Raw genomic sequence first — 57,671 nt, 5'->3', positions numbered from 1 at the left:
CGATTCTGCAAGCTTCGCACGCGCTCCCCAACAACATTCATCGCTGCTTGAAGATTTTCATCGATTGTCCCTAGCTCCGTTCTTTGAAGAACTGATGCGCCATCTTCGACAGCGTCCAAAAGCGAGTCAATCTCTGAGATCGAATCCGACAACAATTCTTCAATTTGCGGCAATCCAATATCCCCAGCCCGCTCAGCCATTTCCTGAACTCTTTTTCTCAATCTCTTCTGTTGTTGGATGAGCGCCTCGTTTGCTTCAGACCGAATCCATCTGGTGTGCAACTCACTCTGCTGCTCGGAGAGAGTTTCGAGTTCATTCGCAAACTCACGATAGGATTCCAGATCAGCCTCCATTTGAGTTTGCCGAAGCGTGTCCTGCAGCTGGATATTTTTGAAACTCTGAAGCAGTTGACGATCAATGTCGATTGCTCGCAAGATTTTGTTTCCCAGAATCGCTTCCGCTGCGCGTTGCAGCCGAACTTCCCCTTGAGTCTCTTCCAGTTCACGCTTGAATACGCTCCAGTTTTCTGAATCGCTTTGCTCAAGTTGCTGTAGCAGTCCCTGAAGTTTCACAGCGAGCGCGACATGCTGCTTCGAGAATCCTCGCAGTTGCTCAACTTGCTCAGTGCTAAGTTCTGACACAGCCCGGGAGATCGTCAACTGATCGACCGCAGAGAGATTTTCAATCACGGTTCCTAGCTCCGACTTAATGAGTTTCCACTGAATTCGAATATCAGTAGAACTCCCCCATCGGTCCAGCGCTTGCAAAATTCGTTCTAGCGTTGTTGTGACCGAACCTTGCAGTGTCATCGAACGATTCAATTCATCCAGCAGCCGACGACGAGCAGGCCCGGAGGTTTCAGTTTCCCGGGCAAGTTCTCCAAGGGTCCGCAGTGACTGAAACGATCTCATTGTTTCTGAAATCCCGTCATCGAGAAGATCGCTCACCGCGTTTGTCGTCTCGGTTGAAAGCTCTTCAACTCTTCGAGAATCCAGCTGATTGATACGAATTTCACTGGCAATTGCAGAAAGAGTTCCTTGTTGAATTCGAGAACGCAGAGTCTCCTGCACCCCTTGCTGGCGGACTTGCAGGAGATGCAATTTCTCATTCGCTTCTGACGTGAACTCTCCATCCCGACTCTCCTTCGAGAGTTGCCGGGTCTCTGTGAGAATATCCTGTTGTGTTTGATACACAGCAAGAAGCTCGTTCGATGTTTGCTCCAGAAGCGATTGAAGATCCTGTTCCTTCTCCTGGGTCGAAACGACAGTCAAGCGAATCGGAGACGTTGCCACCAAAACAGGTTCCGGAGAACGATCTGAGGCAACCGCAGAGAGTTCAACGAGATCGCCCTCCTCCACCGCAAGTCGATGCAGGTCAAGCGTTCCTGAGAGGGTCGCTTCAAGCTGCCCATCCTGAACTTCTGCAGCGAGAGACAATGGTGTCTTCGCGTCGACTTTCAATGAAAAATCTTGCAGTCCATAATCGTCTCTGGCAGTTGCTTCATAAGGAACCAACGCATCTCTGGTCACACGGAGATCTTTTTGAGGAGCCAGCACCGTGACTTCCGGAGCGAAGTCAACCAACGGTTCGATCCGGATTCGTTTCACGCGTTGCCAGCCAGGCCCCGTAGAATTCTCCGCTTCAACATCAGCCCGAACACGGACAAAGAGTTCATAGATCAGACTTCCTTCCTCAGCTTCTACGACATCTAAATCGAACCTCAAATGTGATCCATTGACGACTTGAGAAACGACTGCATTCGACTCCAAATCGCGAAGCTCCAACTCTCGAACTGGTCGATTCATGGAGAGGTCGAACTGCAATAGCGATCCGACCGGGGCTGGAACTGGCCCCGACACATTTTCCAAAATTGTCGACTCCACATTCAGGTACTCGGGAGGATTAATCTGGCAGATCATGCTCTGCACAACCGGTTTGATCTCTTTCCGAAGAGTCATCCAATCCATCGATTGATCGTCCCCACCAACAATGCGAAATTGCATCGTTTCCATTTGATTGGGAACGAGACGAAATCGAAATGTCTCTCTCCCCGATTCGCTGGAACTTTGTGGCTGCCGATTTTGTAAACGGATTCGTTTCAACGGCTGCGAAGTGCGACGTATTTCCAAAATGACATCTTCGGGCGGTTCACCGATGATGTCCTCGACATAAAAGTTGCTGCCAGTCGATCCCATCAAAGAAATAGTTGCCCCTGGAGCCACAGGATTTCGTTGCTGATCGAAAACACGCAACTTCGTCAGTCGCGGCCATTCTGCCTGACTTGCAGGCCATACGACACGCGTGGTCGCAGTCACAACCGTCGGCATCGCATAGAGGCTCAAAAAGAGAAATCCAAACATGAGCAAAGCGCCTTGAACGATCAGGTTCCGCGACCGGACTTTTGTGGACCGAGACACTTGTGATTCCAGACAATTCTGAACAAGCTCTTTCTTCCAGGATGATGAACGATCAAGATTTCCGGAGGCTTGAAAATCGACAGCGGCGGCCAGTTCTCCAGATCGTGTCCCTTCGAGTTTCTCCAGTGCCAACGCAACATCAAGTGGCTGTATTTTCTGAAACAGTGCTGGCAGCAGTTGCAGGACTACAACGCTCGCTGAACCGATCCAGAAGAGCATTGAGATCAAGAACCGGACGATCGAATGCGTCGGCCGATAATAGAAATCGAGCCAACCAAGCCCCAGGACCAAGATCGAAATCAGCAACACAGTCTGTAATAGCGCACGAACCTTGAGATACCATTTCAGCCGAAGCCGAAGGGACTCAAGTTCGTCACGAAGGGTTGCCATATTTCCTTCTCATCACTGGGGCATTTCAGAGACGCGACAAAGACATTGCTCAACGAGAAGGGGTTGACCGAACGAAAAAGACAATGTCGAACAAATCAAAACTGCTGCCAGCTTGATCGGTAATTGAATCAATCATCATAGCAGAGTACGTCCCCAACTCACGAATCGGAAAGAGTTTCCAGTCAGCAACTCAGACAAAGATCAAACAAAGAACTGACAAAATTTGCTTTCACAAGGTGTTTTCGCATAAATGTTCGCCCCCTGCCTCGTGGGGAACGGTGATTCTACTGGAGAAACGCGTTCTGCTCGGGCATCAAAACGTCGAAGATGCCTAATCCAAACCTGCTCGGCGGCGAAATATCCATTCGATGGACATCGCAATGATAAACACGATCAAGATCTCCGAGCGGTTCCAAAGTGGAATCAGCCTTGTTTCGGAATATCCGGTAAGCTTCCGCTCGGGGAGTTGGTCAAGGATAGAATCAATTTCCCACGGATGCAAAAAGGCCCCATGCGTCGATTCGGACAACGAGCGCAAGAGACTCTCGTTCATCGGAATGTATTCCTCTTCCGGGTCGGAATCGAGGACGCGAAAACGGGTGCGGATTGTGGCAACACTTTCTTCTCTGGAATCAAAAGAGACTGCATACTCACCCGGATTGAGATTTTCAATCGTGCTCGCGAACCCATCGAAAGGAAGCTGGGTTCTTCTCAGCGTTACGTTTTGAGTACTCCCTGAATCGGCTTTCAGTTCAACAATCACAGAATCAAGATTTTGATACTTCGCCTTTCGATCAAGCAGTCGGACTTGAATGGATTCGTAAGGTCGGTACTCGTCCTGGTCTGTCAAAAGTTCGAGAGGCGGAAGTTGATCGAGCAATTTTCGGCGACACAAATTGCGAATCATCTGAGACCAGACCTTTCGATAAAACTCCCCGTTCGCGACCGGTCTCCACCTCCAACTGTCATCAAAAAGGTGCTGAATAATCACTCCTTTGCCGTATCGCATCGAGAGAATCAAAGGGAGCATCTGACCTGCTTGTGCTGAATTGACTCCTTGCAATAATGGAATCGCAGCGGGCTTTGCAGCGTACATTTTGAAATCGGGATAAATCAGTGGAAGTTGACCAAGTTGATCCGGATCGGTCCCCACAGGTAACACTCCCTGCGCTTTTCCTTCAGCGGTGACGACGATTTGAGTCGGCATCCTCTCCGACTCTTCTCCCGATTGCTCAACGGCTGGATGCATCTCTGCTAACCCCGATGACAAGTCGAGTGAACCGAGAGATGTCTCCGCAGAAAGGAGCAAAAGTCCTCCACCTTGCTCCCTGACAAATCGTTGAAGCTCCGCAACAAATCCACCATCGAGCAATTTAAAATCGACATCCCCAAGAATGACGGCATCAATCGTCTCCAATGATTTCGGCAAGCGATTCAACGCCGTCCTGTCTTCAACAGCGAATGCCGGATCACTTTCAAACAAGAAGGTTTGAACTGCAAGATGCGAATCTCTTTCCAACGTCGCTTTCAGGTGTCGGTATTCCCACCGAGGACTTCGATCAACCAAGAGAACGTTCAGATCAGATTCTCGCCCCCAGACCCGAATGCGTTGCAGGTTGTCCTTAAGGTCTGTCTCGCCTGCCAAAGGGACGACTTCAATCTCAAAATCATTTCTCCCAGCAGCGAGATCAGGCAGGACCATCGGAACACTTTCGGTAACGCCTTGACGCAGGCCGTCGATGGTCACGCTGAACACTTCGGAATCCTGAAGAATGTTTCGAATCCGAATTGTCACCGGAACCTTCACGTCTTGATTCGCTTCCAGCGAGACTGTCAGCGGATGATCTTCCCCCGCAAAACCGACCGGCTCAAGGTCTGTCCTCGTGATCGCCAGGTCGCCGGTACTGCGACGACTCCCGACACCCACCGCATAAACAGGAATTCGAAGACGGCTGAAAGTTTTTTCCGTTTTCACCAATGCCGAAGCACTATGAGCTGTCGGATTCCCATCTGAGAGCAGCACGATCGCTGCAGAAGGTCGATCGCGTTGGATTCGCCCCAACTCGTCCAGTGTTTGGACGAAGTCGGTTGTTGCCCCGGTTGCTCTGAATTTCGAAAGTCGTTCCGGCACCGATTTGAAAAGTAACTCTCTTTGTGAAACCGAGAGTGATTCCGCCTCTTGCTGCAGGTGAAGACGCGAATCAAAAGTTAGCAGTTCCAACTCATACCGACTGATCGCCCGATCCAGCCAGCTGCTTGAGCCCGTCGTCAGAAAGTCTTTAAGAATTTCGATCCGTGGTCGGTTCGGTCGTGAGACGCCAATGCCTTGCAGCCTCTTCAGATCTTCCGCGGAATACCGATCCGTTAGCGACATGCTGCCAGAGGTGTCTACCAAAAGAGTCAATTTCGGCTGACCGTAGGCCACGGTTTTCAGACGAACTTGCAGGATGAGCAATGCCACCAGAAAGATAATCAAGAGTCTGTTCGAGAACAAAAATATTCGAACGAGCCGGGATTGGTGCCGGGCCATGACGTTGACCAGCCAAACTCCGATCCAAAGCAGACAGGCTGCAAGAATCAGTACATGTGCTGTTTGCCAGTTCCAGGCCGCTTCCAACCTCCAAAGACGTTGAATCCCGCCCTCTTCCCCATTCACGGGGAGGTCGAAATACCAAGTCAAGAAAGAGTCAAAAGGTCTGCTCACAACTGCAGATTACACTAGAGCTACGGTTGGAAACCACTCTCCCCGCACGGACTTTGAAATCAACAGCCAAAGTCAAGGACTCGCTGAGCTTGCCGATCCGTGAGAGCACAGAAAATACCGTACCAAAAGCAGAATTCGTTGCCACTCAGATGAATGGCAACGAATTCAAAAATTTATAGCATCTTTCGATTTGGTGTACAGGTTCTGCCTCGTGTTGGACAGTCTTTCCCTTGACGACAGATGTTATCCACGAATGACTCGACCGTTATTCACCCCTGTCCGTTTTATGGGATCAAGAAAATCAATCCGGTATAGAATCCGGCAGCAGTTGCAGCTGCTTTCTTGTTGAACGGAATACGATAACGCAGATGCGGTGGGCAATCACCAGGGCGATAGTTCCCGAGAGCATACTGCTCAGAGTTCACAGGGTTGAGAGCCATTTGATACGGGAGGCCGACCACTTGGAGTCCGAATTTTGAGACCGACACAAATGGCTGTGCGTAGGGGTATGTGTGCCCGTAGCGTTCCAGTGAAACGTCTTCAAAATATAGAGGATCGTGTGTGAGGTTAGACGCCATCCAGTGGTAATACGTCGGCGGGAAGTTCCTCTCCAACTCACCCGAATGCGGCAAGTTCAGATAAGTTGGCTCTGTCCTCTCCTGTCCACTGGAAAACCCAGCTTGCTCTCCGATCGCTTTCGCTGGTCTGTAGTCGTAAAACGGCTGAATTTCAGAAATGTCTCTGAGAACAGGCTTTCTTGGCTCAGGCTCAGGTGCTGGAGGCAAGACTGCGTCTCGTTGGGCGAACCTGGGCAGTCCGGCATCCTGTGATCCTGGAACCACGACTTCAGTTGGTGCCAGGCTCTCGGCTTCGTTCCCTTTGTCGGAAACCAATCCGTATGGATCTGGCACAAGTAGAGATCGAGCAGGTGACGTCAAATCACTCGTAGATTCTACCGGAAACGGTTTCGCATTCATGCGAACCGGATCCGGATCGCCTGGCAATTCTGTTGAGAATCGCTGCTCGGATGGATCGAGTAACGGAATCGTTGCCTCAAACACTCCCCCTTTATCGAGGAGAGTTGTGTCCAACACTGGAGATTCCTGTTCAGCTTGCTGAAACGGCAAGATTGATGACGGAGTTAATAAGGGAGCCTGCTCGCCGATCTGCTGTGCAGCTCCCTGCTCCTCACCTGGAATCCATTGTTCACGCGCTTGTTGCCAGCGCGCATTTGCGGATCTCTTGTTCAATCTCTCGAGTGGCGAATCGTCCGCAACGACCGATGAAACCAGGACTGTTCCAATAGCGATCGTCGCAGCGGCGCGTCCCATTGTCTTTAATGAGAACGAATGAATTCCCAACCCCTTCGAGCGTTCAAGAAAGCTCGCCAGAAGAGTGTTCGGTTGAATAGTTTGGTGCTTCTTGCGTGATGGCAATGTCATGCGGATGGTTCTCCCTCACCGTTGCCGCCGACACTCGTAGGAAACGAGCCTCCGTTCGAAGATCATTGATCGATCGAACCCCGAGATATCCCATCCCGGCACGTAGCCCCCCCACGAGCTGATATAACAAGCTGCTGAGAGGTCCCTTGTAAGGTACGCGTCCCTCAACACCTTCTGGTACTAATTTCGGCGTTCCGCGGCCCTCTTCTTCACTCAAGCTTTGCCGATATCGCTCACTACTGCCATTTACCATTGCTCCCAGGGATCCCATTCCGCGATATCGCTTGAATCGTCTTCCCTGATAAAGGATCAGTTCCCCCGGACTTTCATCCAGCCCTGCAAGCAGACCACCTAACATGACTGTAAACCCTCCAGCAGCAAGGGCTTTTGTGATATCTCCACTGTAGCGAATGCCCCCATCTGCGATCAGTGGAACGTCTGTTCCAGCGACCGCTTTCGCAGCTCCTGAGACAGCCGTCAGTTGTGGAACACCAACTCCAGAAATCACTCGCGTTGTACAAATTGAGCCGGGACCAATGCCGACTTTAATTCCGTCCGCTCCGGCATCGAGCAAGGCTTTAGCACCCTCATAAGTGGCGATATTCCCTGCGATGACATCAATCTCCCAGTGAGATTTGATGCTTCTGACGGTATCAATCACGTTTTTCGAGTGCCCGTGAGCACTGTCGACGACAAGTACATCGACTCCGGAATGAATCAGTTGTTCGGCTCGTTCTTCGTCAAAAACGCCAACAGCTGCTCCAACGCGAAGCCTTCCACGGGAATCTTTGTTCGCTCGGGGGAAACGCAGATTTTTATCAATGTCCTTAATGGTGATCAGGCCCTTGAGGTGGAACTGATCATCAACAAGCAGAAGCTTCTCGACTTTGTTCTCACGAAGAATTCGTTCGGCACTCTTCAGGTCTGTATCTTCACGTGCAGTTACGAGATTTTCCTTCGTCATCACTTCTGAAATCGGTGTCTCACCCGATTCAAGAAAACGCAAATCCCGGCGTGTCAAAATTCCTTTGAGCTTCCCCGATTCGTCCGTGATCGGCACTCCGCCAATGTTGCGAGAGTCCATCAACTCCACTGCTTCGGCAACTCGCATCGATGGAGGTAAAGTGACCGGATCAACGATGACCCCATGCTCGCTTCTTTTGACACGATCGACCTCCATCGCCTGTTGCTCAACCGGGAGGTTCTTATGAATGATGCCGATTCCACCCTCTTGAGCCATGGCAATCGCCATATCACTTTCGGTGACAGTATCCATCGGGCTGGACACAATCGGCATACTCACAGAGATATTCCGAGTCAGCTTCGAAGAGACGTCCACCTCTCCTGGCATCAGTTCGCTGTATGCCGGAACAAGTAAGACATCGTCAAAGGTCACGCCAGTTTCAAGGATTCGATCGTGCATAAGTTGGTCCCCCCGACCACTTTTGAGTTCATTGTTGTGAGGTGATTTTGACAGCTTGTGTCGAAAACAGCTGAGTGCGTTCAGAAAATTAAAGTCGAATGTGAACGCTCCCGCTGTTTTTATTGTTTGTCCGAAAACCATTGCCCAGCAAGGGTTTCTCAATCATTGAGAGGCTAAGTCGAGGCTTTCGGAACGGTTTTATTCGTGGCTGACTGGTGGCTGCTCTTGCTCATCAACAGCATTCACTGCCGCAATTTTGTCCTGAAATCGAGTTGCCATATCGACAATTGTGGGAGTATCGAGCTGTTCAGCCCGAACGTTGTGTTCAATATCCATCTCGGCGAGAACCTCATCGACTTGTGGCTTTGTCAGTTCTTTTCGAAACATCCCGACGAGGACGCTGCGAATGAATTTCCGTCGATAACCAAACAGGCGGCGAGCAAAGCTGTGGAAGAATGCCCGGTCTTTGATCTTCGCTCGCTTTTCCTCATTGGGAGTAATCAGCATGATGGCTGAATCGACTTTGGGTCGTGGCCAGAAGACTGTCGGTCCAAGCTGCTTGATCATCTCCACATCACTTTGTGACTGGAGCCATACAGATAACGCTCCGTAGTGAGATTGGCTCTTACGAGCTTGCATTCGCAATCCGAGTTCGTACTGAATCGTAACGACCATCCGAACCCAGGGAAGTTCAGTCGCAACCAGATTAGAAACGACAGGAGTGGCGATGCTGTAAGGCAGGTTTGCAATCAGCTTAAGGCGTCGATTTGGTGAAACGGCGAGTTGTTTCTCAATCTCATCCAGAACGAGTGGTGAAAAGTGATTCTTATTCTTGAGTGCATCTGTGAGCAAAAGTGTGACGTTGTCATACGGAGCGATGGCTTGGGTTGCCAGTGAATGCATATCTCGATCCACTTCAACCGAAATGACATGCCCTGCTTCGCGCGCCATAAAGGTTGTCATTCCCCCAGTACCAGCGCCAATTTCCAGAACGACATCATCACGGGTCAGTTCAGCTGACCGCACGACATATTCAACAATGTTGATATCGATTAGAAAATTTTGCCCAAGATGGGTTCGTGGATGAAACCCATGCTCTTTGAATTTCCGCATCAAATGAGATCGTGTTTGTCTTTCTTGAGCTTCGGACATATCAGTTTGCGGAGTCCTTTTCGGTGATTCCTGTCAACATTTTTTCCATGTACTTCCCGATGATGTCAGTCTCGATATTGACTGTTTCCCCCACGGAGCGTTTCCCAAGAGTCGTCACTTCGAGAGTGTGCGGAATGAGAGCGACACTAAATCTCTCGGCCTCCACATTCACTAACGTCAGCGAAACACCATCAACTGTGACTGATCCTTTGGGAACCATTTGACGAGTCAGGGCTGCAGGGACTTTGAACCAGATGTTCGTCCATTCCCCTTCGGTCTCGATGGCATCAACATGCCCGATTCCGTCAACATGCCCCTGAACAAAGTGCCCTCCCAGCCGATCAGTCGGTCGAAGAGATCGTTCAAGATTCACAGGCGTCCCCGGTTTGAATGTCCCGAGATTTGTTTTCGAGAGCGTTTCCGAGCCAGCCTGAAAAACCCACAAGCTCTGATCGGCTTGAGGCTGCTCAATACGAATGACTGTCAAACAACAACCGTTGATGGCGATACTATCACCAATTTTTGTCGACTCGATTTCGTCGAGATGGCCCGATGGATTAATGGCAATATCCACACCGGGGCCATTTTCTATCACCGATTCAACAGTTGCCAAACCTTCAACTAATCCAGTAAACATAATTCCTGATGCGGCTTAATTCGCCGTGCTCCCAAGGGTTGTGTCGAACCGAAAACCGAGTCAATCACAAGCTCTAAAGTCTGATCCGTTGTTCTAGAAGCAGTCTCAAAACCTATGGAATTGCAACCTTTCTCTGTACCAGAGAAGTGAATAGTAAGTATTGAGACCAGTTCTAGAACACTTTCGTGTTTCTCCTGTCTGTGAAGAGTGCATCGCATGTGACGAATCACTCAAATCCACGAGACAGACGTGTCCATCTTTTTCAAAAATGCTCTAGGCCTGTATAAGCACACAGCCCGAAGCGAATTCCGCATTGAGCGAAATTTGCTTCGGGCTGATGAATGTCAATAATGAACCGTTCCATTGAACAATTATGACAACCCTGAACAAAATTGTCCAATCAGTCAATTTTGAACCGCCCGGTTGCAACCCAGGCGGAGAGTGACAGGTAGTTTGTACTGACGACCTGAATATTGAATGCCGTTGCGTAACGATCGCATGAATTTCCAGTTATTTTTCACAACCGTGACATCGAACGCAGCCGTTTGCGAAAACCACCACCTCTTCAGAGAGTGAATAACATTTATGGTTGGGACATCGAAGCCTTCATTTTTCTCCTACCTGGGAATCTGGACGCTCCTGCTAATCTTGCAGTGCGATCTCTCCGGAGCTTCCGCATTTGGAGCCGATTCTGCGTACATGGATCAACCTCTGGCGATCATGGCTGTCGCTGGTCTCGAAAGAGTCGAGAAAGACCTCATCCATTTAGGGGAAGTCAGCGGAAACAAGAAACCAGCTCAACAGCTTCAAATCTTACAGAAAAAACTTCAGCAGTTTCCAGGAATTGATCGTCAACGCCCCATCGGCGGGATGCTGGTCCTGCACCGCGAGAAACTCGAACTTCCCACTTTCCTCGTAATGCTTCCCGTCACCGATGGTGAAAAATTCGTGACCGCATTCAAAAAGAAAGTCCCTGTCGTCCAGACAATCAAAAAGGGAAACTGGAAAATCAATATTCCCAACATGCCACTTTATGCCAACCTGCAGGACAAATACCTTCTCATTGCTCAAAGACGCAACACACATCAACACGTCACCAGCGAGATGCTCAAGTCACTGGAAACACAAACCCGCCAGAATGATGTTTCAGTCTCGTTGCTTCAGGCCGGAATATCAGATCCGTTACGAAACCGGATCATTGAAGGATTTCAAATTGAACTCAATAAAGAGCTCGAACAAAAACCGAATGAAAAAGACAAAGAGTATGCACTTCGAAAAGAGTTGATCGAGTTGATTCGCCTGACTGGTCTTCAACTCTTCACGAAGATGGAACAAATCTCAGCCACTCTCCAAATCGAGTCAGACATCCAACTGAGCGCCGAATTTAAAGTCGCCCAGGAGAGCGATCTCTCCGATGTGCTGGCAAGTCTCCCGCTGGCTGAAAAGAGGGTTCCTGGTGTCTCCACAGAATCAAGACCAGTGAGAATTCAGTTTTCATTGAACATCCCGCAACCGTTTCAAGTATTTGCTTTGAACATTCTAAAACAGGTGCGAGAAGATGTTCGTCGTGACCTCAGTCCGCATCTTGCAGAAGCAGACCGCATGCCGGTGCGAGGTGCCTTCGATGCCATTCAGCAATCGATTGACGATGGAAAACTCGACGGATTGATTGAGTTCCAGGAAATCGAAGAAACACGCATGGTCCTCATTGGTGGGCTCAGAATTCTGGGGAACAGCTTGATGGCAACCTCTCTGGAAACCATTCTCCCGTATGCCCGCGACTCTAAAGACATCACCGAAGTGGAGATGAACGTCATTAACAACGAGCACTTGAAACTGCACCGCCTGAAAGGGAAAGAGCCTCGCGACGAAGACAGACGACTCTACGGTGATGAGCTATCACTCTTCGTCGGGACAGGAGCAAATTCACTTTGGCTCTCCGTTGGTGGAGAGAAAACTCCCGAACTGATCTCTGACCTGAGCAGCCACGATGCGAAGCCCGTCGAATCAATCGTTCAGATTGACTTTTCATTCGATCCCTGGCTTCGACTCGGTGAAAAACATCAGCAAGATCTCGAGAAAGTGAAGCGCTTCCGGCAAGCCTTTCCAGATGACCAGAACGACAAAGTTCATTTCGACATCAAAAGTAGTGCGTCAGGCTTTAATGCGACTCTTCACGCAGAATCGGGTTACCTGAAACTATTGGGACTTGCCATGGAAAAGTCTGAAGCAGAAAAACAGGCTGCCCCAGAAACGACTCGATAGAGCAGTTTGCTGTACCGTGAGCGCGTGAGAAAGGGGTTTCGGTAATTGGTTACGCAATCTTCATGTCGATGAAAATTTCGCTTGCGTTATTGAGACTCCCGTAAACGCTTCACAGCACCGCTGACTAATCGGACGGTCTCAGCAATTTCGTCCAGACTGTTTTGCACCCCAACAGAAAAACGCAACGACGATTGATACACCTCTCGCGGGCAGTTCATTCCCAATAGAATGGGAGCAGGCTCTGCTGATCCGCTGGCACATGCACTACCGTGTGAACAACAGATGCCGCTTAAGTCCAATGCGACGAGTAACGCATCGGCATCACACCCGGGGAAGGCAATGTTGAGTGTGTTCGGCAAACGAGAATTCTCGTCACCGTTGATAAAAACTGGAGAGCAACTTTCGGCCAACCCACGTTGCAGATGGTCTCTGAGTGTGGCTTGATGAGCGTATCGCTCTTGCAAATCTGTACAGCACATCGACAACGCTTTCGCCATGCCCGCTGCAAGCATTACCGGTTCAGTCCCGGCCCGTTTTCCATTCTCCTGATGCCCTCCAACAAGCTGTGGGAAGACCTTCACTCCTTCACGCACAAGCAGCGCGCCGATCCCGCGTGGCCCGTAAAACTTATGTGCTCCGATCGACAGAGTCGCCGCTCCCGAATCACGAAATGAGACCGGAATCTTCCCCGCTGCCTGCACCGCATCCAGGTGCAACGGGACTCGATGATTATCGCAGAGCGCAACTAAAGAAGAAAGATCCGGAATCGTACCGGTTTCATTATGAGCAACGAGTGCTGTCGCCAAAATCACATCCGACCACTCAACGGCATCGAGTGAATCTTGCTGAAGTTGACCGACGTTCGTCAGCTTCAAGGGTTGCTTTCGGCAACCTCGTTGAATCAATCGCTTGATCGCTTCCGTAGTCGCTGGATGTTCCCCCGGAGGAAGTACCACAGCCCCGCTGCGACCAACCGTCAATCCAAAAATTGCGAGATTGGATGATTCCGTCCCGCCGCTGGTGAAGAAAACCTCACTCGGCTGGGCATCTAGCAAGGCTGCAATTGTCTCCCGAGATTCTTCCAGAACTTGTCTCGCTTTTCGCCCTGCGAGATGTCGACTTCCTGGATTTCCAAATGCGAACGTCGCCACACGTTGCATTTCTTCCATCACTTCGGCAGCGACAGGTGTTGTGGCATTATTGTCGAGATAAATCATGGTGCAGGTCGAGCGAGTTGCAGCTCAAGACGACCTTGAAGGACGGTCGTCACTTCAAAGTCTTCTCTCTGCTGCAAGTCTCATTTCCAGTGCGACTCCCAATCCTATCCGTTAAAGCGAGACAGGATCAAAGAGATATTTTGTCCACCAAAGCCAAAGCTGTTCGAGAGTGCGTGATCAACTTTCCGCTCTCTCAATTCATTTGGAATGTAATCAAGATCGCAGTTTGGATCGGGTGTCGAATAGTTGATGGTCGGGGGCACAATGTTGTCTTGCATCGCCAGCAAACAGACAATCGCCTCCGCACTGCCAGCTGCGGCAATCAGGTGCCCCATCATGCTTTTCGTACTGGAGACCGGCGTCTTGTAAGCATCCTGTCCGAGAGCCTGCTTAATCGCAAGCGTTTCGACTTTATCATTGACTGCCGTACTGGTTCCGTGTGCGTTGATGTAGTCAACGTCGTCGGTATTGATCCCGGCATCTTTCAACGCCATCTTGATCGCCCCGGTTCCACCACGTCCTTCGGGGTGAATGTCGGTGATTCGATAAGCATCAGCTGTAGAGCCGTACCCATTGATCTCACCCAAAATTCGAGCCCCTCTTGCCTGTGCATGTTCAAGCTCTTCTAGAATCAGAATTCCAGCCCCTTCGCCAAGAACAAACCCGTCACGTTCCTTATCAAACGGACGAGAGGCGCCTTGAGGATCTTCGTTCCGTGTTGAAAGTGCCGTTAACAAATTGAAGCCGGTCACTCCAAACGGATGAATCATGCTGTGTGCTCCACCAGACATCATGATGTCTGCGTCGCCTTGACGGATGATCTCGCTCGCTTCTCCAATTGCCTGACTCGAAGCAGCACAAGCAGTCAAGCAATTCAGATTCGGTCCCTGCGCGTTGAAGATACTCGCTAAGTGACCGGCAGGCATATTCGGCTCCTGCTCTCGCTCTTCATTTGGGTTGAGCCGTTCGAGACCTTCTCGGGTGAACTGCTCCATGTCAAACTCACCGTCTTTTTGCGCATTGGCAATGAGCTGCATGAACAGAAAGAAGTCCTGCTGACCTTCTCCCGCCCCGAGATAAACGCCGAATCGGGTCGGGTCGAATTTCTCCTCTTCGATCTCCAGGCCTGAAGACTTCATCGCCTGGACAGCAGCTCCGATTGCAAAACGAATGTTTCGCCCGGCATGCTGAAATCGTTCGGGATTATCGATGTAATCTCCGAGCTGAAAGCCCTTCACTTCAGAAGCGAACTTCGTCGGAAATCCAGAGGCATCAAAGTGTGTGATATAGTCAATCCCACTTTTGCCTGCTTTCAGTGAATCCCAAGTTGAATCCACATCGTTTCCAAGTGGAGTAACACAACCCATTCCGGTGACGACAACACGTCTACGCATCAAAGCTATCCTATTTGTAAAGCTGTCCAGGTCGGGAGCAGATTTTTCTCAATCCGGACTGAATTGCCTATGGAGGAATTTCATCCCATCCATCTGAAACCGACTTTCATCAATTCGGCAATTCTGAAATCGTAACCCCGCCTCATTATAGGACGCAAGCAGACTCATTGAGAAGCCCCCTTTTTGGTTCCGAAAATATCGATTGCAGCGATTTTAACGCCGCTTCGCTGGTTGGTGAATTTTCTCACCACAATGACGGAATCGATCACCCCGCTACAAAACCGAGACTGACAAGGACATATGGATAAAGTTTTCCGGATTTGACTGTTATCAACGTCACGACCGATCCTGAGTGGTATCTTTACAAAATCACGTGATTCTTGAAATTTTAGCTGATTTTTTCGACCAAGCAGGCCATTCCTAATGAGCAGCCAAGCCGTACTTCCTCCCTCAACTTCCCCGGCCAACTCTTCAAAAAGTCAGAATCTGACCACTCCGACCGACAAAAATCCGCTTCAGGATATCATCGAACTTGCTGGAATCGCTGAACTCCCAGATGTCTGGTGGGTTACAGACCTCAAAAACGAATCACCGCGAATCGATGTTCGCTGTCTGTCTGAATCGACACGGTTGGGAAAACGATTGCTCGATCTGTTCGTGTCAGCCACTCTCCTCGTCCTCCTTTTTCCGATCATGATCATCGTTGGGGTGCTTGTGAAAATCACATCTCCCGGACCGATGATTTTCAAGCAAGTTCGAGTCGGACTCAACCTGCGCCGCAAGGGATCTGATCGCCGACAACTTTCAGACGAGGCGAACTCGACAGAAGACCGACGAAATGCACCGACTGACCGGAGAGTCGAGTTCGCGTACGGTCAGCATTTTACGATCTACAAATTTCGAACAATGCGAAACGATGCGGAAAAGAATGGAGCCCAGTTCGCTGTCCAAGGGGACGCACGTATCACAGGAATCGGAAAATTTTTACGTAAAACCCGACTCGACGAGTTACCGCAATTGATTAACGTCTTACGTGGCGAAATGTCACTTGTCGGTCCGCGCCCAGAGCGTCCAGAGTTCATGGCTGAACTGTCTGAGGAAATCCCGTATTACCTCGACCGGTTGGGACTCAAACCAGGACTCACCGGTGTTGCTCAAATCATCAATGGCTACGACAACGAAATAGACAGCTTCCGCCGTAAAGCCGCTTTCGATTTATACTATCTTCAGAACTGCTCCGTTTGGAATGACTTCAAAATCCTAGTCCGCACCGTCAAGGTCGTCTTAAGCGGAAGTGGAGCCCTGTAGAGCAGCTATTGAATTGGTGTTCCAGTTCTGCCTCATAACTAGACATGGATGCCGTCAAAGCGATCTTCTCGGGCACAAAAACAGGTTGAAGATGCGCTCATTGCCCGGCGCTGATCTGACAACAGTGGTATTTCGGTCACTCCGGTTGCGAGTTTCCAGATGAATGCTTAGAAAGAGTTTTTCCGAGCCCATTCTTCATCCATACTGGCTTCATGATCACTCGCACACATACCTCTGACGATGGAACTGTCAGCCATGCGGTCTACACCGACTGTGAACGCTATCGCTATGTGCTGACAAGACGCTGGGAAGAGTCAAGCAGCAATCGCGTGGTCTTTATTGGTTTAAATCCATCGACTGCGACGGAATATCAAAACGATCCGACAGTCGCGCGATGTATCAACTACGCAAAGGCCTGGGGCCACGATTCGATGACAATGCTGAACGCATTTGCATTTCGATCGACTGATCCCAAAGGGCTCAAAACCATTGACGATCCAATCGGCCCTGCAAATGATCGCTACATCCTGAAGCAGTGTCGCGAAGCCAGCCAAATCATTCTCTGTTGGGGAACACACGCAGAACACTTGAACCGTGGTCTTAATCTTCTCGCAAAACTCAACAAGCTCGACCTGGAACTTACCTGTTTGAAAATCACCAAGCATGGTCATCCTTCACACCCGCTCTACCTGAAAAAAGACCTGTTGCCGCTCCCATATGCTCCTGAAAGAACGCTCGACTCTTCAGACTGATTTGAGTTTCCCTCACCCTGCTGAGTCGTTGCAATTCTATACGCTGTTGTCTCCTTCACAGATCCTCTATTCTTTGGCACATCTGGACTATTTCAAACTGCTCCGCCCCCTTTGCTCACAAGAGTTTTCGGCGACGCACTGAAGACCAGCTCGTAGATTGGCATTTGCAGCAACTCCAACACGTGATCGACCCGCCTTGCGGAGTAATCCCTTGAAGCACTTCCTCCTTCTCACTTTCTCTCTAGAGCAGTTTGCTCTACCGCATGCCCGTGAAGAACGTATTTCTCCAGTAAAAATGCTGTTCGCCACGAGGCAGAACCTGCAAACCAATTCGAAAGATGCTCTAGCGTAGCCTTTTAGCCCCCAGTGGCTTAGCGGCCTAAAAGAGACACTGGAAGCCCTGAAAAAACATGCTCCAGACTTTGGTAACAGATCACCATAAATTTCACCCCTGAATTAGCGAACATGAGCGATCATCAAAATCCTTCGTCTTTAGGCTTTCGAATGCCTGCTGAATGGGAACCGCAAGAGGCAATCTGGCTTTCGTGGCCTCATTCTCTGGAAACCTGGCCCGGCGCGTTTGAGCCGGTTCCACACATATTCGCTGAAATCGCACGGCACATCGCTGAGTCGCAACTCGTGCGTATTAATGTCACAAACGAATCGATGGCAGATGAAGTTCGGCAGTTGCTGAACAATGTGAAAGCGAACATCGCGAACGTCCGCTTTCATCTCAACCCGACCAACGATGCCTGGGTTCGCGACCACGGGCCGATTTATCTTGTTCGCTCTGAAAATCAACAAACCGAGCGGGCGATTACGAACTGGGGTTACAACTCCTGGGGTGAAAAATACCCACCGTTCGACCTCGACAATGCGATCCCAAAACGAATCTCTGAAGAGTTTCAGGAGTTCGCATTTTCACCCGGAATGATCCTCGAAGGAGGCTCGATTGATGTGAATGGTTCTGGCACACTGCTGACCACGACCTCTTGCTTACTCAATAAAAACCGAAATCCGGGCCTGTCACAATCGGAAATTGAGACTCGACTCAAGAACTTCCTCGGAGTCAATAAAATTCTTTGGCTCGGCGAAGGAATCGTAGGTGACGACACTGACGGACACATTGACGACATTACACGTTTTGTGTCTTCCAACGTCATCGTGACAGCAATTGAAGAGAACGCTTCCGATGAAAATTACTCTCCTCTTCAACTGAACCGAGAGTTATTACAAGGGATGACCGACCTCGAAGGGAACTCGTTCGAGATTGTTTCCCTGCCAATGCCCGATCCCGTTTACTTCGAAAAAGAACGACTTCCCGCGAGTTATGCAAATTTTCTGATTTGCAACTCGAAGGTTCTCGTGCCGACATATCGATGTAAGAACGACCAGACTGCACTCGGAATCCTTGGTGAACAGTTTCCTGATCGTGAGGTCGTCGGCATTGACTGTACCGACCTGGTTTGGGGACTGGGAGCCATCCACTGCCTGACGCAACAACAACCGTCGGCCGATTCCGTTTTCCCTCTGTAACCCGCTCCACCCCAGTGTTTTCGCTGGGGGAGACGTTCATTCACGGGAGAAGTTGAGACTTATTTGAAGGATTGAGTCGCAGCGACTGCGAGTTCATCGCAGCGTTCGTTCTCCGGATGACCACTATGCCCCTTGACTACAGTGAAGCGAACCTCATGTTGGGCAAGTAAGTTGTCGAGTCGCTGCCAGAGTTCGACGTTTTTGACCGGCTTGAGTTTTTTTCCCTCACGCCGTTGCCAGCCATTCTTTTTCCAGTTCGGCATCCACTCCTTCGAACCTTTGGCGACATAGACGCTATCAGTGATCACTTCCACTGCTGAAGATCTCGAAAGCGCTTCGAGTCCGCTGATGACAGCCATCAACTCCATTTGGTTGTTGGTTGTCTCACGATCTCCGCCACTTCCTTCTTTTTCAGAACCAGTTGCCGGATGCCTGAGAATGTATCCCCAGCCACCAGGACCGGGGTTTCCGCTGCAAGCTCCGTCAGTGAAAAGTTGCACAAACGGACGCTTCGGTACCTGATCAGCAGACATAACTCCCCTCGGCCGTGGATTGAAGCACGGGCAGAAAAAAAATTAGCGAGTGTTTTCCCTGCCGATTGAAGACTGGCAGATGAGTCGAGTCTGAATTCAGACTATTGATCTCACACTGCCTGATTTTTCAGTCTCGAAATGACAGTCGGGCATGTCGTATAGGCTAAGAGCCTATTTCGCACGATAAACAATGCGCCCACGATTCAAATCGTAGGGAGAGACTTCAACTTTTACGCTATCGCCAGGGACGATACGAATAAAGTTTTTGCGCATTTTCCCAGAAACATGGGCCAAAACAACGTGTCCGTTCTCCAGCTCCACTCGGAATTGTGTATTGGCAAGTGCCTCGAGCACTGTGCCTTCCATTTCGATGGCCCCTTCTTTGGCCATAAAGCATCAACCTTCTTGAGTGTTTTTTTGCAGTTAACGAGGACATCTCGCTAACGTGAAGGGGAAGATTGTAGCCGTACGGAACCAGAGAATCAAAGCGTATCTTGGAATTGAGAATCGAATCTGTTGAAATAACTCTCGAAGCCTGCAGCGGCGACGAGAAAGATGAGTCTTCTCACACAACAGACGGCATGCAGAGGGCATATTGTATGGACTCAGTCACTTTCGTGTTTCCCGTACCCGCAAAAGTGATCTTCATGACATCATGGATCCCCACGAGGCAGAACGCTGTGACATCCATTCGCTGTCGCGACTGGGTCACTTCCGATCGGCTCTGTCGACCGGAAAGACGAGGGTAAATTTCGTTCCCCGGTTAAGTTCGCTTTCGCAATCGATGGTTCCGCCGTGCGCCTCGACAATCTTTCGAACCGTTGGAAGCCCTAATCCGCTGCCAGTCGGCTTAGTGGAAAAAAAGACATGGAACATTTTGTCTAATGCCTCGGGAGACATCCCGCAACCGGTATCGATGATCTCCAGGACGACATGGTTGTCACGACAACTTGTCTGGAGTTCCAGAAGCCCTCCTGATGGCATCGCTTCCTGAGCATTTCGAACAAGGTTCGTCAGAACTTGTTGAATGAGCCGAACATCGAGAAAGACCGGCGGAATATCAGATTGAAAATGGGGACGGACGTCGATCCCATGTTCTGAAGCCTCAGCTTTGTAGAATTCAAGAAACTCGTTGATGACATCTTCCAGATTCATTTGCTCCAGATGCAACTCGCCGGCCCGGGTGAACTGCAAAAATGCTTCGAGGATCTGGTCGAGGTTGTCGCACTGAGTCTGGATCGTTTTCAACTTCTGCAACATTCGGTGAGCAGCCGGAGAATCAAATGTTTCGAGTTCTTCCAGCAACAACTCAAGATTCATGCTGATCGTTGAAAGTGGATTTCGTACTTCATGTGCAAGTCCGCCTGCCAGCACTGTGATTTCGTTGTATTGTTTTTCAAGTCGTTCCCGCTCAGAAGAATCAAAGGTTTCGTCCGTCATCATTGGCTCACAATTGAAACATGTCCCTGAAAGTTGTCATCAGAATTTGGGTAGTCGCTGCGATAGTGAACTCCCCGACTCTCTTTTCTGGCTCGAGCCGACTCAATGATGAGGCGAGCGACCAGAAGCATATTCTGGAGCTCCCAGCCTTCGACCGACTGAAATTCTCGCAGCGACACGTATCGTTCCCAGAAATCAACTTGCGTGGCTGCCGCGGCTAAACCAGCTTCATCCCGACGAATCCCGACGTTTCTCCACATGATTGCCCCCAGCGAATTGAGCAGATCCGTCAGGTTCAAACTGTCTTGATTTTCCAGAAACGTTGAGCCTGAAAGCACGGGGGGGGCCTCAAAGTTATCAGGGATCTGGAGTGCAGCCTCGGAAGCACCAAGTCCGGCATTGATCCCGAAAAATAATCCTTCCAGTAAGCTGTTCGACGCGAGGCGATTCGCTCCATGCAGACCACTCGAAGTCACTTCTCCGGCAGCCCACAGCCTGGGCAAAGTCGTTTTTCCATTCAAATCGACGGTCAACCCGCCGACCATATAATGCGCCCCCGGACGAACTGGAATCCGGTCTTTGGCCAGATCGAGTCCAAATTCCCGACACATTTCACTGATATTTGGAAATCGATTCGCGATCATATTCGGGTCGAGATGCGTCAAGTCGAGATAGACACAAGGATGCCGCGTCTTTTCCATCTGGTCAGTGATCGCCCGGCTGACGATATCTCTGGGGGCGAGTTCCAATCGATCGTCGTAATCTCCCATGAAGCGATAGCCTGTGACATCAACCAGATGTCCTCCTTCGCCACGCACCGCCTCTGTGATGAGATGGCGTGAGCTTCCTGCGATATACAGGACAGTGGGATGAAACTGCATCATCTCCATATCCCGAAGTTCAGCCCCAGCACGATACGCAAGAGCATGCCCGTCGGCAGTCGCGATGTCCGGGTTGGTCGTCTCGCGATACAATCGACCGGCGCCTCCAGTCGCCAGAATCGTCTGCTTCGCCCAGACAAATGTCTTCCCGTGATATGAATTCCACATCAACGCACCACGACATTCGCCCGCGTAGGTCAGCAGATCGATGGTGAAGGTTTTCTCCCAGATCTCCGTACCGCTCGCGCCACGAATGCTGTCGATCAAGGCGCGCATGACTTCTTTCCCAGTGGCGTCACCGAGGGCATGAGCGACTCGAGGGTGACTGTGACCACCCTCTGTCGTCAAGGCGATATGGCCATCGATCTTATCGAAGTTCGCTCCATAGGCTGCCAGCTCTCGAATGCACTTCGGGGCTGATTCCACAACCGCTTTGACCACTTTCTCATCACACAGTCCCGCACCTGCGGTGATGGTATCCTCAGCGTGGTTGCTGAATTCATCAGACGGGTCCAGGACCCCAGCGATCCCCCCTTGAGCCCAGGAACTGTTTGACATCGAGACCTGATCTTTGGTGACCATCACGACGCGAAGTTTCGGATCGACTTCCAGCGCTGCGCGGACGCCAGCGATGCCTGTCCCGATGATCAATACATCGACAAACATGTGTGGAATCCGTTTTGGGTCAAAACGAATCAAATAACGTTGAGGGGGCGAATGATGAAGTAAGGGCATCCAGAGTATCGTTTCTTGAGATCAACATAGGGAAAGTAATAATGAAGAGCAGCTGCGGGCATTGTTGGTGGAGGGAAAAGAAGTTTACTCGCTCAGTTCTCCTCCCGGGATTCAGTTCTCATCGGGAATTTTACGGCCATGCGGATCAACGTCAGGCGAATCCAGTTCGTGCTTGAGCTGTTCTCGCATCTCTTCATCGAGAAAGTGTTCAACATAGTGAGCAGTCTCATGCAGATGGTCATCGGGAAGGTCGAAGTGCTTCTGCATGTAGGACTCCCAAAGACGATGGCTGCCGATGAGCTCTGCCGCACGGGAACGGCCTTGATCGGTCAATGCAAGCCCTTGAGTTGATGCAAGCAACAACCCGCGCCGCTGGAGCCGAAACATGGCTAGCCAACGTTCGAACGGCGGAATCCACACGGTTTCTTTTTCTGTCTGGGAAGCACTGACATACAGTTCTCCAAGTTGTTCTTCAAACCGATAGACCGTTGAAAGAATGTCGTCGGCAGCAATTTGCATGCGCAGCTTTAATCGCGAAAAACCTTTTCCAAGTAATCCGTAACGAGGAGACAACAGAAAAGCAGCAATGAAGAAGAGACCACACGCGACTGCAATCATCCCGGACGTTCCGGCATCTTGAACTTGATCGAACCCCAGCGGTTGAAACACCATCACGGGCACTGTCTTCGCAAGAATTTGTCCCACGATCGCGCTCAAACCTGCCACGACTAAACTGATCGCAATCGTCAGATGCAACCGGTCTGTCAGCAAGACGGCCGTCGCCGCCGGGACAATCAGGAGGCCAATGACAAGGATACTTCCGACTGACCGAAACGCCATCACAACAGTCACTGCGGTGGCCGCCATGAGAACATCATTCACGAGACGAGAGTTGATTCCCTGAACCGTTGCTAAGTCCGGGTCGAAAGCTGCGATTCGCAGTTCTTTGTAAAAGAGAACAAGGAGAATCAGGTTCAGCAGCAACGAGCCTCCATTCACAAGATACGCTCGTGGGAAATCATATCTCAGGATCGAAATTTCGTCCCAGACAATCAGTTCGAGCTGACCGAACAGCACGCAATCTAAATCCAAATGAACGTCCGCTTTGAGTCGAATCAACAACAACCCCAACGCGAACAATGACGTAAACACTACTCCCAGCGCAGCGCTACTTTCGACACGTCCCAGTCGCTGAACCCATTCGGTCAGAACGGAAGTGAGCACGCCGATGAGAACTGCGCCGCTGATCAACAGGATCGGCTCAGCTGTTGAGTGTTCCGGAATCCAGTCAAAGGAATGACTTAACCACTGCGAAAACAGAATCGCCAACACCACGCCTGGCAACGCAGTGTGGCTGAGCGCATCGCCCATCATGCTTTGCCGACGCAACACAAGCCAAACACCGGGAATCGCGCAAGCCATTGCAGCCAATGCCCCCGCGACAACCATGGATGTATCCCACGGATGCCAGTTGTCCAGAAGAGTGAAAAATTGATGGAGCATGCGTCTTGTTAGTGTTGGATTCCCGATCAGATTCGTTCGCAGAACGTTTCAAGTTTACCAAGAAGCAATCATCAACGGCTTAGAGCAAATCGATTATTAGAGCAAACTGCTCTAAATGTCGGTTTTGGCCAGTTGAGTCTGAATCTCTTCCAGACTTACGAAGTTTCCACTTCCGATACCGGGGCAGTCCCTTCGAGTTTGTTCCCAGGATTCGGGAGAGTCGACATTCGATTTCCAGAATGGCCAGGTTTTGCACTGAATCGGACGTACCGGATAAATTGTACATCCACGCCCCTGCGGATCAAAGAAGACACAGTCTCCGTTTGCGAATTCCGTCAGAGAGGTTTTTCCTCGTGCGGGGCGAGTGTACAACAATCGAATCTCACCAATCGGCTTGTCGAGATACTCCGCAATGTTCTTCACTTCCTCTTCGCTGACCCAAACAAAGCCAGGCGCACCCGTGCAACAGTTGCCGCACTGAGTGCATTCGAATTTCAGGCCGTCGCTGTACCAGGGCTCATTGTTCATGAATTTGACTTCTTCCCTATTCCCTGACTCGCGATTCCTTCGGTGCCCATGCTCTCGAAAAGTCCGAGGTCCGACATGTGCTGATGGATCAATTGCTTTCTATCCTCTGGCATCTCATAGAGAGGTTCACATAACCGATCGCTACAAAGCCCAGTGAACCCTAATGCCGTTTTAATTCCAGCAAGATACCCGGTCGGTGCGGCACCAACTTCGTACAAACTCTTGGAAAGGCGTAAGACTTGATGCTGAAGCCGATGCACTTCTCGCAAGTCTTCCGTCACGGCAGCTTCGTAAAGCGAGACGTATAGGCTCGGGACAAGATTCGCTCCTCCAGAAATTCCGCCGTCTCCCCCCATCAAGACCGATTGTGCCATCAACTCTTCCGGTCCAACCAAAACCGTAAAATTCTCGCGTTCTGATTTCAGATCAATCAACTTGTTGTAGTACAGCATGTTCGCAGAGCTGTCTTTGACACCGATGAATTTTTCAATTTTCATCAACGATTCGATCGTTCCGATTTCATAAGAGACTTTTGTGTGGCTGGGCATGTTGTAAAGCAAGAACGGAAGTGGCAATTCCGCAGCCATCTCTTCAACGTATCGCTTCAAATCCTGCTGATGCATCGGGAAATAATAGGGTGTCGCCAGAACAACGGCATCGGCTCCGCAGCTTTGTGAGAATTTGGCGAACTCGATCGACTCCGTCATTGACGTATCGGTGATTCCGACCAAAACCGGGACGCGGCCCTGAATCTGTTCGCAGGCGATTTGAATGAATTCCTGCTGAGTTTTATGGCTGAGACTGGGAGCTTCACCGCTCGTTCCCAAAAGAAACAGCCCATGCACTCCGCCTCCAATGACATGGTCAATGAGCCTGCGGGTGCCATCAACATCTATTTCATCACGCCCGAGCAGCGGGGTCACCAGAGGAGGAATAATCCCTTTCAAAGGGAGCACTGTATCTGTCATGAGTCGATTTCGCTATTTGAGCATTGCAATGCATGTCGTGCCCGTGAAGATCACTTTCGTGAGTTCATAGACTGCTCGCCACGAGGCTGAACGTGAATGACCAATATTGGACTTGCGATAGATGAATATCCGTCAGCGATACTTTATCTGGTATTCACGCTGACGAAAACCGCAGATGGCCCAGGTCTGAAGAGTTGTGTCCATTCACTCAATGGTGGTCCTTGAAATTTCCCCTCTCCGCACAATCGTCGAAAAAAATCAGATGAAGCACCCTGCAGAGGAGGAAGCAAGTGCCAAGAAGCAAAATTGTGAGTTCACAGCGACATGAAATGCTCGCACCAGAATGACCACAGGTCTCTCCTCAAGTGAATGGAAACCGAGCCGAAAATTTTCGGAATGGACACTTTCCATAGGAATTGAGAGAGAAAACTCAGTTTTCAAGATCGATTCTTTCAAGCTGACCTTTCATTTCATCCAGAAAAGCTGCGTCATTTCCATGCCAGTCAGACAATGCGTATGATGAGAGACTACAAGAAGCCATGCACGCCCGAATTTCGTCACCATTGCAATGCCATGGGAGTTCCGAATGAGCCACGTTCTTTGCATCAGTGGATTGCTATCCATCGTTCTGGGCAATGCCCTGCTAGCAAATGAAGAACTTCTGGCGGAAGCTGAAACGGAACTCCAACTCGGTGACTATCAAGATGCTCAGAAATGGTTCCAAAAACTGATCGGTCAGGACGACCTGAACGAAGACTTGCTGGTCCCCGCGATCATCGGAATGAGTCGCGTCCATGCAGAGCAAGGGGAGTACGAGAAAGCGGTTGACGTTCTGAAACGTGGTGTTGATCGAGTCGAGAAGTCCTCTCGGCTTTGGGCTCGGCTGGCGGAGATCCATTTTGAAACTGGAGAACATGCACAAGCTCGACGCGAAATCCGGAAAGCACTCGACCTCGACTCGCAAGATTTGCTTGCACTTTTGGTGAACGCACACTTGTTGACGGAAAGCGGAAAACTTGAAGAAGCGACAGAGCAATTTCGCTCGTTCGTACGAGTCTACAATCGCTTACAGCCGACCGATTGGCAAACCTTGGTGACAATTGGAAATGGAGCTGCTGTGTATGCTCGATGGGAGAGCGTTTCACAAATTTTTCGATTTGTTGTGAATACTCTCTGCCCGGATGCTCTGAAAGACAACGGCGATTGCTGGCAGGCGTATGTCCTTTCCGGAAACCTTCTCTTAGAGAAATACAACGAAGGACAGGCACTCCCAGAGTTTCAATCTGCACTGGAAATCAATCCGCAATGTGTCGAAGCTCTGGTTTCGATGGCTCATGCTTCGCTACAGGACTCCAAGCTGGACCTTGCTGAGGGATTTGCGAAACAAGCTTTGAAAACAAATCCAAATCATGTCAACGCCTTACTGGTTCTGGCAGCCGTTGGGATTCTTTCTGAAGACGAAACCGCCGCAGAAGAAAACTTGCAGAAAGCATTAAAAATCAATCCGCTGAAACAGGAAACACTTGGCTACTTCGCTGCCCTCGACATCCTGCAAAACCGTGAGCTCACGCCACAGCAATGCGAGCAAATCCTCTCGTCTCAGGGAGGAGAATCGAAGACTGAGTTTACCGAGATCTGGACGGAGCTGACGCAGAGGAATCCGAAGCCGGGAGCATTTCTGGAGACCATCGCCGCAACTCTTGATGCGCGGCGAAAATATGATCATGCCGAAGTTTTTTACCGCAAGGCGATTGATGTCATGCCGCAGCTTTCGGGACCACAAACCAGCCTCGGAATGCTCTACATGAGAACAGGACGCGTCGCGGAAGCACAGCAGATTCTTGACTCCGCATTCGAAGCGGATCCTTTCCATGTTCGCGTCAGTAACATGCGAAAGCTGATCAATGTTTTAAATGGCTACGACGCGATTGCCAGCGACCATTTTGTCGTCCGGGCCGCTGAATCGGATCAACTTCTGGCGAAAATGGTCTCCGAGTATCTCGAGGAAATCTACCCCGAACTGACCGAGCGATATGGGTTTGAACCGCCAGTTCGCTCACAGTTCGAAATTTACAGTTCCGCGAAAGATCAATCTGGTCACGCCTGGTTCAGTACGCGGATGATCGGCTTACCCTGGATTCAAACCGTTGGAGCCTCAACCGGGAAAATTGTCGCCATGACAAGCCCGAACGAAAGCGAAGAGAAGTTCAACTGGATGCGAGTGATTCGCCATGAATTTGTACATGTGCTGACGCTGCAAAAAACAAATTTCAATATCCCCCATTGGTTCACCGAGGCGATCTCAGTCACAGAAGAGAATATTGCGATGCCCGTTGACTGGCATCGATTACTTCTGAAACGCTTCGACAATAATTCGCTGTTCGAACTGGCGACGATCAACAATGGGTTTCAAAAGCCGGAAGGCCCCGATGACTGGACTTTGGCATATTGCCAGAGTTTTTTGTACGCCCAATACATGCAACAGGAATTCGGCGAAGAAGCTTTAAGGAAACTCCTCGATGCCTATTGCGTCACCGGAGTGACAGAAGAGGCACTTCAGTCGGCCTTCGACATCCCGCTCGACACGTTTGAATCAGGCTATCGTCAATTCATCGAAGCGAAAGTTCGCAGCAGTCGAAATCAACTTCCGCCAGAAGTTTTAAATTTTGAACAAGCCCAAAAGCTCGTCGAAGAATCGCCGGAAGATTCTGCGGCACATGCGCAACTTGCACTGGCGATGTATGCAGCTGTTGGCTTCGAGCAACCAGTCCTCGACCTCATTGAAACGGCATTGAAACTCGATTCCGGCGATCCCCTCGCAAGTGCCTTGAAGGCAAGCCACCTTCTGTCCAGCGACAACACAGATGAGGCCCTCAAGGTGCTCGCTTCCAGTTCCGGATCGAGCACCCAGTCACCAATTTTCCTTCGTGTTCAGGCAGCTGCATTTGAGAAGGCGGGCAGAATTGAGGAAGCAGAACAAGTTCTCAAACTGGCGATGGCGCGATTTCCTTTAGAGCCCCGTTTTCCAAAGCAACTCAACGAACTGTACGAACTCAGCGGTGCAGAGACAGAAAAGAAAGCAGTCTCGCTCAAGAAACTGGCCAGTCTGGATTACGATGACATTTCGTCTCGAAAGAGCCTCGCACGTTTGTACTTCTCGACGAAGCAGTATCCCGAAGCGATTCGTTGGGCAAAAGAGGGCATTGCTGTCGACGCACTCGACGCCGAGACTCACAGAATTCTGGCAGATTCATACTTCAAGAATCAGCAAACAGACCGAGGAATCAGTGCGTACGAAAACTTGTTGATGCTTGATCAGACAACGTTTGATGATCATCTGCAATTTGCAAAACTCTTGCGAAAAGCGAAACAGTTCGATCGAGCAAAATCGGTTTTAAGAAAACTTCTGAATGAAGATCCAGATCACGTCGAAGCGAAAACACTCCTTAAACTGACAGAACGCGGATTGTGATATCCTCCAGCTATTCCTGCTAGCTCCTCCTGCTAAATGTTAACGAGATCCTTCAATGCTCCATTTCTCTCGAAGTCCGAACCCAAAGCATTTTTCGAATCGGTGTTCAGGATCTGCCTCGTGGCAAACTGCTCTGGTCGCTGTCATCTTGTGCATGATTGGCTCAGCCAATTTCAGTTTTGCGGAAGACAAAGAGGCCAAACCTGTTCCGCTGAACAAGAAAGAGACCGTCTTGCTCGACAAAGCGAACAATCGCCTTTTGTTAAAAGGTGAGGTTTGTCTACGACAGGGAGTTCTGGAAATGCTCGTATGTGGCAAACAGACCAAAGAGCACGAATCGATTATCTCTCTGGATGCCAAGGCATCTGTCATTCACGCTGGATTGCTCGGCTTGGGAGCCATGCCCGGACGACCGGTTCAGTTTCAACCTGAATTCAGTCCGCCCCAAGGTCAGCGGATTGATGTGTTCGTCACCTGGAAAGACAAGGCAGGCACCACGCACCGACGGCCCGCTCAAGAGTGGGTTCGACATGTGACGTATCGATACTTCGAAGCCTCCCTGACCAACGTTCCTGCTGGAGTAAAAATCGACCCCGCTGCCGATGACGGGTTGCGATACGACAGTATGAATCAAGTGTTGCTCCACTTTGGGACAATGTCCAAAGAGAAGCGTGACGAATTCCTGGCAATGAGTGATAACAAGCCATACCAGGCTGCCATCAACAAGATGTTTAAAGAAAGTCAGCCCCGACAAATGAAGGCAGATTTTGTTTTCGCCGGTTCCGGTTTTTCGAAACTGGAAGATGGATCGAATTACTATCAGGCTGAAGGAGGAAGCTTTATTTGTGTCGCCAATTTTGGAGATGCCATGATCGATGTCGCGATCGAAAGCTCTGCCGATGACTCTGCCGGTCGCTCATTCGAACCCTACACCGAACGCATTCCTCCAGTCGATACTCCCGTTACTGTCGAACTGATTCCGCGTCAACCTGAAAAAGCAGAGAAGACGAAGGACGCAGAGAAGGTCAAGAACACAGAAAAGAAAACCAATTCCGCCCCCGAATAAAAAACTGCAGCAATGGACCGAGGCAATGACTACCCCTCCAGTGGTCCCAGGCCGACAGATGTTGTCTGTGCGAGAGGATACGCATCGAGCAGTTCACGAACGTCTTGAATGCTTAATGACTTCAACGTGTCGAGGTCGTCTGACAAACTGCGATACTCGTTGCGGTAAACCCAGTTTCCTCCCAAAGCAACAAGCCGCCCCATCGGGCGTTCGCTGGAGAGGACAATCCGTGAAGCGACTTTATTCCGAGCCTGCTCGAACTCTTCCTCAGTCGGTCCTTCCCGGTTGAATTCCTCGTAGATTTTCTGAATTCGCGAAAGGTTGTCTTTCACTTGATCTGGAGCGCAGCACATGTAAGTCGCCCAAACTCCGCTCCCATCGTAGTCGTTGTAGCCAAGCTCAGCCGTTTCAGCGAGACCGGTCTCAACAAGTTCCCAGTGCATGCGACCCGACGAATCATCACCAACGATCGTCGCAGCCATCTCAGCTGCGAAGCGAAGTTGGTTTGCAGATGCTGGAGCAGAGGCCATCTGCATGACGTGCTGTTGATTCATCGCAGGTCGATGAATCCATGATGTCGTCGGTTTCGGTTGTGCTTCAAAATTCGTGCGGCCGGGTGTTCCTTTGTTCCAACTCGCGCAGTGCTTGTCTGCCAGTTCGAGCAAATGGTCCCATTCCAGATTTCCACTGGCAGCCAAAATCAGATTGCTGGCACCATAGCGATTTTGATGATACTCAAGCATCTCTGTGACTTTAAGGTCTTCAATGCTTTGAGTTGAACCGAGGATACTTTGCCCGAGTGGATGCCCAGCAAAGTGTGTCGCCATTGTGGCATCGTAAATTGCAAAGCCAGGCATATCTTCATACATGCCGATCTCTTCGAGAATGACCTGCTTCTCCATATTGAAATCATCTTCACGCAAGCTCGGACGCATCATGCGGGTCAGCAAATCGAACGTCCGGTCGAGATACTCAGGCAGAATCGCTGCGTAATAGAAAGTGACTTCTTCACTTGTCGAAGCATTATAGCTGGCCCCGACTTCGTCAAAAATCCGGTTCACATCGTCCGCGGAATACTCCTCATCCCCTTTAAAGGCCATGTGTTCCAGAAAATGGCTCACACCAGAAACCCCGGCCTGTTCATCCCGGGCACCTGTCCTCACAAAGAAACCGACTGCAGCACTTTGGGCAGCTGGTTTCGTCTCTGCAATAATTTGCAATCCGTTATCGAGTTGTTTCTGGTGAAATTGCATCGTGGTCGCATTTACGAAGAATATGAGATGAAAATAAGAAAAGCTCCGCACACAGTACGGAGCTTTTCAAGTTCAGTAAAGGATACTCAATGAATTAGCCCTCTCAGAAAACCTGAGCAAGAGAGCGAAATTTCAACGAATGATAGCTATTTTCCTCAATATTGATAGCTGTTCTAAAACTCACCGAGCCGTTCACCACCTCGAATGGTTGAAAGAGCTTCCATGACGCCCGGGTCGATGTTTTCGCTGATGAAACGGACTGATCCGTCTCCTAACAGGAATTGAGCTCCACCCACAGAATTGCTCCCAAAGGCGTTGCCACCGTTGATGTAGGGCTGTTTGTCAAGTGGTCGAATCGTCCCTTTTCCGCCAGCCGCCCAGGGTTGTGGGTCGTTGGTTTCACCAATGGCGAGAGTATTCGAAAGCCCATCTGTGACGTCTCGAAAACGAGTCTGGCGATTATATCCAAACATCCCGGCCTTAGGATCGTTGACTGGAAGTGTGGGGCCTTTTGGTCCTACCCCCGCCACACCGACATAGCTCGTTGCACCGTAACCATTCACCCGATTGACCGGGTCACTTGGATGATTCAGAGCCGGAATGACCATCTCTGCATTCCGCACATTCTTTTCCGATTCCCAGCCGGACTTCATGTCGAACTGGTTAAACAACGCTGCCTCTTCAATAAACGGAAGGACAGAAACAATCCAGCTCAATCGATCCTCTGGCTCCAGATCATCATTGGGAACTGTCCCCTGTGGAAGATGCCTATAAACGTCGTGGTAGTTGTGCAGTGCGAGGCCGAGTTGCTTCAAATTGTTTTTCGACTGTGTCCTGCGAGCAGCTTCACGTGCCTGTTGAACAGCTGGAAGGAGCAGTGCAACAAGAACAGCTGATGTCGCCACCATGGTTGTCCCATCCGAACCTCCAAGGAACGGGATTCCCGGCATCGATTGTCGTGCGTAGCTATGCAGCCCATCTTCTTCAACCGTGGTCATCATGACATTCGGGAAGAGATGGCTCGTCACGACTTCGTTAGGTGGCAAGTCCGCAGGACTCAGTGGAAATTCAAAGTCTTCCGGAAAGCTTCGAGACTCCTTCATCGCCAGTTCCAAACCACCGACAAGCATGGGAGCGAACCCTAGCAGAAATTCGTAAGTTTGCGTCGGATCGACAATTGTGATTGAAGTGAATTCTTTTGGCATCTCCGCAAGTGCAGCAGCGTATGCATCGGTTGGCTTCCATGACGGAAGAGTTCCATCCAGTCGCATCAAGCAACCTTCCACAGCTTGCGGAACCAATCCCATGATCAGCCAGTCATCATCGACACAGATCGCAGGAGAGAGAAACGGAGCGTCCGGGAATCGCAGTAAGTCGACAGTTCGACCATGCTTTTCAACATTCTGAACGAGAAAATCTCCTCGGGACTCTGCTTCAGCAGTTTCATAAATTCGACCAAGTAGATTTCGTAGACGATCCGCATCCTTGACGCTGATCACGACAGCACCACCCAGACCGAACATTCCCTGATGCTTGTCAGTGTACACGCAATGCACATTCCCGAGTGTCGAGAGTAACTCAATCGGCTGAAATCCGAGTTCACGTTCGAAATCGCTTAGAAACTCATCAACGTCATCCAAAGCATCCGGTGGTCCGTACTGCGACAGATTCTCCACGACGGACCAAAGAGTATCGTACGCTTTCGCCCAATCAAAACTTGAGGCGATAAGGCTACTCTGTCCAACCGGCACAGGTGGAAGATCCTCAAAGGTAATCGACTCTTGCATCAAGAGATCCATCAGCCCAGTTGTTTTTCCAGACGTGGAAACAATTTGCTCCGTCCAGTTCGCTTCACCTTTGTAACCACTAAACGCCGCGACATGATCGAGTGTGTCCAGTCCCGTCGCATCGAGAATCTCATCGATCGTCACCTGCTGACGATTCGGAAGCGGAACAGGCATTTGACCATACATTTTTTGCAGCGACCCGAAATCAAACCAACCGATCGATTTCACAGTGAAGTCTGGATCTTCTGCGAGATACTTTTTGTAGAGTGGGCTGGATGTCAGATTCGGTTGATCTCCATCGGCAACTGCAATCGCAGAGCGAATCGCATCAATCCCGACTGCAATCACCAAGTGCCCCTGCTCTTCCCAGAACCCGACTTCGACGGGCGTCTTCGGGATCATCGTCATCGAGATGGTTCGACCGTTGCGATTCACTTCTTGAATTTCAGCCGGTAGGTCAGGAACCTGCTTCAGCATTTCTTTAATAAAATCGACTCCACCAACGGCCTCGTGGACAACAATGATGCCCCACGGTTGCATGCCCATTCCATCCGAAATCGCGATGGACATCCCGTTTTTTTCCACATGCCTCATCGCATCTTCGATTTGATCCGCATTTGGGATTTCATTTGGCATCGAGTCAAAGGCATCTTCAATAGCCTTCATCAGCCCGCTCTCATAAAGTGCCCGATAGCTCGCTGTCTCTTTGAACGCTTTTTCTGTCAGAAGCGACCCGTTTGATTTTCCGTAGATGATGGAGCGGGCCGGGAGTAATTTCTCCGGAGCGACTGAATCCGGTCCACGTTGAGCATACGTCCACCCGGCAATCGAGACCGCTGCCAGAGCAGCAATACTCAGCCCTGTCATCCTGGTCCGTTTTCGTAATGCCATCCGTTTTCTCTCCCCGATTGAGGCCACATTTGAATTGAAAATCCTGCCGTTCATAATGCCTAGTCGTTATAAAACCTGCAAGCCTTACAACGAGATCCACCGAACACCACCTTCAGAACAGGCTCAACTTCCTCGACACGCCGGATGCTTGACGCTCGGTGCTCTCTTTCCATTCCATACAACGAGAGAGAGATCGCTCAGCGACTGAAAAATCGGGAGCAGGTCATCTATTGAAAACGAATCCTCTGCTTCGCTGACTGGCTGCTTAACATTCACTTCGACTGGTTCGCCGTCGCTGCTTCGCGGAGTAATTTGACTGCGGCTCCGACGAGCATTTCACCGCTGCCGGGAAGGACGGTAGAGTTGGTGACTTCGTAACTTCCGCCAGCGTAAGCGGCTTGGTGAGGGATGTAAATTGTCTCCACGGTGTTGGAAAGTTCAACAAGAATCGTCGTCCGAAATGGGGAAGCATGCTTAATAGCAAGTCCCAGTTCGACAAAGACTTCACCGGGCAAACAGACAATCGCGACCTCATTCCCAATGGTCATCACGGTCACATCGACCGGAAGCGTTTCGCCGATCCCCGCCAAAGAATGGCTGACACCCCAGGTGATATGATCGGTCGCCTTCACAAACGGTTGGCGATGCCGAAACTGATCGAGGATCAACTTTTTGTGCGCTGTGACATGATCGTAGAAATTCACCTTCTCGCCACTTTTCGCCTGATCAAGAATTTTCACCGACCAGTCCACTTCTTCACGCGTTGCATCCTCCAGCGGCAACGAGACGACCTCCGATTGCACTCTTAAATTTGATTTCTCAAGAGGCTTGAGTTCAGAGAGTTCGCTGGTAATTGATTTTGCCAGAGAGTGGCCGATGAAATCGACTTTGTTGCGTTCGGTCGCTGATGGATTCGAGTGATTGATATCGCCGCAACATCCAGTTGCGAAGATCGACACGACTCCGGCTCCGAGTTCTTCTCGCAACGTTTGTTCAATGAAGAACGGGTAGTCCGCACTCCACTTCATTCCGCCAACTGTATCAAGATGCAAAGCAAAGTTACTCAGAACACCTCGCGTCGTTCCATTCTGCGGGTCTCGGATTGAGAGTAATCCGATCTCAGGATCAATCGGGCCAGCTGCGCGAACGACATCCGGATTGCTGTATCTCTGCCAGGTTTTCACGCTGCCATCTTTCATGACAAATCGGCGATTGAACGCAACCGGCGTTTCCTGAGTCGCAGCCCCTGTCAACAGCTCAGATGGCTTCGCTTCTGAATAAGCCTTTGCGATGAGTGCGACCGGGACATTGATCATCTGCTCAATATACTTTGCTCTCAATTCATCCTGTTCTTCTTTCCCAAGGTACAGATAGAGCTCCTTCATGTAATCCGGTGCAGTGTGTGAATGCGTCGCTGCCAGGACAATGTGCTTCTCTGGAATTCCGGTCTCTTGAGAGGCACGCCGTCGGACCTCCTTTGAGAGATCCGTCGCGATACCGATCAGATCACACACCACCAGTGCAGCGGCGGTTTCTCCATCTCGAAAAACAATCGCCTTCGCCTTGAGCGGATCGATCGTTCCCTCAGCGAGGCGCTCGTGGTAGTAACCTGCCATCGGAAAACCGATCGGTGGAGTGATGTCCGCTTCTGCGATTCCGACAGTCAAACCGTTTTCGGTCGCAGGCTCTTTTGATGGAGCGTCTGCTGCTTGAAGTGGGCCCATGATCGTGATGAGCAATCCTGACAATACAACTCCACACGTAATTGATTTCATGATCTTGGCTGCCTGTCTGTGAGTTCGAATCTGATCGATTTGTTTTAACGGAATCTATTCAACAAAGGTACCGCACCCAAACCTTGCCGCCAATCGAGCGACATCTCGTAAGCAGGTTCAGTCTCGCGAGACCATGTTTTGTCAGAAGAGGACATCGTGGAAGTAGAGCGAGAAGAGGGGGCGTTTCTTTTGAAAGATCATCCGGAGCGCAGCCGAACAGGACTCCGAAAGCATTTTTCGAATCGGTGTCCGTGCTCAGCTTCATGGCGAACTGCGATTGTGCCAAGCAAACATTTTCCCGAGGGCAAACCTCGGGAACAGACGGCCAAGTACACTGCTGTACGAAAATCACAGCCTCGAACAATTGTCGCCGAAGCAAGTTCCAGGTCTTAAAGAATCAACAAACCCTGGCAAGCTTGAACATTGATATTTCCAACACCGGATATTCCAACACTGGATATCAGAACAGAAACCTCATACAAACGACCGACGTCAGACAAGATGACGACACTGTTTTTTCGCCAGCAACAACATAGAGGTCACCCCCATGGAATTTATTTATTACCTCCTGATCGGCTTGTGTGCCGGATGGTTGGCGAGCCAGATCATGAAAGGGGGGAGTTCCGGGATGATCACAAATCTGATTGTCGGAGTGATCGGTGCAATCTTAGGTGGATTTGTGTTCGGACTGCTCGGATTAGTAGCAGTCGGCCTGATCGGTAACCTGGTCACCGCAACTGTCGGCGCCTGTTTACTGATCTTTCTTCTTCGAAAATTCGGAGGGAGCAAGTGAAGTTGAAGTGATTCACGAAGGCTGTACTGAAACCAGCTATCGGATTACACGACTTCGGCTTCCAGTGCACAGGGCTCGCTGGAAGTTTCTTTGCTTTTGAACCAGTCGAGAACACGCCAGTCCATCCACCAGCGGTCAGGATCAACAGCTCCTCTCGAGTAATAGCCGAGATGTCCACCTGATTCCGCAACATGCAAATGGATTGAGTCAGGAAGATCGAGTTCCTGAAGAATCCGCGCGGGAATGAGTGGATCATCTGCTGCTGAGAGAATCATTGTCGGGACTAAAATATCGTAGATCACTGGAGCGGCGCTACAAGTTTCATAGTAGTGCTGAGCGCTATCAAAGCCGGTTCGTGGAGCTGTGATTGTCTCATCGAATTCAATAATTCGGCGAGGGGGCGGAAACTGCGATTGATCGAGCTTCCCATCAAATGATTGTTGCAACTGTCGATACAACATTTTGGCGAAGTAGCGATCGTAAAATCCGAAAATTTTCTTCCCGATGGCGTCGGTGCAGTCAGCCAGTCTGACCGGAGGATTGACCGCAATCGCACGGTGGACGAGTTGGGCTGCTTCTTCAGGACGTTCACCCAGCCACTTCAAGACGATATTCCCGCCTAAAGAGAATCCACCAAGATGAATCGTCGAACCGGGACACAATCGCTGAATTTCTTCAATTGCACCCTGCAAGTCTTCTGTTCGTCCGGCATGGTAAAGATTCCGGGCGAGTCCTTTGCCTTCTCCGCATCCGCGCAGGTTCAATCGGAATGTTCTCATTCCTTCGCTGCGAAGCTTGGCAGCGATTCGACGGACATAAGGACTTTCCGAAGATCCTCCTAACCCGTGGACCAAAATGGCAACATCGTTCCCATTTTGCCAATCGCTGACAGGAAGATCGTCAATCAACAAGAGACAATCTCCATCGTCAAGATGCACATGACGACGGACTGATATCTCTCGCGGAGAGGTAATTCCGGAAATGCAGGCTCCCAGTATCGTTTGCATATGTCCTCCCACAACAAGAGGATGCGGCCGAAAGGGGGGGCACTCAAACTGATTCATTCGAGATAGATTGGCTGAAAGTATGAGACGGTTTCGAGAAGTTTAACCAGTTTCAGCAGGTGCCGCTATCCGAGATATTTCGATGTCGAAATTCAGAGATCGTTCGAATCAGTCAAATCAGTGAGTTGTTGTGATTAATGGAAAGCGAACCTCTTCTTCCAAGGCGGTTTCCACCCACAGGTCTTCCGAGACATCTTCGTTAATGCCTTCACCATCATAGAGCATAAAAACCGTCTCTTTTTGCTCAATAAAGAACTTTCGGAACCATAACATTTGCTTGACACGCTCACGTGGTTGCATGAGTCGAATGCTGACTCCTCGCTCGTACCAGTCAAACAGCATCCCAAAGAAGCCACTCGGGACATGCTGAACGTAACTCATGTCAACACCAAGAGATGTAACATTTTCGTCGTAAACCAACCGGAAAATTGTGTCCCGCAGAAGTGACAAATCTGCACCATCCCAGATTTCCATGTCGCCGATCTCTAGCACGGTGACTGCATCCTGCACACTTAACCTTAATCCATGTGTGTATTTACGTTCAGCCATTGGTGAAAATCTCAGCTTGTAGAAGAGTGGCCGCAGTCGAGGCATTCCCTCGTGATGCTCCATAGTTACGCAAGCAGCAGGCCAGACTTCGTCTCAAACAGTCACCAAAGCCTCAACAATCACGTAAATCATTCATGAATAAAGAGTTGCAACAACAAAGAAAGTCCATTGAGCCATTCGCTGCAATGGCAGCGTTTCGAAAAGACCACCAAAACCTGGACCGATGATGCAAAAACGATTCATGTTGCGTTTGGAAGATCGCTTTTTTTGACGTAGTTCACCAGAAAAATTCCGGCAGCCACGAACAGCCCCGACACGATCAACCAAGGCGATAGCTGATCACCTCGAAACGCCCACGCCAGCAAGATCCCGCAAATCGGCGTTACAAAACTGAAGACTGAAACTTGAGAGGCGCCATGTTTTTGCAGAAGTTGAGCGTTGAGCACAAAACAGAGCCCGGAAATGATAAACCCACCAAAAAGTAACGCAACAACAGCTTGCCAGGTGAGCGGATTGCCGGACTGTGTTTCCCAGAGGCCGCTGAACAAAAACAAGAGTCCCGCCCCAAAGAGATCGTGCCAAAGAATCAGCGAGGATGGTGGAACCGTCCTCGTCGCCCATTTCACAGCGATAATCTTGACCCCCAAAGTGAGTCCGCTCAAAGCCAGAACAAGATCCCCTCGGAGTGTCGGTTGATCCATCGCTGAATCCTGATGTCCTTCGGCTGCAAAAACGAGTACACAAACCCCAGCCCCAGCGAGAATCAATCCAACGGTTTGAGACCATTGCAGCCTGATCGTGCGCGCAATGAAACTTTCGTACGCTGCCACCCAAAAAACATAACTATTGACCAACACCGTGGCGTGCGACGCATTAGAGATCGATGTTCCATAATTAAACGTGGAAATCTGCACCGACATCAACGCTCCGAGGATGAACGCTACCCAGAGTTGGCGACCACTCAAGAAAATCGGAGTCCCTGCGATTGAACACCAGACAACCATAAAGATGGCAGCCAATCCAAATCGAATTCCCCCGACAAAAAAAGGAGGGTAAACGTCAATCGCATACTGATTCGCAACTGCGGTTCCACCCCAGAGCACTACGGACAAAAGTGCTAAGGAAACTGAGACCGGCCCCATCGGTTGCCGCGTCGGGAGCTCAACTGCTTGAAGCCCGCTCGATGACGAATCCTGAAGCGGTTTGGATGATGTCATCGGATTGATTGGACTTCGAATTCAGTGGAGGCAATACAGAGAAAAAAATTGCGCAATGATTCATCACTTTGCAACATAGATATTTGTGGTATTTCTCGAACTGGTGTTGGAGTTTTGCCTCGTGGCGAACAGCAATTCTCCAGGCGAAACGCGTTCTACTTGGACACACGAGAGAGCAAACTGCTCCAGAACGAATCCGAAAAACATTCACCACGGAGGTTCTGCATAGTCTGCATAAGGTTCCGCAAAGGGGGGCCGTTTCTGAATCGCTCCTCAAACTGGACGACTCATCAACAGATTTCGTTTAAGTGAAACAGCAAGCGTTCCACCTCTTCAGCACTATTATAGTGAAGTAGACCGATTCGTAGAGTCCCTTCCGGCTCAAGACCGGCAAATTCCGTAAATGGTAATGCGTAGTGATTCCCCGCCCACGTGAAGAGTCCCCGCCTCCCAAGTTCTTCGGAGAGAAATTGTGGTGACTTCGATTGATGAGTCACTGAAATTGTCGGGACGCGATCTTCCATTTGCTCCGGTGACGTGATCCCCCAAATTTTGAGAGATTCGATCTTTGAGAGACCTTCGATCAGCTGCAATCCGATTTTTTGTTCGTGTTCATAGATCAGCTGAAATGATTTGGTCAGCCGCTCGCGCCGAGGTAGAGATTGATCTCCTCCACTCAAAGACGCGAGATATTCAATGGCCGCAGCGACACCGGCGATTCCTTCGTGGTTCTGAGTCCCCGTCATCCATTTCCCCGGAATCGAATTTGGTGCCGGGCGCAGCTTATCAGGCGTAAGACCATTCAGAAGCGTTGACTTCCCCCACAGAATTCCGACGTGCGGACCAAAGAATTTGTAGGCGCTACATGCCAGAAAATCAGAGCCAATCTCTTGGACATCGACTAAACGATGCGGAGCAAGATGCACAGCATCGACGAATGTTCTCGCACCGACGGTTTTGGCTAATCGCACAATTTCTTGGACCGGATTGACAGTCCCGGTAGCATTGGACGCACCACCCACAGCAACCAATCGAGTTCGATTGGTTAACAATGAGTTGTAGTGATCCATATCGAGTGTGCAGGTTTCGAGATCGAAATCAATCTGTTTCACGACCACTCCGACCGACTCGGCAGCTTGAACCCAGGGTGTCACATTCGCATCGTGATCGAGGCGACTCACGATGATTTCATCACCGTAAAACCATGTTTCACTCAATGCCCGGCTGAGCGACAGAGTAAGAGTTGTCATGTTCGGACCGAATACAATTTCTTCGGGCGTCTGAGCGTTGAGAAAGTCGGCACAGGACTCTCTCGTCTGGGCGAGCATAGCGTCGCTCAATTGACTTGTGACAAACGCAGCACCGCAATTTGCATTCGTATTGATCAGGGCGTCGGCAACAGCATCGACGACACTCTGAGGAACCTGACTTCCCGCCGGGCCGTCAAAAAAAGCGACCGGCTGACCCTCGATCGTTCTTTGAAAGGCAGGAAATTGTGACCGCACGACTTCGAGATTCAACATAACCTTGGCTCTATAATTCCTGGGGAATCAGGGGCTTGCTAACACACTGCAAGCTGTTGACGATGGCGATTGACGATCAACAATAACCGTCCTGGACTCTAAGAAACGCTAACAACACCTCTGGAATCAACCTGAAATCGATAGGTTTCAAGATCATGCACAAGTCTTATTAGAGCTGTTAGGTGTACTTCTCAACGAGGGGGGTCTTGGACCGCTTTCCTGCAATTTCCTGTACATACTTCGGAACAGCATAGCCCGGTAAATGTTCACGTAGCTGACCAATGAGCCTAAGACCGACTTCCACCGGGACCTCGAAATGAGCAGCTCCTGAGACACGATCGAGTTGATGCAAGTAGTACGGCATCACTCCCAGATTCACGCATCGCAAACATAGCTCAGAAAGTGCAGCGAACGAATCATTCACTCCTTTGAGAAGAACAGCTTGATTTAAAACCGGAATCCCTGACCGAACAAGTTTTTGGAGCGAATCTGCACAGTCATCCACCAGCTCAGATGGATGATTGGCATGAACGACGAAAACAGGTTGCAACCGCGTTGACGTCAGAACCTTCAACAATGACGAGTTGACTCGGCTGGGAAGGACGATCGGTAAGCGAGAATGGACCCGCACGCGCTGGATGTGTTTGATACGTTCGAGTCGATTCAGAACCTGCTGAAGTCGAGAGTCTCCGGTCATCAACGGGTCGCCTCCGCTGAGAATGACTTCGTCGAGCGACCGATCTGACTCAATCGCAGCGAAGGCGGGTTCCCAATCTTCCAGGCTTTTTGGTTCGTCAGAATAGGGGTACTCACGGCGAAAACAGTAGCGGCAATGGACCGCACAAGCTCCGTTGAGGATCAAAAGTCCACGCGAATTATATTTTTGGAGAAGCCCGTTCTCGGTACGAGCATGCAGGTCGCCGACCGGGTCAGCTTGAAAACCCGCGACCAACTCCTCTTCATCTGAGACCGGAAGAACCTGTCTCAGCAAGGGATCGTCACGGTCTCCATGTTTCATTCGTTTGAGGAAACTTTCCGGGACAAGCACCGGAAACGCTGGAGAACCTGAGCATTTGAGCTCTTGAGGGTCAATTCCCAACCGTTCGCACAGGACGGAAACTGACCGAATCGCATGTTTCAAGTCTTGTTGCCAGGCCTTGGAACCGGCAAGCGTCGTTCCAGAAGCATCCGCGTCGAAGTCTGTTACCGAGGCCGGAATCAGGGACGATGGATCTGGCAACATTTGCGGTGTCGCCGGCATTTGCTATTCTCCTGCAAAGATGCACAATTGATATGGAGTCAGGAATCTGCAAAGAGAGCAGTTCCCTAACAAAAGTTGACGCCGCAGTTGAAAAATCGTTGGATCGATCAACTTCAATACAGCAGATTCAAGACAACAGACATCCCCAGCGGCAAACGATTGCCGTCAGATTAGCGATTGATTGGAACAACCCCAATGCCACAGATCAATGCTGGTGACTTCCGTAAGGGAATCAAAGTGATCATCGAAGGTTCTCCTTACGAAATGATCGATTACAAATTCGTTAAACCCGGAAAAGGTCAGGCTCTCTACAAAACAAAGCTCCGAAACCTGCTCACAGCCTCATTGCTGGATATCACTTACCGAAGTGGCGACAGCCTGGAAGCGGCTGACATCCGCAATGCAGACGGAATGTACTCCTACTTTGACGGCTCGGCGTATGTCTTTATGGACAACGAAAGTTTCGAGCAGGTCACACTTGCCGCAGATGTTTGCAAAGATCAAATGCAATACATCAAGGAAGGAGAACCGATCGGACTTCTTTACTGGAATGATCAGCTCATCAGCATCACTCCACCGAAGCATGTCGTTCTCGAAGTGACCTACACCGTTCCGGCAGCCAAAGGGAATACGGCAACCAACGTCACCAAACCGGCCACCGTCGAAACAGGTGCCGAAGTAGGTGTTCCAGCCTTCATCACTGAAGGAGACCGTATCCGCATCAATGCTGAGACCGGAGAATACCTCGGACGGGAAACTGGCGAGTAGAGATCCACCTCCTCGCTTCGAATTCATGTTTTTTAAATCACTCCTCTTTAAGAGGCCGACACATCAAGCTGTCGGTCGCTTCCAGAGGAGATTTTTCATGAAACAGAACTTCATAAACTTCATCCACAATCGGCATCTCGATTCCTTTCGATTTCGCTAATCCATGAATCGCTGCGGTGGTGGTGATTCCTTCAGCCACTGCTTGCATGGTGTTCAGAATTTCCGTGAGCGTCTCCCCTTGCCCGAGTCGTTCACCGACAGCACGGTTTCTTCCGTGAGGGCTCACGCATGTCGTGATTAGATCTCCAATCCCCGCCAAGCCAGCAAATGTGTTCGGGTCAGCTCCAAGCTCCACTCCAAAGCGGCTGATCTCGACAATCCCTCGTGTAATCATGGCGGACTTGGCATTGTCTCCGTATCCCAACCCATCAGAGATCCCGGCTGCGATCCCGATAATGTTCTTCAGAGCTCCGGCGAGTTCGGTCCCGACAAGGTCTTTGTTCGTATAGACACGGAATCTCTCGGTCGTGAACATCCTCTGGACTTGTTGCCCCAGTTCCAGATCCTCGCAAGCAGCGACAACACTCGCCGGCAGTCGCTTTGCAATCTCTTCGGCATGAGACGGACCACTCAGCGAGATCACAGGTCGATCACCAATCACATCTATGATGATTTGACTGGGCCTCATAAACGATTCCGCTTCCATCCCTTTAATGACGCTGATAACCGGAATTCCAGGTCGGAGAGAACCGCCTATCACACCCAGAGACTCTCGCAGGTGCTTCGAAGGAATCGAGGCAACATAAAAATTGGCGTCCCTGACTGCCTCTTCAATATCTGATGTCACCTGAACACTATCCGGAAGGAAAATCCCCGGGAGCAGGCGTTTGTTTTCACGTGTTTCCTGTATTTCAGCGGCATAAGCTTCATTTCGCGCCCAGATCGTCACCTGTCGATTTGAATCCTCTGCGAGGAGAATCGCACATGCGGTCGCCATCGCTCCGCCGCCTAGAATGGTTGTCTTCTCAGCCATGAGTCCAATCTTTCCGCTCAATCGGGTTACAACGGTAATACGAATAAATCATTGCCCCCAGGGGCGCCTACATCAACCGTCAAAGTTCACACAACGCACAGAGTCATCCTTCATCTGCCTCTCTTCGGCGATCTTTTCCACGCAAACTCACTCAGGGGACCTAAAGTTTCAGAAGAACAATTCTTTTGGAGCGAATTCATGCAGTTTCCTGCACAGCAAACAAATCCAACATCTGTCGATTTTGTCGACCGCCGTCAAGAACCGACTGAACCGCTACCGAAAGCGGAACGCCGCCAGTTTTCCGACCAAAGGAAGTCTGATCGTCCTGAAGTTGATGAACTGGCGCGGGCGATTGACGACTACAAAGTCCGCAATCGACGCCGTTTTATCACATTCGAAGAAATCTACGACGTCATGGTCTCCTTAGGCTATCACAAATAACACAAGACGCTTCGATCTTCCAGAACTCGGGCCCCCGACATGCAAAACGTCCAGGGGGCTTTTTCTTTTCATTCATCGACGTTTTTTCACTCAGCAGACTGAAAAGCGGATCGAGCAGTCTGTTCCAGCGGAAATCCAAAAATGGAATAGATGCTCTGTCTCGAAGAGTGCGTCTATGAAGTCACGAAAGATGGCTTCATGGGCATGACAAGCATTGAAAATACCCGAATCTCTCAGTGATCAATTCCTGCCTGAATGACTGGATTCACGAAATAGACCGAGGAACCACGTTTTTACTGCTCAGCACGTTGGGAGCCTGAACTCGATTGGCTATAGTGGCACTTACACTCGCATCGCTCGGGTTGGATCGGTACGAGTTTCTTTTCTTGTGTCATCATCATTGTTCGTTGAAAAGCTCAGTTCAGGATCAATTCGAAAATGCTTCATGCAGTCATTATGGCGGGGGGAAGCGGGACTCGCTTTTGGCCACTCAGTCGTCAGGCACTTCCGAAACAGTTTCTCACTCTCGCTGGCGAGAGATCTCTCATTCAATCCGCATTTGATCGCTGCCAGCCAATGATCCTCGGGGACCGCTTTTGGGTGGTCACGAATGAATCGATGATCGAGACGACAGCTGATCACCTTCCTGAACTGCCAATGGCTCACTTGATCCCTGAACCGTGCGGGCGAAACACCGCTCCCTGTGTCGGCCTGGCGGCTCTCTTACTCGCTCAAGAAGATCCCGAAGCCATCATGCTCGTGATGCCTGCAGATCATGTCATTTCTTCGATTGAAAGCTTTCAGGAGGCAGTTCTCAATGCGGTGAATGTGGTCAGGAAAGACCCGGAACAGCTGGTTTTGTTTGGCGTCCCACCGACATCACCCGCAACCGGATACGGGTACATTGAACGCTGTAAATCGATCTCCAATGGAGTCTATAAGGTCGCTTCCTTCCGCGAAAAGCCTGACCGACCGACCGCCGAAGAGTATCTCCAACAGGGAACATTTTACTGGAACTGTGGGATTTTCGTCTGGAAAGCACAAACGATTCTTGATGAGCTCGAAAAGCATCAACCAGGCATCTCCACACAACTCAAACAGTTGCAAAAATCGATGAACACTCCCGCATGGGATTCCGCACTGGCGGAATGTTTCCCGAAGATGCCATCCATCTCGATTGACTATGCGGTACTTGAAAAGAGTAAGAAGATCGCCGTTGTCGAAGCACCATTTGATTGGGATGACGTCGGCAGCCTGGAAGCGATGTCTCGCTTAAATTCAACTGACGAAAATGGGAATACCGTCATCGGCACAGCCTGTCTCGTTGACTCGAAAGACAATATCGTCCGGTCTTCAGATGGACATACTGTTGGCTTGCTTGGAATCAAAAATTGTATCGTTGTGCACACTCCGGACGCGACACTCGTCGCTGACCGGACCGACGAAAACGCAATTCGAGATCTGGTTGAAGCCCTCAAAGAACAAGGACACCACAATGTCCTCTGATCTCATCAACGAAGATTTTCCTCGCGAAGGTCAGCTTCTCGGAGTCGACTACGGAACTGTCCGAGTCGGATTGGCGATCTCAACGCGTGAACAAAACATCGCCAGCCCACTGGAGATTTACAACCGTAGAAGCGAACACCAGGACGGAAGATACTTCGCCGAACTGGTCGCAGATTACCGCATAAAAGGACTCGTCGTTGGATTGCCAATGCACGTGAACGGCGAGGAAGGCGAAAGCGCCCGCCACGCTCGCGAGTACGGCCATTGGCTCGCTGAAGTCACCGGTGGTCTCCCGATCCTGTTTTGGGACGAACGCTACACCTCAGCCGTTGCTGAGGATCACCTCATCGGTGTAGACCTTACTCGCAAGCAAAGAAAAAAACGTCTTGATATGATCGCCGCCCAGATCATTCTCCAGGCCTATCTCGACACCACAGCCAAGCGAGAGCAGATCGCCAGGGAAGAAGCTGAATCTTCGGAGCAAGACGAAGAAGACGAAACAACAGCCGACTCTTGATCACAGGCATTGCAAGCATTGCGTTCTTCACCGGCATACCGTAAAGCAAACTGCTCTAAAATCCGGGGTTGTTTGGTCGCCGGTTGGATTGATTCGGTGGTGATGTTGAATTTGGCTGACCTGCACGGTCTGTGGAGATGATCATTTCGTCTGTGATTCGCAGGATGCACCGAAAGCTGACGTCCTCCTGCCCACCACGAACATTCTCTCCCGTACGTTCCCACAGGTTCCAGTGAGTCCGCGATCCACGCACGACCCGTTCTCCGGATCGCCCTGCCATGCGCGGACCTTCTGAGTTTCGAACTGGGCTTCCATCTTTTGGGATCGCTTTTTGATACGCATCGTCCGCATACCAGTCCCGAGTCCATTCTCTCGCATTCCCAGCCATATCGAAGAGTCCCGTCGGTGTGAGGTCCGTGGGCCGCGAACCGACTGCAAGAATCGCGTCAGCGGAAGTTTGAGTCAGCGGACGGCGACCATTCCCCCAGGGATATCGATTTCCATTTGAACCGCGAGCAGCACGTTCCCATTCAGCCTCTGTTGGCAACGATTTTCCAAACATCGTGGCGTAGCTGGCTGCGTCTTTCCAGGCAACTCCTAAAACTGGATCATGCCCCTCGCCAGAATTTTCATTCAAAGGTGCCCTCATGATTTTAATGACAGGTTTCGCTTCAGCCGCTTGTCTCTGAAACTTTCGAAACATCTCAAGAGTCACTTCCGTGACATCCATATAGAATGGGGACACAAACGCGAGGTGTTCAGGTTGTGATTCCGGCGGACCTTGATCGCTCCCCTGCGTGAAGACGCCCCCATCGATGAGCACCATTTCGGCCCCGTCAGCAGTGCAAACAATTCGCTGAGGGAATCCCCGCTCGTTGAACAATTCGTCCGGAGCGTGAACAAATCCGCTCGGCAACTTCAAGTTCGATTTCTCGGTCTGCTGAGTTCGCCTCGCTTTGTCGGCGGGAGGCTCGACTGTCAGTCTTGAGCTATCGGAAACGGGCCTGACGACAGCAAAAAGATTTTGCGGTGGAGCACTCTGTGGGGGGACGACTTCGAGCGTTGGACCGATGTTCTGAAGTTCAAAATCGTTTGAGGTATAAGTTCTTTCTTCACCGTTCTTTGAGGTAGACGACTTTGACTGTTTTGGCGCTGAGGAAATTGCTTTTGGTTTCGGAGCTGATGGGCGGGCAACAGGCGGAGGCGGAATTGAGACAACTTTCTTGCTCGGAACAGGAGGCACGCTTTTCGATTCCCCGCACCCGTAGAGTTGAATCGTTGCTAACAGCAAAAATAGAGTCGTTCGCCACATCATGAAATCAAGAAGTCTCAATGGATGTTGAGGAGAGTGGTGTCGAGCAAAGTTGTCCCATTCGCTCAGACTGATTGTGACCCCGAATCAAGACCGCGACAAGTCTTGATATCAACAGTTGAAAGATTTTCCTGTCACTTGCTCCTGTTCCAAAATCAATCATTGACAAAAAAAGGGAAGAAAGCCGAAGCCTTCTTCCCAGTATAGATTTCTTGTGATGACTTCTGGACGGAGCAGATTCGATTCTGTCTCCTCCCTTAAAACATGATCACAATGAATTCGAACACTATGTAGTGCTTGTCGTGCGAAATGCCTGTCGTGCCGTGCAAGTCACCTTCATGACATCATCGACTGCTCGCCACGAGGCAGAACGTAGAGACCAATATTGGATCGGCTCTAGCGAGTCGCTCGTTCGCGTGGATTGACTCGATCGAGAGTTGGCTCTTCCTTGTTCAAGCCCCCTTCTTTTGCAATATGCTGAGCTGTGGCCACAACCTGTTGAGCAGCCATCAATTGAGCATGAGAGAAATAAGGAGTGTCAGGTGTTCCGACACGGTCATACTTCAAGGCTGCCAGTTCCTGCCAACTCATTCCACTCGAAAGATGCCAGGCAGCTGCCTGAGCAGCCACTGGGTTCAGCTTGCCAGTTCCGACCATGTCGATCAAAGTCAACAGAACTGGATCGTCGCTGAACTTTGTTGAAGGACGAACGATGTATTCGCTTCGTGGATGTGGATCAATTTTTCCGTACTCCAGGCAGACTGAAACGTAAGGGACGCTGAGTGTCTTTTTCGGTGGAATTGAGAAGAATCCTCCACCGCCACCACCTTGTTGTCCACCTTGTTGTCCACCAGTTCCTCCACCACCCTGCTGTTGTCCACCACCGCCCTGTCCGCCGCCCTGTCCGCCGCCACCGTATCCACCGCCGCCACCACCAAATTGAGCGAGGGGAGAAACAATGAATCCTTGAGGCATTTTGACCGAGATCGGCTCGTCAGTTTCATTTGTCAGCAGGAGTTTCCCGCTTAAAGCATCTTTTGCGATGGGCTTCGCTTTGATCTCTCCGCTTTCCATTCCGGCGAAGAGTTCCACCTGTTTGGCGCTGGGGTCGAATTTTGTTTTAGTGAGAGGTCGACCGGCTTCAACAGCTTGAGTCGCAACGACATGTAAACCCAAGACCAGTGCAATTGATGCAATAAACCGGGCCGACTGCGGCAAGCGCGTCATAGGTTCGTCCCCTGAAAGTGAAAGATGAAGAGACACTCTCTAAAAAGAGAGTGATGTGATTGTACTAGTTGAATCGATAAGATGGCATTCATTGCGCATTGTCACACACGGGTGAGACCAACTCATATCATGTTATCGATCACACAAAGCCATGTTCAATGAAAAGTTTACGAATCTAATCGAATTCACATCATTCACTGGACCGGTTGGATGCATTATCCGCATTTCTGATAAAGACTTCGTTCCAATTTTGCTCAAGCCATGGGCAGACCGGGGGCGGACTATTAGATAAAACGTGAGGACAAGCGAGAGTTTAACAACAGGATTGGAGATTTTTTTGCCAAACCATCAGCTGTCTCCCAAAGATATCGTGGAAACAGTCCGCGTGTTGCGAAACCGCATCAATGAGAGGTTTCCTGATGCGGGACTCACCACAGTGTGCGAAGAACTGCTCAAAATCGCCGAACAGGCAAGTCAGCGGTCAATCGCCATCGGTCGGCCCATGCTGGGTGTTCGAATCCTCTCCGGATGTGTTATCGCAGCGATTCTCATCGGAGTTCTGGTTATGTTTAATCTGGTAAAAATCCCGAACCAACCGATCCCCGCTTCCGAGTTTATTCAAGTTGTTGATGCTGCATTCAACGCATTGGTTCTGGTGGGGGCAACGCTTCTGTTCCTGTTCACGCTCGAAGTTCGCGTCAAACGTTCACGTGCTTTAAAGGCGATTCATGAACTTCGCTCTCTGGTCCACATCATCGATATGCACCAGCTTACAAAAGACCCGGAGCGAATGCTTTGGCGAGATGCTTCCTTTGACACCAAATCATCACCCAAGCGAACGATGAATCGATTTCAGTTGAATCGCTATCTCGATTACTGTTCGGAAATGCTCGCTCTGTGTGGAAAAGTCGCAGCCTTGTATGTTGCAAATTTCCACGACTCTCAGGCAGTCGCCGCGGTCAACGATCTGGAAAATCTCACCACCGGCCAGGGAGGAAAAATCTGGCAAAAGATTATGATCCTGCATTCGGTCCCAGAACATATTGATGAGGTCCAGCAAGTCGCTCACGCATCGCACTCCAGCAACCGAGAACAGAGTGAGACGAACTCATCGAGTGGAAATATTTTGCCGGACACTTCAAGAGATTCCGACGAGAAAAGTGCCCCCGATTCGATAATGAAATGATTCTTCCACCGATGAAAACTATCCGACTACGCATTGCCTACGAGGGGACCAACTACGCCGGTTGGCAGACTCAACCAAATCAACGGACGATTCAAGGTGAAGTCGAACGTGCGATTCAAAAATTGACGGGGCAGTCTGTGAGCCTGCTTTGTGCTGGTCGAACCGATTCCGGTGTGCATGCTTTGGGACAAGTTGCAAGTTTTCGCAGCGACTTCAGTATCCCCCCCAATCGATGGCGGCCCGCGCTCCAATCAAAACTTCCTGACGACATCGTCATACTCGAATCGGACGAAGTCCCGGAAGATTTTCATGCAACATTTGCCGCGAAATCGAAACGGTATCGATACGTCATTTACAACAGCGTTGTCGACCATCCATTCTGGCGACGATTCGTCTGGAGAATCAGTCAAAAGCTGGATGCCGAGGCAATGAATGAAGCCGCTCAAAGTCTTGTCGGGAAGCATGACTTTCGCAGCTTTGAATCGCACTGGCCAAACAAGGCAACTTCAATCAGGACCATCAAAGAGTTGTCGGTTCACCGGAGCGCTAAATGGGATTTGTGGTCACCAGAGCATACGCGAAGCCAGTCGAAGCGCGAATTACAGAATCAGTCGCAGAGTGGTGATGGCGACTTCATTTGTCTGGAAATTGAAGCTGATGGCTTCCTCTATAATATGGTGAGAACCATCATGGGAACACTCGTGAACGTTGGTCGCGGAACCTGGACTGCCGCCGATATTGAAAGAATTCTCCATGCTCAGGACCGAACGATCGCAGGTGGAACCGCGCCGGCATCGGGACTGTTTATGGCACAGGTTTACTACGATGTGTGAAGCGAGAGGATTCCGAGAGCGGCATACACTTTGGGGTCGACGCAGGTTTTCGAAGTTTCTTTGCGTTTCAGCCAAGCTCCGATTTTCTTCAGTGGGATGACATGCACTTTGATCTCTTCCGTTTCGTCGCCGCCCCCCTCTTCGACTTGCTCGACATCGCTGGCTAAGTAAAAGTCGATCATTTCTGTGGTCATTCCAGCTGAGGAAGGTCCAGAGAAAATGTACTTGAAAGCCCCATGGGCAAAACCTGTTTCTTCAATCAGTTCGCGACGCGCAGCGGTTTCGAACGACTCCTGTTCTTCACCGGCGATGTCCCCCGCGAGGCCTGCGGGAAGGTCAACAACTTTCTTTTGAACTGGTGGTCGGAACTGTTCTGTGAGAACCAGTTGCTGATCCGCCGTGACGGCGACAATCGCGACGACTCCGGTTCCTTGAGTCCGCGCGGCAAATTCCCAATGACCACGCTTTTGCAGTTGCAAATGTTTGCCTTGGTAGAGTGTCTCGATCTGTTTTCTTGCCATCGTGGGAACCCGATTCGATATGCGTTAAGCAGCGCGGTTTTTCATTGACTGATTGGTCGAATCCGTTTTGCTCAATCGATTCACGAGAACTTCAGCTGCTCGTTGAACGCCGCCTGTTTCAACAATTGCTTTCGCAATGACGGTCAGTTGTTTTCGAGTCTCATCAACTAACTCCGGATGCGAAATCCATTCGTCGAGTTGTGCGGTCATCCGGTCGATGTGTCTACTTTGCTGTCGTACGAGCGGATACTCCGGCATGATCGCTCGATTCGCAATCAGATTCGGCAGCGACATATAATCGACAGTCAGCAATGCTTTGCAGAGTAAGTATGTTGTTAACGTGCCTCGATACATGACGATCGCTGGCGTCTTTCTGGCGAGAAGTTCCAGGCTGACAGACCCTGAAACGATCAGGCAAAAATCAGCTGCCTCGATCACTTCCGCAGTCTTGTTGAGATGCAGGTTGATTGGTAGTTGAGCATCATATTCATTCAGGAGTTTAGAACACTGATCGAAGTGCCATTTTTTGTAGCAGGCAACTTGAAACTGGATGTTCGGATGTTTTTCATAGAGAGCAGTCATCACGTCCAGCATGACAGGGAAGTTGCGGAGGACTTCCTGCTTACGTGATCCCGGGAGAATCCCGATTGTTTGCAAATCGTCCGATGACATCTTCGCGAGAGTTGTGGTATCGAGTGGATGTTCTGCGACTTCGTCAAAGAACGGGTGACCGACGTACTCGACGTCCACGCCATGTTTTTTGTACCACTCCGCTTCGAACGGAAGGACTGAAAGAATACAGTCAACAAAGCGATGAACTTTACGAATCCGCCAGGGAGCCCACGCCCAAAGTTGCGGCGGACAGTAGTAGTAAACGGGAATTCCAATTTCTTTAGCTGCTCTGGCAATCCACCAGTTGAACCCCGGAAAATCGACGAGGACCACTGCGTCGGGCTTTTGGAGACGCAGATATTCTTTGGCATCCTGGACCAGCCCGTAGAACTTGCGAAGCAGGGGCAAAACCTGCCCGATGCCCATCACAGCCAAATCGGTCAGTTGATACAGGCAATCAAAACCTTCAGCCTGCATTTCGGGGCCACCGAAGCCACTAAAGCGAGCATCTGGTACTCGCCGAGAGAATTCTCGCATTAACTCAGCGGCATGCTGATCGCCACTCGGTTCACCTACAGATAAAAAAACGTGCATCGCTGCGTCCCTGCATCCACGACGTATTGAGATATCCGGGAATTCTATCACAGAGTAAAAAACATGGCAGCGCGAGTTTTTGTGTGGGAAACAGCGACTTCAACGCAAAAAAAGAGCCGAATCGGGTCTCCGATTCGGCTCTGAAACATCAAAATCAGTGAGTTTTTCAGACACTCACATTGATCTCGTAGCCCTTGCGTTGTTCACGCTCTTGCATGGCGCGTGCGGATGAGTCGTTTGTAATTTCCTCTTTCCTGGCATCCCATTCGAGGGTTTTGTCCAGGCGAATAGCGATATTGGCCAGATGGCAAGTACTCATCGCTTTATGGTGAGTCCAGACATCAGAGATCGGTTTTTCGCGAGTTTGCACACAATTGATGAAGTTCTCCATGTGGCTGGTCGGTTTGCCACCATAGACTTTTTCGATCGCACCATCGGGAAGTGGGTTGTCCTTGAGGTCTTCGAAAGGCTTCCCTTTAATCGCGCTGCGAGAGACATGAAAACGCCCTTTCGTGCCTTCGAACAGAATCCCGTTTCCATCTTTTGATTCATTGACAATGTGCATTTCGACACCGTTTCCGAACATAACTTTGACATCGAATTCGGTTGCAGCGTTGTAGCGGTCGTCGAGTTCCGGCATCCCGTTTTTAAACGGAACCGGGTGTTTGTGGCTGATCGGTTCAATCAGGGTCGGACCTTGATCTGGAGCTTGCTGGTCAATCGCCCACTGTGCGATATCAACATGATGTGCGCCCCAATCTGTCATTTTGCCGCCCGAGTATTCGTACCACCAGCGGAATTCATAGTGGCAACGAGTTTTCCCCCAGCGACCATCATCTTTAAAACGGAAGTCGACCAAGGGAGTCTGTCCCAGCCATTTTTCCCAGTTCAATCCTTCAGGGGCATCCGCAACTGGAATCGGTCCACTTCCGGTCGACCCACCGATATTGCAGGTCACTTTCTTGACGTCCCCAATGCGTCCGTCACGAATCATGGCAATTGCTTGCAGGAATCTCTGACCCATTTCGGTTCGCTGTTGAGTCCCAACCTGGAAAACTCGCTTGGTCTCGTTGAGAACCTTGATAATTTGTTTTCCTTCGTGGATCGTCAACGTCAGTGGTTTCTCGCAGTAGACATCCTTTCCAGCTTGCATTGCTTCGATGGCGATTTTTGAATGCCAGTGATCCGGCGTCACAATAGTGACAAGATCAATGTCATCTCGTTCGAGGATTTTTTGATAATCTTCGTAGACATCGACCTCGGTCGGACGCCCTGCCTTCTCGTGAATGGCCTGAACTTTCTTCCTTCCTGCTTGAGCATGATTCGCATCGACATCAGCAACTGCGAGACAATCAGCAAAGACATACGCAGCTGGTCCGACTGCATTCCAACGGCTTCCCGTACCGATTGAGCCGACCGTCATTCGTTCGTTCGGACTTTTTGCGGCAGCTTCTGCTAAAGTCATTTTCGTCGAAAACCAGTATGGCATTGTCGCTCCGGCTGCAGCTGCCAGAGTTCCGGTTTTCAAAAAATCGCGGCGAGTCGATTGTGGCGTTTTCAAAGATCGCTCCTGCTTGATTTGCTCGTTGGTTTATGAAATTGATGAACTGTCGAGAAGCCAGCTGTCTCACAAAAGTGTAAGCCATCTGAAGAATTAAAATCTGACTGAATAAGTCGCTAGTATGATTCGAATGGATTTCGGCATCTGAAAATGTCGCACAAGTTTCATTGCTCTTACCTTGCCCGTCGACTCCAATCCCTTGACCAGCGACCTGACAGAGGCTCTTCTTTCAGTTGCGGTCTTTACGCCGCACGAGGGATGATAATGTAACGCATCTATGACCAGTGATGCAAAATAGTCAAGAAAAATGACAGCGATTCAATGATGACAATGCAAATATTCCGGGCTTTAAGCTGGTTTCACCGATCGCTCGGTTCGAAAACGATTCTTGTGATCATGGCGTTCGCCTTTGCTAACTCGGCTCGAACTGAAGCTCAGGAAAATCCTTGGGCTCGCCAACTTCAGCAACTTGAATTCTCAATGCAGGCCAATGCTGAGTTGGGGCAAAAGTCGTTTGTGGCGATTGCAGTCTCGCAAACCGAGCTTCAGCAAACTGATCCCGGAACGGTTTTTGAAAACCTACTGAATCCCGAAAGTGGTCAATTACCCGCGAGTGTTGGTGGAGGAGTTGTCGTCGATGTTCAAGGGTCTTCGATCAAGATACTCACCACGGCACATCTACTGGATCGTTTTTTGCCGACGCCAGAAGGAAGCCCTGCATCGAAAATCTATGTTCGAGCGGGGACTCAGGAGACAGCTCTCGCAAGGGTCATTGCTTCAGACCCGCGAAGCGATCTCGCAGTGCTTCAAGTTGAATTCCCCCGCCTTGAAAAAAGTTCGGGCGAGATCGTCGCTGTTCGATTTCCCAAGAAGTTCAATCCGCGAAAAGGAACTTTCTTATCCGCAATCGGGACTCCCTGGTCCATTGCAAAGGATAGATCATCGAGTATTCAACTGGGGCTGATTTCAAACCTCAGCCGTAGACAATCTCAAGACAACTCAACTCCGGTAGTAGAACGGACTCTGCATGATTTGGGAACGTTGCTCGAAGTCTCCCATCTTGATCCACAAACTTCGAGCGGGACTCTCTTGCTGAATCTGGATGGCGAATTTTCCGGGCTTGTCACATCTATTGCAACGCCTGATGACCAACGGGTGACGACTTCTTACGCCATTCCGATGACGCCCGGAATCGTCAGAATTGTGAATGAGTTGAAGCAGGGATACGAGGTGAATTACGGTTTTCTGGGTATCAGTCCGGAAACCTCACGGCCCGAAGAACTTCAAGGTCTCGACCTCAACCATGAGGCCGAGACCGCTGTCATTGTTTCCCGAGTTGCCAGAAATTCCCCAGCTGAAAAGTCTGGAATTCAACGTGAAGATTTCATTCTCCAGGTCAACGGCACTCCCATCGGAACGAACTCAGATCTCGTGCGCGAGATCGGATTGGTGCCACCGGGAGAGTCGGCAGAGGTTGTGCTCTACCGACTTAACGAAGGTGAGAAACGAATTTCGGTCAGACTCGGAAAGTGGCCGATCTATGACGACTCAAAACTTGTCGCGACGCAGCGGAAATTTCCAGCTTGGAGAGGTCTCGAAGTCGATTACCCGACCGGTCGAAGACGCTATTTGCGGGACCGTTTTCTGTCAGAATTTCCCAATGGTGTCGTCGTTTCGCACGTCGAACCAGACTCACTCGCAGCCCAGGCCGGCCTGCAAGTTGGGCAGTTCATCCAGAGTGTTGCCGGCCAAATGATCAACTCTCCCGAGGAATTTCATGCTGTGATGAAAGAGCAAAATGGAAAGGTTCCAGCCTCTCTTGCCTCCGGAGCGGAAATCATCATCGAAGCTCCTTAACGACACTTCCCAGTTTTTGTGCCCAGAAAGATTCCACTTGCCGCCCCAGAGACGCTATGCAATTCATGACTCAATTGACATTTTGCGAACGGCGAATTTGTCTTCATCAGGAACTTTCTTGAGTATCATTTTGGGAGACGATCGAGCAAACTCAGCGACGACTGACGAATTCGTTGCCGGTCACTGAAATTTTGACCATGTTGTCAAAATTTGTTCTCGCTGAGAAATTTTCGTTTTTTAATATTCTGAAACTTGTTGCGAACTGAACAGGTATAAACTGCTGTTAAGGGAATACGAGTGTCGGAGGAACCTGTGGATCTCGCTCAACGCTGCCTCGCTGGGGATCAGAACGCGCTGCGCGAATTTGTTGAAGTTTTTCAGCAACAGGTTTTTGGCCTCTGTTTCAGAATGTTAGGGCACCGTCAGGATGCGGAAGATACTGCCCAGGAATCACTTGCGCGTGCTGTGAAATACCTGAAGAGCTGGGATTCAACACAACCACTCCGGCCTTGGGTCTTGAAAATTGCCGCAAATCGATGTCGAACAGCACTTGGCAAGCGAGCCAGGCTCCCAAAGACAGTCGGTGAATCGAACGATTTCGGAGCAGAATCTGAGTTTCCACAACTGGGATTAGCTGAAGAATTGAATCAGGCGCTGGATGTTCTGAAAGACGAACACCGAGAATGCTTCGTCATGTTTTATCAGCAGGAACTCAGCATTCAGGAAATTTCAGCGGTTTTGGAAATCAAGGAAGGGACAATTAAAACGTGGTTACACAGAAGTCGAAAGCTCCTCGCAGAGCATTTAATGAAACGCGGAATTGAACCAAATTCACATTAATTGACCACGGTAACTGACCACGACCACCGAATGAGCGAGAACCACTCGTCAGCGGAGGTGATTGTTACTGAGCAGCAATGGAGCGGCAAACGAAGTTCACAGGGTGATTTTCAAAGCTCGTTAGAATATGACGATGAAATTTGTTGGAAGAAAGAGATGACAACTTGCGAAACATTTCGACAACGACTCGACCAGCGGGTCGAGGAACGTGACGACTTGACCCCGGAACTTGTCGACCATTTCCACTCTTGCGACTCGCCAGAGTGCCAAACTCACTTTGCTGAGTATCAACTCTTAAACGCAGCCATCGAAGACTGGAAAGCAGTTCTGCCGCAAATCGATTTTGTTGATGCCGTTGTCGGTGACGTCAAACCTGCCATGAAACCTGTCATGGTGATCGCGACAATTCCGCCTCAGACTCGTTCACAAACCGAGCCATTGAGCCACTCGCAAAGAGCCGAGTCCAGAACAACTTCTCTTATTTCCCTGACGACTGTTCTCGCAGTTTTGTCGTTGTGTCTTCTTCTGGTGATTGGAAGTGTCCCGAGAACAACTCGGCAAATTGCTCAAAATCCCCCAGTGAAGGAAACCTCGATGGCTTCAAGCGGGAACGAGACGGACGTCGAAAAGAGTGAAATGCAGGCCGAAGCTGAACTCCGTGAACTTGGCAAGACTTATGGCAGTTGGGTTCAGGGAGCTGCAAACAAGCTGACGGACACAATGGCTGTCGGATTCAACGACGCTTCCGTTCAACCGAAAAAGTCGCACGACTGGTTCACGAATCTGTCTGAACAGATGGAACCAATCGAGTCCAAACTTGACGCCACCTTCAAGCTCATCCTGGAAGAGAATTCTTCAGAAATGGATGACCAGACGTTTACTCCGACTCGCAGTCAAAACGAGTACTTGGGGTTATTCCTGTCGAAGTCGATGTCCTTGAAGCCGTTGTTCACTTTAATACTTGTGTAAGTGTATTCCTCGAGCAAC

Annotated in this window: 46 protein-coding genes (2 of these 46 only partly in view); 16 read left to right on the top strand and 30 right to left on the bottom strand. The window is 50.2% G+C overall.

All coding sequences use genetic code 11. The features are described from left to right. The 6 genes from ACN0YR_RS04530 to ACN0YR_RS04505 all read right to left on the bottom strand — a co-directional run. Nucleotides 1-2,807, bottom strand: the 5' portion of a protein-coding gene (locus tag ACN0YR_RS04530) for a hypothetical protein (RefSeq protein WP_417848002.1). The gene continues 598 nt to the left of window position 1, outside the view; the window shows 2,807 of its 3,405 coding nt (coding positions 1-2,807); it begins with the start codon at nucleotides 2,805-2,807; its stop codon lies beyond the left edge, outside the window. 331 nt (nucleotides 2,808-3,138) lie between these two features. Further along, nucleotides 3,139-5,487 carry a hypothetical protein gene (locus ACN0YR_RS04525; RefSeq protein WP_417848001.1) on the bottom strand — a complete coding sequence of 783 codons (2,349 nt, stop codon included), beginning with the start codon at nucleotides 5,485-5,487 and terminating at the stop codon, nucleotides 3,139-3,141. 308 nt (nucleotides 5,488-5,795) lie between these two features. Further along, nucleotides 5,796-6,953 carry a hypothetical protein gene (locus tag ACN0YR_RS04520; protein ID WP_417848000.1) on the bottom strand — a complete coding sequence of 386 codons (1,158 nt, stop codon included), beginning with the start codon at nucleotides 6,951-6,953 and terminating at the stop codon, nucleotides 5,796-5,798. Next, nucleotides 6,886-8,376 (bottom strand): IMP dehydrogenase, encoded by a 1,491-nt coding sequence (gene guaB, locus ACN0YR_RS04515; RefSeq protein WP_417847999.1) that lies wholly within the window; start codon nucleotides 8,374-8,376, stop codon nucleotides 6,886-6,888. The genes ACN0YR_RS04520 and guaB overlap by 68 nt, the downstream gene beginning before the upstream one ends. A 198-nt stretch (nucleotides 8,377-8,574) precedes the next feature. Continuing rightward, nucleotides 8,575-9,528 (bottom strand): 16S rRNA (adenine(1518)-N(6)/adenine(1519)-N(6))-dimethyltransferase RsmA, encoded by a 954-nt coding sequence (rsmA, locus tag ACN0YR_RS04510; RefSeq protein WP_417847998.1) that lies wholly within the window; start codon nucleotides 9,526-9,528, stop codon nucleotides 8,575-8,577. Nucleotide 9,529: 1 nt separating this feature from the next. Then, entirely contained in the window at nucleotides 9,530-10,165 is a 636-nt protein-coding gene (locus ACN0YR_RS04505) for a riboflavin synthase (protein WP_417847997.1), read from the bottom strand. Between the two features lie 585 nt (nucleotides 10,166-10,750). Between ACN0YR_RS04505 and ACN0YR_RS04500 the strand changes: the two genes are divergently transcribed. Beyond that, nucleotides 10,751-12,430: a hypothetical protein gene (locus ACN0YR_RS04500; RefSeq protein ID WP_417847996.1), complete on the top strand. Its 1,680-nt coding sequence runs from the start codon at nucleotides 10,751-10,753 to the stop codon at nucleotides 12,428-12,430. 86 nt (nucleotides 12,431-12,516) lie between these two features. Here the strand turns inward: ACN0YR_RS04500 and ACN0YR_RS04495 are convergent, their stop codons facing one another. Together ACN0YR_RS04495 and fabF are read right to left on the bottom strand one after the other, a co-directional pair. After that, a complete protein-coding gene (locus tag ACN0YR_RS04495; protein WP_417847995.1) occupies nucleotides 12,517-13,647 on the bottom strand; it encodes a cysteine desulfurase family protein in 1,131 nt (376 codons plus the stop codon). A 104-nt stretch (nucleotides 13,648-13,751) separates the two neighbouring features. Further along, the gene (gene fabF / locus ACN0YR_RS04490; RefSeq protein ID WP_417847994.1) at nucleotides 13,752-15,041 is read right to left on the bottom strand and encodes a beta-ketoacyl-ACP synthase II; all 1,290 of its coding nucleotides are present in this window, start codon (nucleotides 15,039-15,041) and stop codon (nucleotides 13,752-13,754) included. 423 nt (nucleotides 15,042-15,464) lie between these two features. Between fabF and ACN0YR_RS04485 the strand changes: the two genes are divergently transcribed. The 3 genes from ACN0YR_RS04485 (at nucleotide 15,465) to ACN0YR_RS04475 (ending at nucleotide 18,637) form a co-directional block, all read left to right on the top strand. Continuing rightward, nucleotides 15,465-16,349 (top strand): sugar transferase, encoded by an 885-nt coding sequence (locus ACN0YR_RS04485; protein ID WP_417847993.1) that lies wholly within the window; start codon nucleotides 15,465-15,467, stop codon nucleotides 16,347-16,349. 212 nt (nucleotides 16,350-16,561) lie between these two features. Beyond that, the gene (locus tag ACN0YR_RS04480) at nucleotides 16,562-17,101 is read left to right on the top strand and encodes a DUF1643 domain-containing protein (RefSeq protein WP_417847992.1); all 540 of its coding nucleotides are present in this window, start codon (nucleotides 16,562-16,564) and stop codon (nucleotides 17,099-17,101) included. Between the two features lie 504 nt (nucleotides 17,102-17,605). Further along, nucleotides 17,606-18,637, top strand: coding sequence for an agmatine deiminase family protein (locus ACN0YR_RS04475; protein ID WP_417847991.1), 1,032 nt, complete (start codon nucleotides 17,606-17,608; stop codon nucleotides 18,635-18,637). A 59-nt stretch (nucleotides 18,638-18,696) separates the two neighbouring features. Here the strand turns inward: ACN0YR_RS04475 and rnhA are convergent, their stop codons facing one another. From rnhA to ACN0YR_RS04440, 7 genes are all read right to left on the bottom strand, one after another. After that, the gene (gene rnhA, locus ACN0YR_RS04470) at nucleotides 18,697-19,170 is read right to left on the bottom strand and encodes a ribonuclease HI (RefSeq protein WP_417847990.1); all 474 of its coding nucleotides are present in this window, start codon (nucleotides 19,168-19,170) and stop codon (nucleotides 18,697-18,699) included. Nucleotides 19,171-19,341: 171 nt separating this feature from the next. Continuing rightward, nucleotides 19,342-19,560 carry a translation initiation factor IF-1 gene (infA, locus tag ACN0YR_RS04465; protein ID WP_145201826.1) on the bottom strand — a complete coding sequence of 73 codons (219 nt, stop codon included), beginning with the start codon at nucleotides 19,558-19,560 and terminating at the stop codon, nucleotides 19,342-19,344. Nucleotides 19,561-19,878: 318 nt separating this feature from the next. Then, nucleotides 19,879-20,613 (bottom strand): sensor histidine kinase, encoded by a 735-nt coding sequence (locus ACN0YR_RS04460; RefSeq protein WP_417847989.1) that lies wholly within the window; start codon nucleotides 20,611-20,613, stop codon nucleotides 19,879-19,881. Next, on the bottom strand, nucleotides 20,610-22,226 hold the full coding sequence (gene nadB, locus ACN0YR_RS04455; protein ID WP_417847988.1) for an L-aspartate oxidase: 1,617 nt from the start codon (nucleotides 22,224-22,226) through the stop codon (nucleotides 20,610-20,612). Before nadB ends, ACN0YR_RS04460 begins: the two co-directional genes overlap by 4 nt. A gap of 111 nt (nucleotides 22,227-22,337) precedes the next feature. After that, complete coding sequence (locus ACN0YR_RS04450; RefSeq protein ID WP_417847987.1) at nucleotides 22,338-23,729, bottom strand: metal ABC transporter permease; 1,392 nt, start codon at nucleotides 23,727-23,729, stop codon at nucleotides 22,338-22,340. A gap of 111 nt (nucleotides 23,730-23,840) precedes the next feature. Continuing rightward, on the bottom strand, nucleotides 23,841-24,257 hold the full coding sequence (locus tag ACN0YR_RS04445) for a YkgJ family cysteine cluster protein (RefSeq protein ID WP_417847986.1): 417 nt from the start codon (nucleotides 24,255-24,257) through the stop codon (nucleotides 23,841-23,843). Continuing rightward, nucleotides 24,254-25,225 (bottom strand): dihydrodipicolinate synthase family protein, encoded by a 972-nt coding sequence (locus ACN0YR_RS04440; protein WP_417847985.1) that lies wholly within the window; start codon nucleotides 25,223-25,225, stop codon nucleotides 24,254-24,256. Before ACN0YR_RS04440 ends, ACN0YR_RS04445 begins: the two co-directional genes overlap by 4 nt. A 586-nt stretch (nucleotides 25,226-25,811) precedes the next feature. Here ACN0YR_RS04440 and ACN0YR_RS04435 point away from each other — a divergent pair. After that, nucleotides 25,812-28,697: a tetratricopeptide repeat protein gene (locus ACN0YR_RS04435; protein WP_417847984.1), complete on the top strand. Its 2,886-nt coding sequence runs from the start codon at nucleotides 25,812-25,814 to the stop codon at nucleotides 28,695-28,697. Nucleotides 28,698-28,752: 55 nt separating this feature from the next. Next, a complete protein-coding gene (locus ACN0YR_RS04430; RefSeq protein ID WP_417847983.1) occupies nucleotides 28,753-29,763 on the top strand; it encodes a YdjY domain-containing protein in 1,011 nt (336 codons plus the stop codon). A 29-nt stretch (nucleotides 29,764-29,792) separates the two neighbouring features. Here the strand turns inward: ACN0YR_RS04430 and ACN0YR_RS04425 are convergent, their stop codons facing one another. The 3 genes from ACN0YR_RS04425 to ACN0YR_RS04415 form a co-directional block, all read right to left on the bottom strand. Continuing rightward, complete coding sequence (locus tag ACN0YR_RS04425; protein ID WP_417847982.1) at nucleotides 29,793-31,016, bottom strand: M16 family metallopeptidase; 1,224 nt, start codon at nucleotides 31,014-31,016, stop codon at nucleotides 29,793-29,795. A 173-nt stretch (nucleotides 31,017-31,189) separates the two neighbouring features. Further along, complete coding sequence (locus tag ACN0YR_RS04420) at nucleotides 31,190-33,694, bottom strand: DUF1559 domain-containing protein (RefSeq protein ID WP_417847981.1); 2,505 nt, start codon at nucleotides 33,692-33,694, stop codon at nucleotides 31,190-31,192. A gap of 272 nt (nucleotides 33,695-33,966) precedes the next feature. After that, nucleotides 33,967-35,469: a neutral/alkaline non-lysosomal ceramidase N-terminal domain-containing protein gene (locus ACN0YR_RS04415; protein WP_417847980.1), complete on the bottom strand. Its 1,503-nt coding sequence runs from the start codon at nucleotides 35,467-35,469 to the stop codon at nucleotides 33,967-33,969. A gap of 547 nt (nucleotides 35,470-36,016) precedes the next feature. On the opposite strand from ACN0YR_RS04415, the gene ACN0YR_RS04410 reads away from it, so the two are divergent. Further along, on the top strand, nucleotides 36,017-36,262 hold the full coding sequence (locus ACN0YR_RS04410; protein WP_417847979.1) for a GlsB/YeaQ/YmgE family stress response membrane protein: 246 nt from the start codon (nucleotides 36,017-36,019) through the stop codon (nucleotides 36,260-36,262). Between the two features lie 44 nt (nucleotides 36,263-36,306). On the opposite strand, the gene ACN0YR_RS04405 is transcribed toward ACN0YR_RS04410, so the two are convergent. The 5 genes from ACN0YR_RS04405 to epmB all read right to left on the bottom strand — a co-directional run bounded on the left by ACN0YR_RS04405 (nucleotide 36,307) and on the right by epmB (nucleotide 41,876). After that, the gene (locus tag ACN0YR_RS04405) at nucleotides 36,307-37,269 is read right to left on the bottom strand and encodes a YheT family hydrolase (protein ID WP_417847978.1); all 963 of its coding nucleotides are present in this window, start codon (nucleotides 37,267-37,269) and stop codon (nucleotides 36,307-36,309) included. 174 nt (nucleotides 37,270-37,443) lie between these two features. Beyond that, nucleotides 37,444-37,875 carry a hypothetical protein gene (locus ACN0YR_RS04400; RefSeq protein WP_417847977.1) on the bottom strand — a complete coding sequence of 144 codons (432 nt, stop codon included), beginning with the start codon at nucleotides 37,873-37,875 and terminating at the stop codon, nucleotides 37,444-37,446. A 239-nt stretch (nucleotides 37,876-38,114) separates the two neighbouring features. Beyond that, entirely contained in the window at nucleotides 38,115-39,092 is a 978-nt protein-coding gene (locus tag ACN0YR_RS04395; RefSeq protein ID WP_417847976.1) for a DMT family transporter, read from the bottom strand. Nucleotides 39,093-39,382: 290 nt separating this feature from the next. Further along, nucleotides 39,383-40,615, bottom strand: coding sequence for a cysteine desulfurase-like protein (locus ACN0YR_RS04390; RefSeq protein ID WP_417847975.1), 1,233 nt, complete (start codon nucleotides 40,613-40,615; stop codon nucleotides 39,383-39,385). A 178-nt stretch (nucleotides 40,616-40,793) separates the two neighbouring features. Beyond that, the gene (epmB, locus tag ACN0YR_RS04385) at nucleotides 40,794-41,876 is read right to left on the bottom strand and encodes an EF-P beta-lysylation protein EpmB (protein ID WP_417847974.1); all 1,083 of its coding nucleotides are present in this window, start codon (nucleotides 41,874-41,876) and stop codon (nucleotides 40,794-40,796) included. 195 nt (nucleotides 41,877-42,071) lie between these two features. Between epmB and efp the strand changes: the two genes are divergently transcribed. After that, nucleotides 42,072-42,644, top strand: a complete 573-nt coding sequence (gene efp, locus ACN0YR_RS04380; protein WP_417847973.1) for an elongation factor P — start codon at nucleotides 42,072-42,074, stop codon at nucleotides 42,642-42,644. A 37-nt stretch (nucleotides 42,645-42,681) separates the two neighbouring features. Here efp and ACN0YR_RS04375 read toward each other — a convergent pair whose 3' ends face one another. Then, the gene (locus tag ACN0YR_RS04375; protein ID WP_417847972.1) at nucleotides 42,682-43,677 is read right to left on the bottom strand and encodes an NAD(P)H-dependent glycerol-3-phosphate dehydrogenase; all 996 of its coding nucleotides are present in this window, start codon (nucleotides 43,675-43,677) and stop codon (nucleotides 42,682-42,684) included. A 198-nt stretch (nucleotides 43,678-43,875) separates the two neighbouring features. Here ACN0YR_RS04375 and ACN0YR_RS04370 point away from each other — a divergent pair, with 198 nt between their 5' ends. From ACN0YR_RS04370 to ruvX, 3 genes are all read left to right on the top strand, one after another. Continuing rightward, the gene (locus ACN0YR_RS04370) at nucleotides 43,876-44,118 is read left to right on the top strand and encodes a hypothetical protein (RefSeq protein WP_417847971.1); all 243 of its coding nucleotides are present in this window, start codon (nucleotides 43,876-43,878) and stop codon (nucleotides 44,116-44,118) included. Between the two features lie 438 nt (nucleotides 44,119-44,556). Then, entirely contained in the window at nucleotides 44,557-45,624 is a 1,068-nt protein-coding gene (locus ACN0YR_RS04365) for a mannose-1-phosphate guanylyltransferase (protein ID WP_417847970.1), read from the top strand. Beyond that, nucleotides 45,614-46,141 carry a Holliday junction resolvase RuvX gene (gene ruvX / locus ACN0YR_RS04360; RefSeq protein ID WP_417847969.1) on the top strand — a complete coding sequence of 176 codons (528 nt, stop codon included), beginning with the start codon at nucleotides 45,614-45,616 and terminating at the stop codon, nucleotides 46,139-46,141. The genes ACN0YR_RS04365 and ruvX overlap by 11 nt, the downstream gene beginning before the upstream one ends. 55 nt (nucleotides 46,142-46,196) lie before the next feature. Here ruvX and ACN0YR_RS04355 read toward each other — a convergent pair whose 3' ends face one another. Further along, on the bottom strand, nucleotides 46,197-47,456 hold the full coding sequence (locus tag ACN0YR_RS04355) for a formylglycine-generating enzyme family protein (protein WP_417847968.1): 1,260 nt from the start codon (nucleotides 47,454-47,456) through the stop codon (nucleotides 46,197-46,199). Between the two features lie 393 nt (nucleotides 47,457-47,849). After that, a complete protein-coding gene (locus tag ACN0YR_RS04350; RefSeq protein WP_417847967.1) occupies nucleotides 47,850-48,680 on the bottom strand; it encodes a hypothetical protein in 831 nt (276 codons plus the stop codon). Nucleotides 48,681-49,017: 337 nt separating this feature from the next. Between ACN0YR_RS04350 and ACN0YR_RS04345 the strand changes: the two genes are divergently transcribed. Next, nucleotides 49,018-49,866, top strand: a complete 849-nt coding sequence (locus tag ACN0YR_RS04345) for a hypothetical protein (RefSeq protein ID WP_417847966.1) — start codon at nucleotides 49,018-49,020, stop codon at nucleotides 49,864-49,866. Between the two features lie 11 nt (nucleotides 49,867-49,877). Beyond that, nucleotides 49,878-50,699, top strand: a complete 822-nt coding sequence (truA, locus tag ACN0YR_RS04340; protein ID WP_417847965.1) for a tRNA pseudouridine(38-40) synthase TruA — start codon at nucleotides 49,878-49,880, stop codon at nucleotides 50,697-50,699. Here the strand turns inward: truA and ACN0YR_RS04335 are convergent. From ACN0YR_RS04335 to ACN0YR_RS04325, 3 genes are all read right to left on the bottom strand, one after another. After that, nucleotides 50,687-51,220: an NUDIX hydrolase gene (locus tag ACN0YR_RS04335; protein WP_417847964.1), complete on the bottom strand. Its 534-nt coding sequence runs from the start codon at nucleotides 51,218-51,220 to the stop codon at nucleotides 50,687-50,689. The two genes, truA and ACN0YR_RS04335, sit on opposite strands and share 13 nt — an antisense overlap. A 24-nt stretch (nucleotides 51,221-51,244) precedes the next feature. Then, entirely contained in the window at nucleotides 51,245-52,426 is a 1,182-nt protein-coding gene (lpxB, locus tag ACN0YR_RS04330) for a lipid-A-disaccharide synthase (RefSeq protein WP_417847963.1), read from the bottom strand. Between the two features lie 166 nt (nucleotides 52,427-52,592). After that, nucleotides 52,593-53,987 (bottom strand): Gfo/Idh/MocA family protein, encoded by a 1,395-nt coding sequence (locus tag ACN0YR_RS04325; protein WP_417847962.1) that lies wholly within the window; start codon nucleotides 53,985-53,987, stop codon nucleotides 52,593-52,595. A 321-nt stretch (nucleotides 53,988-54,308) separates the two neighbouring features. Here ACN0YR_RS04325 and ACN0YR_RS04320 point away from each other — a divergent pair, with 321 nt between their 5' ends. The 3 genes from ACN0YR_RS04320 (at nucleotide 54,309) to ACN0YR_RS04310 (ending at nucleotide 57,653) form a co-directional block, all read left to right on the top strand. Beyond that, nucleotides 54,309-55,844, top strand: a complete 1,536-nt coding sequence (locus tag ACN0YR_RS04320; protein WP_417847961.1) for a PDZ domain-containing protein — start codon at nucleotides 54,309-54,311, stop codon at nucleotides 55,842-55,844. 297 nt (nucleotides 55,845-56,141) lie between these two features. Continuing rightward, nucleotides 56,142-56,684, top strand: a complete 543-nt coding sequence (locus ACN0YR_RS04315) for an RNA polymerase sigma factor (RefSeq protein ID WP_417847960.1) — start codon at nucleotides 56,142-56,144, stop codon at nucleotides 56,682-56,684. Nucleotides 56,685-56,714: 30 nt separating this feature from the next. Then, entirely contained in the window at nucleotides 56,715-57,653 is a 939-nt protein-coding gene (locus ACN0YR_RS04310) for a hypothetical protein (protein ID WP_417847959.1), read from the top strand. On the opposite strand, the gene ACN0YR_RS04305 is transcribed toward ACN0YR_RS04310, so the two are convergent. Then, nucleotides 57,578-57,671: the final stretch of a DUF1571 domain-containing protein gene (locus tag ACN0YR_RS04305; protein ID WP_417847958.1), read on the bottom strand. 671 nt of this gene lie beyond the right edge of the window; the window shows 94 of its 765 coding nt (coding positions 672-765); the start codon falls outside the window, past its right edge — the gene reads right to left on this strand; the stop codon is at nucleotides 57,578-57,580. The two genes, ACN0YR_RS04310 and ACN0YR_RS04305, sit on opposite strands and share 76 nt — an antisense overlap.

This window comes from Thalassoglobus sp. (genome assembly GCF_048270125.1).
Classification (GTDB): domain Bacteria; phylum Planctomycetota; class Planctomycetia; order Planctomycetales; family Planctomycetaceae; genus Thalassoglobus.
The sequence above is the reverse complement of the archived record's forward strand: the minus strand, read 5'-3'. Positions and strand labels throughout refer to the sequence as shown.

Coding starts and splice junctions, on each gene's coding strand:
- ACN0YR_RS04520 (WP_417848000.1), bottom strand. CDS start 6,953: ATGACATTGCCATCACGCAAGAAGCACCAAACTATTCAACCGAACACT.
- guaB (WP_417847999.1), bottom strand. CDS start 8,376: ATGCACGATCGAATCCTTGAAACTGGCGTGACCTTTGACGATGTCTTA.
- rsmA (WP_417847998.1), bottom strand. CDS start 9,528: ATGTCCGAAGCTCAAGAAAGACAAACACGATCTCATTTGATGCGGAAA.
- ACN0YR_RS04505 (WP_417847997.1), bottom strand. CDS start 10,165: ATGTTTACTGGATTAGTTGAAGGTTTGGCAACTGTTGAATCGGTGATA.
- ACN0YR_RS04500 (WP_417847996.1), top strand. CDS start 10,751: ATGGTTGGGACATCGAAGCCTTCATTTTTCTCCTACCTGGGAATCTGG.
- ACN0YR_RS04495 (WP_417847995.1), bottom strand. CDS start 13,647: ATGATTTATCTCGACAATAATGCCACAACACCTGTCGCTGCCGAAGTG.
- fabF (WP_417847994.1), bottom strand. CDS start 15,041: ATGCGTAGACGTGTTGTCGTCACCGGAATGGGTTGTGTTACTCCACTT.
- ACN0YR_RS04485 (WP_417847993.1), top strand. CDS start 15,465: ATGAGCAGCCAAGCCGTACTTCCTCCCTCAACTTCCCCGGCCAACTCT.
- ACN0YR_RS04480 (WP_417847992.1), top strand. CDS start 16,562: ATGATCACTCGCACACATACCTCTGACGATGGAACTGTCAGCCATGCG.
- ACN0YR_RS04475 (WP_417847991.1), top strand. CDS start 17,606: ATGCCTGCTGAATGGGAACCGCAAGAGGCAATCTGGCTTTCGTGGCCT.
- rnhA (WP_417847990.1), bottom strand. CDS start 19,170: ATGTCTGCTGATCAGGTACCGAAGCGTCCGTTTGTGCAACTTTTCACT.
- infA (WP_145201826.1), bottom strand. CDS start 19,560: ATGGCCAAAGAAGGGGCCATCGAAATGGAAGGCACAGTGCTCGAGGCA.
- ACN0YR_RS04460 (WP_417847989.1), bottom strand. CDS start 20,613: ATGATGACGGACGAAACCTTTGATTCTTCTGAGCGGGAACGACTTGAA.
- nadB (WP_417847988.1), bottom strand. CDS start 22,226: ATGCCCTTACTTCATCATTCGCCCCCTCAACGTTATTTGATTCGTTTT.
- ACN0YR_RS04450 (WP_417847987.1), bottom strand. CDS start 23,729: ATGCTCCATCAATTTTTCACTCTTCTGGACAACTGGCATCCGTGGGAT.
- ACN0YR_RS04445 (WP_417847986.1), bottom strand. CDS start 24,257: ATGAACAATGAGCCCTGGTACAGCGACGGCCTGAAATTCGAATGCACT.
- ACN0YR_RS04440 (WP_417847985.1), bottom strand. CDS start 25,225: ATGACAGATACAGTGCTCCCTTTGAAAGGGATTATTCCTCCTCTGGTG.
- ACN0YR_RS04435 (WP_417847984.1), top strand. CDS start 25,812: ATGAGCCACGTTCTTTGCATCAGTGGATTGCTATCCATCGTTCTGGGC.
- ACN0YR_RS04430 (WP_417847983.1), top strand. CDS start 28,753: ATGCTCCATTTCTCTCGAAGTCCGAACCCAAAGCATTTTTCGAATCGG.
- ACN0YR_RS04425 (WP_417847982.1), bottom strand. CDS start 31,016: ATGCAATTTCACCAGAAACAACTCGATAACGGATTGCAAATTATTGCA.
- ACN0YR_RS04420 (WP_417847981.1), bottom strand. CDS start 33,694: ATGGCATTACGAAAACGGACCAGGATGACAGGGCTGAGTATTGCTGCT.
- ACN0YR_RS04415 (WP_417847980.1), bottom strand. CDS start 35,469: ATGAAATCAATTACGTGTGGAGTTGTATTGTCAGGATTGCTCATCACG.
- ACN0YR_RS04410 (WP_417847979.1), top strand. CDS start 36,017: ATGGAATTTATTTATTACCTCCTGATCGGCTTGTGTGCCGGATGGTTG.
- ACN0YR_RS04405 (WP_417847978.1), bottom strand. CDS start 37,269: ATGCAAACGATACTGGGAGCCTGCATTTCCGGAATTACCTCTCCGCGA.
- ACN0YR_RS04400 (WP_417847977.1), bottom strand. CDS start 37,875: ATGGCTGAACGTAAATACACACATGGATTAAGGTTAAGTGTGCAGGAT.
- ACN0YR_RS04395 (WP_417847976.1), bottom strand. CDS start 39,092: ATGACATCATCCAAACCGCTTCAGGATTCGTCATCGAGCGGGCTTCAA.
- ACN0YR_RS04390 (WP_417847975.1), bottom strand. CDS start 40,615: ATGTTGAATCTCGAAGTCGTGCGGTCACAATTTCCTGCCTTTCAAAGA.
- epmB (WP_417847974.1), bottom strand. CDS start 41,876: ATGCCGGCGACACCGCAAATGTTGCCAGATCCATCGTCCCTGATTCCG.
- efp (WP_417847973.1), top strand. CDS start 42,072: ATGCCACAGATCAATGCTGGTGACTTCCGTAAGGGAATCAAAGTGATC.
- ACN0YR_RS04375 (WP_417847972.1), bottom strand. CDS start 43,677: ATGGCTGAGAAGACAACCATTCTAGGCGGCGGAGCGATGGCGACCGCA.
- ACN0YR_RS04370 (WP_417847971.1), top strand. CDS start 43,876: ATGCAGTTTCCTGCACAGCAAACAAATCCAACATCTGTCGATTTTGTC.
- ACN0YR_RS04365 (WP_417847970.1), top strand. CDS start 44,557: ATGCTTCATGCAGTCATTATGGCGGGGGGAAGCGGGACTCGCTTTTGG.
- ruvX (WP_417847969.1), top strand. CDS start 45,614: ATGTCCTCTGATCTCATCAACGAAGATTTTCCTCGCGAAGGTCAGCTT.
- ACN0YR_RS04355 (WP_417847968.1), bottom strand. CDS start 47,456: ATGATGTGGCGAACGACTCTATTTTTGCTGTTAGCAACGATTCAACTC.
- ACN0YR_RS04350 (WP_417847967.1), bottom strand. CDS start 48,680: ATGACGCGCTTGCCGCAGTCGGCCCGGTTTATTGCATCAATTGCACTG.
- truA (WP_417847965.1), top strand. CDS start 49,878: ATGAAAACTATCCGACTACGCATTGCCTACGAGGGGACCAACTACGCC.
- ACN0YR_RS04335 (WP_417847964.1), bottom strand. CDS start 51,220: ATGGCAAGAAAACAGATCGAGACACTCTACCAAGGCAAACATTTGCAA.
- lpxB (WP_417847963.1), bottom strand. CDS start 52,426: ATGCACGTTTTTTTATCTGTAGGTGAACCGAGTGGCGATCAGCATGCC.
- ACN0YR_RS04320 (WP_417847961.1), top strand. CDS start 54,309: ATGATGACAATGCAAATATTCCGGGCTTTAAGCTGGTTTCACCGATCG.
- ACN0YR_RS04310 (WP_417847959.1), top strand. CDS start 56,715: ATGAGCGAGAACCACTCGTCAGCGGAGGTGATTGTTACTGAGCAGCAA.